Origin of the sequence: Kocuria aegyptia, assembly GCF_039530085.1 — a bacterium.
GTDB classification, from domain to species: domain Bacteria; phylum Actinomycetota; class Actinomycetes; order Actinomycetales; family Micrococcaceae; genus Kocuria; species Kocuria aegyptia.
On sequence record NZ_BAAAOA010000014.1, the window covers coordinates 56021 to 113370 of the forward strand.

At 72.1% G+C, this 57350-nt stretch carries 49 protein-coding genes and 2 tRNA genes (1 of these 51 cut by a window edge); 32 read left to right on the top strand and 19 right to left on the bottom strand.

Annotated features, from left to right (window positions below; genetic code table 11):
* The first annotated feature begins 230 nt into the window (after window positions 1-230).
* From dnaA to ABD220_RS05775, 11 genes are all read left to right on the top strand, one after another.
* On the top strand, window positions 231-1814 hold the full coding sequence (dnaA, locus tag ABD220_RS05725; protein WP_425552518.1) for a chromosomal replication initiator protein DnaA: 1584 nt from the start codon (window positions 231-233) through the stop codon (window positions 1812-1814).
* 630 nt (window positions 1815-2444) lie between these two features.
* The gene (gene dnaN / locus ABD220_RS05730) at window positions 2445-3569 is read left to right on the top strand and encodes a DNA polymerase III subunit beta (RefSeq protein WP_344120622.1); all 1125 of its coding nucleotides are present in this window, start codon (window positions 2445-2447) and stop codon (window positions 3567-3569) included.
* Between the two features lie 36 nt (window positions 3570-3605).
* The gene (recF, locus tag ABD220_RS05735) at window positions 3606-4823 is read left to right on the top strand and encodes a DNA replication/repair protein RecF (RefSeq protein ID WP_344120624.1); all 1218 of its coding nucleotides are present in this window, start codon (window positions 3606-3608) and stop codon (window positions 4821-4823) included.
* Window positions 4820-5485, top strand: a complete 666-nt coding sequence (locus ABD220_RS05740; RefSeq protein ID WP_344120626.1) for a DciA family protein — start codon at window positions 4820-4822, stop codon at window positions 5483-5485. The genes recF and ABD220_RS05740 overlap by 4 nt, the downstream gene beginning before the upstream one ends.
* 349 nt (window positions 5486-5834) lie before the next feature.
* On the top strand, window positions 5835-7922 hold the full coding sequence (gyrB, locus tag ABD220_RS05745; protein WP_344120628.1) for a DNA topoisomerase (ATP-hydrolyzing) subunit B: 2088 nt from the start codon (window positions 5835-5837) through the stop codon (window positions 7920-7922).
* Window positions 7923-8012: 90 nt separating this feature from the next.
* Window positions 8013-10706, top strand: a complete 2694-nt coding sequence (gene gyrA / locus ABD220_RS05750; RefSeq protein ID WP_344120630.1) for a DNA gyrase subunit A — start codon at window positions 8013-8015, stop codon at window positions 10704-10706.
* A complete protein-coding gene (locus ABD220_RS05755) occupies window positions 10703-11311 on the top strand; it encodes a DUF3566 domain-containing protein (RefSeq protein ID WP_344120632.1) in 609 nt (202 codons plus the stop codon). The genes gyrA and ABD220_RS05755 overlap by 4 nt, the downstream gene beginning before the upstream one ends.
* A 94-nt stretch (window positions 11312-11405) precedes the next feature.
* Window positions 11406-11479 (top strand) — tRNA-Ile (locus ABD220_RS05760).
* A 32-nt stretch (window positions 11480-11511) separates the two neighbouring features.
* Window positions 11512-11634 carry a hypothetical protein gene (locus ABD220_RS05765; protein ID WP_344120634.1) on the top strand — a complete coding sequence of 41 codons (123 nt, stop codon included), beginning with the start codon at window positions 11512-11514 and terminating at the stop codon, window positions 11632-11634.
* Between the two features lie 12 nt (window positions 11635-11646).
* Window positions 11647-11722, top strand: a tRNA-Ala gene (locus tag ABD220_RS05770).
* 179 nt (window positions 11723-11901) lie between these two features.
* Complete coding sequence (locus ABD220_RS05775) at window positions 11902-13221, top strand: Nramp family divalent metal transporter (protein WP_344120636.1); 1320 nt, start codon at window positions 11902-11904, stop codon at window positions 13219-13221.
* A 72-nt stretch (window positions 13222-13293) separates the two neighbouring features.
* Here ABD220_RS05775 and ABD220_RS05780 read toward each other — a convergent pair whose 3' ends face one another.
* Window positions 13294-14166: a hypothetical protein gene (locus ABD220_RS05780; RefSeq protein ID WP_344120638.1), complete on the bottom strand. Its 873-nt coding sequence runs from the start codon at window positions 14164-14166 to the stop codon at window positions 13294-13296.
* A gap of 159 nt (window positions 14167-14325) precedes the next feature.
* Here ABD220_RS05780 and ABD220_RS05785 point away from each other — a divergent pair, with 159 nt between their 5' ends.
* The 4 genes from ABD220_RS05785 (at window position 14326) to ABD220_RS05800 (ending at window position 18314) form a co-directional block, all read left to right on the top strand.
* On the top strand, window positions 14326-14871 hold the full coding sequence (locus ABD220_RS05785) for a peptidylprolyl isomerase (protein ID WP_344120640.1): 546 nt from the start codon (window positions 14326-14328) through the stop codon (window positions 14869-14871).
* 144 nt (window positions 14872-15015) lie between these two features.
* Window positions 15016-15816 (top strand): rhomboid family intramembrane serine protease, encoded by an 801-nt coding sequence (locus ABD220_RS05790; protein WP_344120642.1) that lies wholly within the window; start codon window positions 15016-15018, stop codon window positions 15814-15816.
* 360 nt (window positions 15817-16176) lie between these two features.
* The gene (locus ABD220_RS05795; RefSeq protein ID WP_344120643.1) at window positions 16177-16869 is read left to right on the top strand and encodes a response regulator transcription factor; all 693 of its coding nucleotides are present in this window, start codon (window positions 16177-16179) and stop codon (window positions 16867-16869) included.
* Entirely contained in the window at window positions 16866-18314 is a 1449-nt protein-coding gene (locus ABD220_RS05800; protein WP_344120645.1) for a sensor histidine kinase, read from the top strand. Before ABD220_RS05795 ends, ABD220_RS05800 begins: the two co-directional genes overlap by 4 nt.
* 7 nt (window positions 18315-18321) lie before the next feature.
* On the opposite strand, the gene ABD220_RS05805 is transcribed toward ABD220_RS05800, so the two are convergent.
* The 7 genes from ABD220_RS05805 to ABD220_RS05835 all read right to left on the bottom strand — a co-directional run bounded on the left by ABD220_RS05805 (window position 18322) and on the right by ABD220_RS05835 (window position 26365).
* A complete protein-coding gene (locus ABD220_RS05805; RefSeq protein WP_344120647.1) occupies window positions 18322-19122 on the bottom strand; it encodes a GntR family transcriptional regulator in 801 nt (266 codons plus the stop codon).
* Window positions 19119-20120 carry a zinc-binding dehydrogenase gene (locus ABD220_RS05810; protein WP_344120649.1) on the bottom strand — a complete coding sequence of 334 codons (1002 nt, stop codon included), beginning with the start codon at window positions 20118-20120 and terminating at the stop codon, window positions 19119-19121. The genes ABD220_RS05805 and ABD220_RS05810 overlap by 4 nt, the downstream gene beginning before the upstream one ends.
* 86 nt (window positions 20121-20206) lie before the next feature.
* Window positions 20207-21052, bottom strand: a complete 846-nt coding sequence (locus ABD220_RS05815; protein WP_344120650.1) for an MSMEG_6728 family protein — start codon at window positions 21050-21052, stop codon at window positions 20207-20209.
* 61 nt (window positions 21053-21113) lie between these two features.
* Complete coding sequence (locus ABD220_RS05820; RefSeq protein ID WP_344120651.1) at window positions 21114-22802, bottom strand: thiamine pyrophosphate-dependent enzyme; 1689 nt, start codon at window positions 22800-22802, stop codon at window positions 21114-21116.
* 274 nt (window positions 22803-23076) lie between these two features.
* Entirely contained in the window at window positions 23077-24492 is a 1416-nt protein-coding gene (locus ABD220_RS05825) for a sugar porter family MFS transporter (protein ID WP_344120653.1), read from the bottom strand.
* A 206-nt stretch (window positions 24493-24698) separates the two neighbouring features.
* Entirely contained in the window at window positions 24699-25892 is a 1194-nt protein-coding gene (locus ABD220_RS05830; protein ID WP_344120655.1) for an ROK family transcriptional regulator, read from the bottom strand.
* A gap of 140 nt (window positions 25893-26032) precedes the next feature.
* Window positions 26033-26365: a glutaredoxin domain-containing protein gene (locus ABD220_RS05835; protein WP_344120656.1), complete on the bottom strand. Its 333-nt coding sequence runs from the start codon at window positions 26363-26365 to the stop codon at window positions 26033-26035.
* 426 nt (window positions 26366-26791) lie between these two features.
* Between ABD220_RS05835 and ABD220_RS05840 the strand changes: the two genes are divergently transcribed.
* Entirely contained in the window at window positions 26792-27625 is an 834-nt protein-coding gene (locus ABD220_RS05840) for a phosphatase PAP2 family protein (protein ID WP_344120657.1), read from the top strand.
* A gap of 132 nt (window positions 27626-27757) precedes the next feature.
* On the opposite strand, the gene ABD220_RS05845 is transcribed toward ABD220_RS05840, so the two are convergent.
* From ABD220_RS05845 to ABD220_RS05855, 3 genes are all read right to left on the bottom strand, one after another.
* Window positions 27758-29989: an MMPL family transporter gene (locus ABD220_RS05845; protein ID WP_344120659.1), complete on the bottom strand. Its 2232-nt coding sequence runs from the start codon at window positions 29987-29989 to the stop codon at window positions 27758-27760.
* 127 nt (window positions 29990-30116) lie between these two features.
* Complete coding sequence (locus ABD220_RS05850) at window positions 30117-30506, bottom strand: universal stress protein (protein WP_344120661.1); 390 nt, start codon at window positions 30504-30506, stop codon at window positions 30117-30119.
* 37 nt (window positions 30507-30543) lie between these two features.
* On the bottom strand, window positions 30544-32007 hold the full coding sequence (locus ABD220_RS05855; RefSeq protein ID WP_344120663.1) for an APC family permease: 1464 nt from the start codon (window positions 32005-32007) through the stop codon (window positions 30544-30546).
* A 128-nt stretch (window positions 32008-32135) separates the two neighbouring features.
* Between ABD220_RS05855 and ABD220_RS05860 the strand changes: the two genes are divergently transcribed.
* Entirely contained in the window at window positions 32136-33215 is a 1080-nt protein-coding gene (locus tag ABD220_RS05860; RefSeq protein WP_344120664.1) for a nitronate monooxygenase, read from the top strand.
* 109 nt (window positions 33216-33324) lie between these two features.
* Here ABD220_RS05860 and ABD220_RS05865 read toward each other — a convergent pair whose 3' ends face one another.
* A complete protein-coding gene (locus ABD220_RS05865) occupies window positions 33325-34164 on the bottom strand; it encodes an aldo/keto reductase (protein ID WP_344120666.1) in 840 nt (279 codons plus the stop codon).
* Between the two features lie 186 nt (window positions 34165-34350).
* A complete protein-coding gene (locus ABD220_RS05870; protein WP_344120833.1) occupies window positions 34351-35190 on the bottom strand; it encodes an SIR2 family NAD-dependent protein deacylase in 840 nt (279 codons plus the stop codon).
* Between the two features lie 110 nt (window positions 35191-35300).
* Between ABD220_RS05870 and ABD220_RS05875 the strand changes: the two genes are divergently transcribed.
* The 8 genes from ABD220_RS05875 to ABD220_RS05910 all read left to right on the top strand — a co-directional run bounded on the left by ABD220_RS05875 (window position 35301) and on the right by ABD220_RS05910 (window position 42653).
* Window positions 35301-35690 (top strand): hypothetical protein, encoded by a 390-nt coding sequence (locus tag ABD220_RS05875; RefSeq protein ID WP_344120668.1) that lies wholly within the window; start codon window positions 35301-35303, stop codon window positions 35688-35690.
* Window positions 35691-36038: 348 nt separating this feature from the next.
* Window positions 36039-38978 carry a DUF4040 family protein gene (locus ABD220_RS05880; RefSeq protein WP_344120670.1) on the top strand — a complete coding sequence of 980 codons (2940 nt, stop codon included), beginning with the start codon at window positions 36039-36041 and terminating at the stop codon, window positions 38976-38978.
* Complete coding sequence (locus ABD220_RS05885) at window positions 38978-39424, top strand: sodium:proton antiporter (protein ID WP_344120673.1); 447 nt, start codon at window positions 38978-38980, stop codon at window positions 39422-39424. Before ABD220_RS05880 ends, ABD220_RS05885 begins: the two co-directional genes overlap by 1 nt.
* Window positions 39421-40926 (top strand): monovalent cation/H+ antiporter subunit D family protein, encoded by a 1506-nt coding sequence (locus ABD220_RS05890; RefSeq protein ID WP_344120675.1) that lies wholly within the window; start codon window positions 39421-39423, stop codon window positions 40924-40926. Before ABD220_RS05885 ends, ABD220_RS05890 begins: the two co-directional genes overlap by 4 nt.
* Window positions 40923-41327 (top strand): Na+/H+ antiporter subunit E, encoded by a 405-nt coding sequence (locus ABD220_RS05895; protein ID WP_344120677.1) that lies wholly within the window; start codon window positions 40923-40925, stop codon window positions 41325-41327. The genes ABD220_RS05890 and ABD220_RS05895 overlap by 4 nt, the downstream gene beginning before the upstream one ends.
* A complete protein-coding gene (locus tag ABD220_RS05900) occupies window positions 41324-41581 on the top strand; it encodes an MrpF/PhaF family protein (protein ID WP_344120679.1) in 258 nt (85 codons plus the stop codon). Before ABD220_RS05895 ends, ABD220_RS05900 begins: the two co-directional genes overlap by 4 nt.
* Entirely contained in the window at window positions 41578-41979 is a 402-nt protein-coding gene (locus ABD220_RS05905; RefSeq protein ID WP_344120682.1) for a cation:proton antiporter, read from the top strand. The genes ABD220_RS05900 and ABD220_RS05905 overlap by 4 nt, the downstream gene beginning before the upstream one ends.
* Window positions 41976-42653, top strand: coding sequence for an MOSC domain-containing protein (locus ABD220_RS05910; protein ID WP_344120683.1), 678 nt, complete (start codon window positions 41976-41978; stop codon window positions 42651-42653). The genes ABD220_RS05905 and ABD220_RS05910 overlap by 4 nt, the downstream gene beginning before the upstream one ends.
* A 61-nt stretch (window positions 42654-42714) precedes the next feature.
* Here ABD220_RS05910 and ABD220_RS05915 read toward each other — a convergent pair whose 3' ends face one another.
* Window positions 42715-43407 carry a hypothetical protein gene (locus tag ABD220_RS05915; protein WP_344120684.1) on the bottom strand — a complete coding sequence of 231 codons (693 nt, stop codon included), beginning with the start codon at window positions 43405-43407 and terminating at the stop codon, window positions 42715-42717.
* A 74-nt stretch (window positions 43408-43481) separates the two neighbouring features.
* Between ABD220_RS05915 and ABD220_RS05920 the strand changes: the two genes are divergently transcribed.
* The 4 genes from ABD220_RS05920 to ABD220_RS05935 all read left to right on the top strand — a co-directional run bounded on the left by ABD220_RS05920 (window position 43482) and on the right by ABD220_RS05935 (window position 47258).
* Window positions 43482-43970, top strand: coding sequence for a MarR family winged helix-turn-helix transcriptional regulator (locus tag ABD220_RS05920; protein ID WP_344120686.1), 489 nt, complete (start codon window positions 43482-43484; stop codon window positions 43968-43970).
* Between the two features lie 60 nt (window positions 43971-44030).
* Window positions 44031-44513: a DoxX family protein gene (locus tag ABD220_RS05925; RefSeq protein WP_344120687.1), complete on the top strand. Its 483-nt coding sequence runs from the start codon at window positions 44031-44033 to the stop codon at window positions 44511-44513.
* 324 nt (window positions 44514-44837) lie between these two features.
* Window positions 44838-46685: an ABC transporter ATP-binding protein gene (locus ABD220_RS05930; protein WP_425552519.1), complete on the top strand. Its 1848-nt coding sequence runs from the start codon at window positions 44838-44840 to the stop codon at window positions 46683-46685.
* Between the two features lie 3 nt (window positions 46686-46688).
* Window positions 46689-47258, top strand: a complete 570-nt coding sequence (locus ABD220_RS05935; RefSeq protein ID WP_344120690.1) for a DUF421 domain-containing protein — start codon at window positions 46689-46691, stop codon at window positions 47256-47258.
* Window positions 47259-47319: 61 nt separating this feature from the next.
* Here ABD220_RS05935 and ABD220_RS05940 read toward each other — a convergent pair whose 3' ends face one another.
* Window positions 47320-48318 carry an AsnC family transcriptional regulator gene (locus ABD220_RS05940; protein ID WP_344120692.1) on the bottom strand — a complete coding sequence of 333 codons (999 nt, stop codon included), beginning with the start codon at window positions 48316-48318 and terminating at the stop codon, window positions 47320-47322.
* A gap of 195 nt (window positions 48319-48513) precedes the next feature.
* Between ABD220_RS05940 and ABD220_RS05945 the strand changes: the two genes are divergently transcribed.
* The 3 genes from ABD220_RS05945 to ABD220_RS05955 are packed head-to-tail and all read left to right on the top strand — an operon-like array spanning window position 48514 to window position 51323.
* Window positions 48514-49269: a DUF5058 family protein gene (locus ABD220_RS05945; protein WP_344120694.1), complete on the top strand. Its 756-nt coding sequence runs from the start codon at window positions 48514-48516 to the stop codon at window positions 49267-49269.
* A gap of 34 nt (window positions 49270-49303) precedes the next feature.
* Window positions 49304-50053, top strand: coding sequence for a hypothetical protein (locus ABD220_RS05950; protein WP_344120695.1), 750 nt, complete (start codon window positions 49304-49306; stop codon window positions 50051-50053).
* A 43-nt stretch (window positions 50054-50096) separates the two neighbouring features.
* Window positions 50097-51323: an amidohydrolase gene (locus tag ABD220_RS05955; RefSeq protein ID WP_344120697.1), complete on the top strand. Its 1227-nt coding sequence runs from the start codon at window positions 50097-50099 to the stop codon at window positions 51321-51323.
* 150 nt (window positions 51324-51473) lie between these two features.
* Here ABD220_RS05955 and ABD220_RS05960 read toward each other — a convergent pair whose 3' ends face one another.
* From ABD220_RS05960 to gcvP, 4 genes are all read right to left on the bottom strand, one after another.
* A complete protein-coding gene (locus tag ABD220_RS05960; RefSeq protein WP_344120698.1) occupies window positions 51474-52904 on the bottom strand; it encodes an L-serine ammonia-lyase in 1431 nt (476 codons plus the stop codon).
* Between the two features lie 200 nt (window positions 52905-53104).
* A complete protein-coding gene (gene gcvH, locus ABD220_RS05965; protein ID WP_344120700.1) occupies window positions 53105-53482 on the bottom strand; it encodes a glycine cleavage system protein GcvH in 378 nt (125 codons plus the stop codon).
* A 72-nt stretch (window positions 53483-53554) separates the two neighbouring features.
* Window positions 53555-54676 (bottom strand): glycine cleavage system aminomethyltransferase GcvT, encoded by a 1122-nt coding sequence (gene gcvT, locus ABD220_RS05970; RefSeq protein ID WP_344120702.1) that lies wholly within the window; start codon window positions 54674-54676, stop codon window positions 53555-53557.
* A 49-nt stretch (window positions 54677-54725) separates the two neighbouring features.
* Window positions 54726-57350, bottom strand: the 3' portion of a protein-coding gene (gene gcvP / locus ABD220_RS05975) for an aminomethyl-transferring glycine dehydrogenase (RefSeq protein ID WP_344120705.1). It continues 255 nt past the right edge of the window; 2625 of the gene's 2880 nt are visible here — the last part of the coding sequence; its start codon lies off the right edge, out of view; the stop codon is at window positions 54726-54728.

Genomic DNA, 57350 nt, shown 5'->3' on the forward strand with positions numbered 1-57350 from the left:
AAACGGCTATGAAGTGGTCTGACGCATGTTCTAGGCTGGCACTCGCGGCTGGCCCCCGACAGCTTTTCCACCGTTGTGAACAACGCTGTGGACAAGATCCCGTCGACGGGGCCGGGACGACCCGTCCACCGCCTCGTCATCCCGACGACATCTCGACAACAGCAGGAGTACGCGTGGGCACGCAGGACAATCAGGCGCTCAGTGCGCAGTGGGCCGAATGCGTGCAGTACATGTACGAGGATCCCATGACCACGGGTCGCTACCGGGGGTTCATCTCCCTGGCCCAGCCCCAGGGCCTGATCGGCACCACGCTGCTCGTCGCGGTCCCCAACGAGCTCACCCGCGAGTTCTTCCAGAACCAGATGGCCTCCGTGCTCCGGTCCTCCGTGGGCCGTGCCTTCAGCCCCGAGACGCTCGTGGCGTTCGTGGTGGACGCCGACCTCGAGACCGCTCCCGCACCGGAGGCCGGGGCCTCGACGCCCACCGCGGTCCTGCCCCCGATCGGCGAGCTCGAGGCGGAGCGAAACCGCGCCGATCTGCCCGCGCGGGTCGGCCACGCCGACACCGCCGACGCGGTGGAGGTCGACCGCCGGGCCCACGGTCCGGCCCGGCAGCCCGTGGGACTCGGGGCCGCGCCCCCGGAGCAGGCACACCGCTCCGGCCTGGACAGCGCCGACCGCACCCTGCCGCCGCCGCGGGACCCGCAGGCCGCGCCGCCCCGGCGTCCCGTCCAGGACACCGGCACCGCACCTGCCGTGGTGGGGGAGTGGGACAGTTCCGCGCGGCTGAACCCCAAGTACGTCTTCGACTCCTTCGTGATCGGCCAGTCCAACCGGTTCGCCCACGCCGCGGCGTTCGCGGTGGCCGAGACCCCGGCCAAGGCCTACAACCCCCTGTTCATCTACGGGGAGTCCGGACTGGGCAAGACGCACCTGCTGCACGCGATCGGCCACTACGCCAAGCGCCTCTACCCCCAGGTGCGGGTGCGCTACGTGAACTCGGAGGAGTTCACCAACGACTTCATCAACTCGATCCGCGACGACGAGGGCTCCTCCTTCAAGGAGATCTACCGCAACGTGGACATGCTGCTGATCGACGACATCCAGTTCCTCGCGGGCAAGGAGCACACGCAGGAGGAGTTCTTCCACACCTTCAACGCGCTGCACAACCACGAGAAGCAGATCGTGATCACCTCCGACATGCCGCCCAAGCAGCTCACGGGCTTCGCCGAGCGCATGCGCTCCCGCTTCGAGTGGGGCCTGATCACCGACGTGCAGCCGCCGGAGCTCGAGACGCGCATCGCGATCCTGCGCAAGAAGGCCACCAGCGAGGGCATGGACGCCCCCGACGACGTGCTGGAGTACATCGCCTCCCACATCTCCACCAACATCCGCGAGCTCGAGGGCGCCCTGATCCGGGTCACCGCGTTCGCCTCGCTGAACAAGCAGGCCGTGGACCTGCCGCTGGCGGAGCTGGTGCTCAAGGACCTCATCACCGACGACGGCGCGCAGGAGATCACCGCGGCCTCGATCCTCGCCCAGACCGCGGTCTACTTCGACATCACCCTCGAGGAGCTCAAGAGCAAGTCCCGCACCCGCACCCTGGTCACGGCCCGGCAGATCGCCATGTACCTGCTGCGGGAGCTCACCGACATGTCGCTGCCGAAGATCGGCCAGGAGCTGGGCGGGCGCGACCACACCACGGTGATGCACGCCGACCGCAAGATCCGCACCCTGATGGCCGAGCGCCGGCAGATCTTCAACCAGGTCACGGAGCTCACCAACCGGATCAAGCAGCAGCAGCGCGAGGGCTGAGCGCGGATCCCACCCCTCCTCGAAGGGCCCGGCGGAGCACCGCCGGGCCCTTTTCGTGTAGTTCGTCCACAGGCTCCAACCGCGGGATCCCGCGCCCGCCGGCACCCTCCTGCACAGGATTTCCGCACTTGTGGAGGGCCTGTGCACAGGACAGAACCCACACCTGTGGATAAAATTGTGGAATTCCCCGCCCGATCGGTGGAGAACCTCGGTACAACCCGGCGGAGGGCTGTGGAACCCGCGGAACCACGCGGATCTCGTCCACCGGCAGCGGGCGTTCCGGTGGAGCGCGAACCACAGGAACTCAACAGCCCCCGGCCGCCCGGGCTCTGGCCGAGAGGCAGTTATCCACAGATTCCACAGCGGTTATTAACACTCCCATCCTTAAAGAGAGATCTGGCCAAACAACAAGAATCCTGGCGCCGCGACCCCGTCCGGGAGCTTCCGGACGGCCGAACCACCGGAAGGCCGCCACGGCCCGGCCGAATGGCCGTCCCGTGAAACGGACGGATACGATGCAGAGGGCGGAGACCACGTCCGCACCGCTGCACCTCGCGGCGCAGCCGGCGCCGACCTCGTCGGGACCGTGGCTTTGCCCTCCTTGCTCAGACTGAAAGGCAGCAACCTCTCGTGAAGTTCTCCGTCGAACGCGATGTTCTCGCCGAGGCCGTCACCTGGACCGCTCGGTCCCTCTCTCCTCGGCCCCCGGTCCCTGTGCTGTCCGGTCTGCTCATCCGTGCGGAGGGCGGGTCGCTGTCCATCGCGAGCTTCGACTACGAGATCTCGGCGCGGCTGTCGATCAGCGCCGACGTCCGGGAGGAGGGCACCACCCTCGTCTCCGGCCGACTGCTCGCCGACATCTGCCGCTCCCTGCCCTCCGCCCCGGTGGAGGTGCACGCCGACGAGGGGAAGGTGACCCTGACCTGCAGGTCCTCGCGCTTCAACCTCGCGGCCATGCCGGTCGGGGACTACCCCGAGCTCCCCGCGCTGCCGGACGTCTCCGGCGTGGTCGCCGGCGACGAGTTCGCCCAAGCCGTGGCGCAGGTCAACATCGCCGCGAGCAAGGACGACACCCTGCCGATCCTCACCGGCGTGCGCGTGGAGATCGAGGGCGAGAAGATGACGCTACTCGCCACCGACCGCTACCGGCTCGCGATGCGCGAGCTCACCTGGCGGCCCAGCACCCAGGACATCTCCACGGCCGCGCTGATCAAGGCGCGCACCCTCAACGACATCGCCAAGACCCTCGGACCTGCCGGTGACATCAACATCGCGCTGTCCGACTCCGCGGAGCTCGTCGGCTTCGAGTCCGGTGGCCGCCGCACCACGAGCCTGCTCATCGACGGCGAGTACCCCAAGATCCGGTCGCTGTTCCCGGAGCACACCCCGATCACCGCGGCCGTCCGCACCACCGAGCTCGTCGAGGCCGTCCGGCGCGTCTCGCTCGTCGCCGAGCGCAACACCCCCGTGCGCCTGGCCTTCACCCAGGGGCAGGTGGCCCTGGACGCCGGGACCGGCGAGGACGCCCAGGCCTCGGAGGTCCTCGACGCGCACCTCGCGGGCGACGACATCACCGTGGCCTTCAACCCGACGTACCTGTCCGAGGGGCTGCACGCCTTCGCCTCCGACTACGTCCGGTTCTCCTTCACCGCCCCGCCCAAGCCGGCCGTGCTCTCCGCCCAGGCCGAGCCCGAGGGCGAGGACAAGGACGACTACAAGTACCTGCTGATGCCGGTGCGGCTCCCCAGCCAGTGACCGGCCGGCCCGGAACCGGAAGCTGCTGATCCCGGCGTGTTCGTCGACCACCTCTCCCTGCTCGACTACCGGACGTATGCCCATCTCGACATACGTCTTGCCCCCGGGACCACCGTGTTCCTGGGGCCCAACGGCGTGGGCAAGACGAACATCGTCGAGGCCCTGGACTACACGGCGGGCCTCTCCTCGCACCGGGTGTCCTCCGACGGCCCGCTGATCCGCTTCGGCGCCGATCGTGCGATCGTGCGCGTCCGGGTCCGGCGGGGCGGGCAGCAGACCGTCCTGGAGCTCGAGCTCAACGACGGCCGCGCCAACCGGGCGCGCATCAACCGGGCCTCCCCGGTGCGCGCCCGCGACGCGCTCGGGATCGTGCGGACCGTCCTGTTCTCGCCGGAGGACCTGGCCCTGGTGAAGGGCGACCCCTCCCACCGCCGGCGCTTCCTCGACGACCTCGCGAAGTCCATGCGCCCGGTGCTCGCCGGCACCCTGGCCGACTACGAGAAGGTGCTCAGGCAGCGCAACGCGCTGCTGAAGTCGGCCCGCCGGAGCGGCCGGATCACGGACGCCCACCGCTCGACCCTGGCGGCGTGGAACGACCAGTTCGCCCGGACCGGTGCCGGCATCCTGCATGCGCGCCTGCAGCTCATCGACGCCCTGGCACCCCAGGTCGCGACCGCCTACGGGCAGCTCACGGACGGGGGCAAGGAGACGACCCTGCGCTACGTGTCCTCGGTGCTGCCCGAGGGCGCGGCCGGGGACGCCGAGCGGCTGCGCGGGTTCACGCCCTCGGACCTGCACCAGCTGATCCTGGACGCGTGCGAGGCCTCGGAGCAGCGGGAGCTCGAGCGGGGGCTGACCCTCGTGGGCCCGCACCGGGACGAGCTCGAGCTGCTGCTCGGCGCGGCGCCGGCCCGGGGCTACGCCTCGCACGGCGAGACCTGGTCCTACGCCCTGGCGCTCCGGCTGGGCTCCTGGTACGTGCACCTCGCGGACGACCCCACGGAGGGCGCGGCGCCGATCCTCGTCCTGGACGACGTGTTCGCGGAGCTCGACGCCCGCCGCCGCAGCCGGCTCGCCGCGATCGTGGCCTCCGCGGAGCAGGTGCTCGTGACCGCCGCCGTCGAGGAGGACCTGCCGGCCGAGCTCGTCGCCGCCCCGCACGACGTGGTGCGGGTGGGTCCCGGCACGGCCGTGCGGGACGACGACCCGGTCCCCGCCGGCACCGGGCCGGAGCCGGAGGAGGCGTCGTCGTGACCGGGCCGCAGCGCGAGGACGGGCCCGTCCCCGCGGAGGAGCCCCCGGAGCCTCCCGTCCCCGAGGCGAACGTCGTGCGGATCGAGGACGAGATCGACGCGCCGGTCGCGCTGCTCACCCGGATGCGCCGTGCCGCGGAGGCGCGCGGGGACGGGCGGCTGCACGGCGCGGCCGCTCGGCGCAACCTCAAGGGCTTCGGCGCCGCGATGGAGTCGGCCACCGCGTCGGCCGCCGAGCGCCTCGGCCGCAGGGGCAACGACGTGGACCCTCGGGCGCTCGGCGGGTACTCCGGGGCGGGACGCTCCGCCCGCGACCCCCGGGGCGTCGGCTCGGTGCTGGACGGGCTCGTGTCCGGCCGCGGTTGGAAGGCGCCGGTCGCCGTGGGCTCCGTGCTCGCCCGCTGGGACGACCTCGTGGGCCCGGGCATCGCCGGGCACTGCCGGCCGGAGAGCTTCGACGAGACCGTGGTGCGGGTCCGGTGCGACTCGACCGCCTACGCCGCGAACCTGAGGCTCATGGTCCCGCAGCTGCTGCGCATGTTCGACGAGCACCTGGGGGAGGGCATCGTCACCCGGATCGAGATCCTCGGCCCCGCGGCCCCGAGCTGGAAGCGCGGCCGCCGCTCCGTCCAGGGCCGCGGGCCCCGCGACACCTACGGGTGAGGCCGGCGGCCCGGACCGCTGAGCGGCCTCGTGGCGCGCTGCGCCCCCCGGGGCATGTCCCGGGGGTGGCGGAGCGGAGAAAAAGTGGTCCTGAGGCCCTTTCCAGGCCGCTCAGAGGGACCTGGGAGCACCCGGTGGCCGCGGTTATCCGATAGAATCGGTTCCAGACAGCAATCGACGGACCGGGCCCCCACGGCCGGTCGCGGGTCCCCGCCCGCGGCGGGGACACCCGGAGACGTCGACCCGTTCCGACCCTGCACGAGCCGATGAGCCGCCGCACGTCTCATCGGCGTTCTCCTGTGCCGTCCGGAGCGGGACCGGTGTGCCCAACAGGAGGAGCCAGGAACCCGTGGCAACAGAGGATCCGCAGAAGCGCGAGTACGGTGCCGGTGACATCACCGTCCTGGAAGGTCTCGAGGCCGTCCGGAAGCGGCCCGGCATGTACATCGGCTCGACCGGCCCGCGGGGGTTGCACCACCTCGTGTACGAGGTGGTCGACAACTCGGTGGACGAGGCCCTGGCGGGCTACTGCGACCACATCGAGATCACCCTCCAGGCCGACGGCGGCGTCAAGGTCGTGGACAACGGCCGCGGCATCCCCGTGGACATCCACCCCACCGAGGGCCGGCCCACCGTCGAGGTCGTCATGACGATCCTGCACGCGGGCGGCAAGTTCGGCGGCGGCGGCTACGCCGTCTCCGGCGGACTGCACGGCGTGGGCATCTCCGTGGTCAACGCGCTGTCCCGGCGCGTCGAGACGGAGGTGCGGCGCCAGGGCCGCGTCTGGCGGATGGTCTTCGCCGACGGCGGCATCCCGCAGGGCGAGCTGGTCCGGGGCGAGGAGACCTCGGAGACCGGGACCACCCAGGTCTTCTACCCGGACCCCGAGATCTTCGAGACCGTCGACTTCGACTTCGAGACGCTGCGGGCCCGCTTCCAGCAGATGGCGTTCCTCAACAAGGGCCTGCGGATCACCCTGACGGACGAGCGGGCGCCGGAGGAGTCCGGTGAGGAGATCGCCGGCTCCGCCTCCGACCGCACCGCCGTCCACGCGGACGCGGAGCCGGTGGAGGGCCGCGACGGCGGCACCGACGTCGCCCGGCTCAACCACGAGGACGAGGACGGCGCCGGTCACCGCCGGGTGGTCTACAAGTACGACCACGGCCTGCTCGACTACGTGACGTTCCTGAACACGTCCAAGAAGGCCGACCTCGTCCACGACGACGTCATCGCGCTCGAGTCCGAGGACCCGGAGCGGAAGATGTCCCTCGAGCTCGCCATGCAGTGGACCACGGCCTACACCGAGTCGGTGCACACGTACGCGAACACGATCAACACCCACGAGGGCGGCACCCACGAGGAGGGCTTCCGCTCCGCGATGACCTCCCTCGTGAACCGCTACGCCCGCGAGAACAAGCTGCTCCGGGACAAGGACGAGAACCTCACCGGCGACGACGTCCGCGAGGGCCTCACGGCCGTCATCTCGATCAAGCTCGCCGAGCCCCAGTTCGAGGGCCAGACGAAGACGAAGCTCGGCAACTCCGAGGCGAAGACCTTCGTCCAGCGCGAGGTGAACAACCGGTTCGGCGACTGGCTCGAGCGCAACCCGGCCGCCGCGCGGGAGATCATCCGCAAGGCCATCAACGCCTCGCAGGCGCGCCTCGCGGCCCGCAAGGCGCGCGAGACCACCCGGCGCAAGGGCCTGCTCGAGTCGGGCGGGATGCCGGGCAAGCTCAAGGACTGCTCGTCCAAGGACCCGTCCCTGTCCGAGATCTACATCGTGGAGGGCGACTCCGCCGGCGGCTCGGCGGTGCAGGGCCGGGACCCCGCGCACCAGGCGATCCTGCCTCTGCGCGGGAAGATCCTCAACGTGGAGCGCGCGCGGCTGGACCGGGCGCTGTCCAACACCGAGGTGCAGTCGATGATCACCGCCTTCGGCGCGGGCATCGGCGACGACTTCGACATCGACAAGGCCCGGTACCACAAGATCGTGCTGATGGCCGACGCCGACGTGGACGGCCAGCACATCACCACGCTCCTGCTGACGCTGCTGTTCCGGTTCATGCGCCCGCTCATCGAGCACGGCTTCGTCTACCTGGCCCAGCCGCCGCTGTACCGGATCAAGTGGTCCAACGCCCCGCACGACTACGTCTACACGGACGCCGAGCGGGACGAGGCGCTGGCGCGCGGGCTCGCCAACAACCAGCGCATCCCCAAGGAGAACGGCATCCAGCGCTACAAGGGCCTCGGCGAAATGGACTACACCGAGCTGTGGGACACCACGATGGACCCCGACCACCGCACCCTGCTGCAGGTGACCATGGAGGACGCGGCCGCCGCCGACCAGATCTTCTCCGTGCTCATGGGCGAGGACGTCGAGTCCCGCCGCGAGTTCATCCAGCAGAACGCCAAGGACATCCGGTTTCTCGACATCTGATCCGCGACATATGTCCCGCCCGGCATGTCATGACCGGGGGCGGGGGCCGCGCAGGACACCGAGGACCAGCAGACAGAACGGAAAGACCGCATGAGTGACGAGACCCAGGACGGACAGATCCCGGAGGACGCCGGCCTCGCCGGCGACCTCGAGCACACCCCCGTGCTGACCGACCGCGTGGAGCAGGTGGACCTGCAGACCGAGATGCAGCGGTCCTACCTCGACTACGCGATGGCCGTCATCGTGGGCCGCGCCCTGCCGGACGTCCGTGACGGGCTCAAGCCGGTGCATCGGCGCGTGCTCTACGCGATGTACGACGGCGGCTACCGCCCGGACCGTTCCTTCAACAAGTGCGCCCGCGTGGTCGGCGAGGTCATGGGCCAGTACCACCCGCACGGCGACTCCGCGATCTACGACGCCCTCGTGCGGCTGATCCAGGGCTGGGTGATGCGCTACCCGCTCGCCCTGGGCCAGGGCAACTTCGGCTCCCCGGGCAACGACGGCGCGGCGGCCCCGCGGTACACCGAGACCAAGATGGCGCCCATCGCCATGGAGATGGTCCGGGACATCCACGAGGAGACCGTCGACTTCCAGGACAACTACGACGGCAAGAACCAGGAGCCGTCGGTGCTGCCGTCCCGGTTCCCCAACCTGCTGGTCAACGGCTCCTCCGGCATCGCCGTGGGCATGGCCACCAACATCCCGCCGCACAACCTGCGCGAGGTCGCGGATGGGGTGCAGTGGTACCTCCAGCACCCGGACGTCTCCAACGAGACGCTGCTCGAGGAGCTCCTGCAGCGGATCAAGGGCCCGGACTTCCCGACCGGCGCGCAGATCCTCGGCCACAAGGGCATCGAGGACGCCTACCGCACCGGCCGCGGCTCGATCGCCATGCGCGCCGTGGTCAACGTCGAGGAGATCCACAACCGCACCTGCCTGGTGGTCACCGAGCTGCCCTACCAGGCGAACCCGGACAACCTCGCGATGAAGATCGCCGACCTCGTCAAGGACGGCCGGATCACCGGCATCGCCGACATCCGGGACGAGACCTCCGGGCGCACCGGCCAGCGCCTGGTGATCGTGCTCAAGCGCGACGCCGTGGCCAAGGTGGTGCTCAACAACCTCTACAAGCACACGCAGCTGCAGGACAACTTCTCCGCCAACATGCTCGCGCTCGTGGACGGGGTGCCCCGCACCCTGAGCCTCGACGCGTTCATCCGGCACTGGGTCACCCACCAGATGGACGTCATCGTCCGCCGCACCCGGTACCGCCTGCGGCAGGCCGAGGCCGAGGCCCACATCCTGCGGGGCCTGCTCAAGGCGCTCGACGCCCTCGACGAGGTCATCGCGCTCATCCGCCGCTCCCCGACGGCCGACGACGCCCGCACCGGGCTCATGGAGCTCCTGCAGATCGACGAGGATCAGGCGCAGGCCATCCTCAACATGCAGCTGCGCCGGCTCGCGGCCCTCGAGCGGCAGAAGATCCAGGACCGGCACGCGGAGCTCGAGCGGCTCATCGCCGAGTACACCGAGATCATCGCCTCCGAGGAGCGCCAGCGGGGCATCATCTCCTCGGAGCTCGACGAGATCGTGGGCCGCTACGGCGACGACCGCCGTTCCGAGATCATGTACGGCTACGACGGCGACATGTCGATGGAGGACCTGATCCCCGAGGAGGAGATGGTCGTGACCATCACCCGCGGCGGGTACGTCAAGCGCACGCGCTCCGACCAGTACCGCTCCCAGCGGCGCGGCGGCAAGGGCGTGAAGGGCGCGCAGCTGCGCGGGGACGACGTCGTCGAGCACTTCTTCGTCACCACCACCCACAACTGGATCCTGTTCTTCACGAACCTGGGCCGGGTCTACCGCACCAAGGCGTACGAGCTGCTCGAGGCGGGCCGGGACTCCAAGGGCCAGCACGTGGCCAACCTGATGGCCTTCCAGCCGGGGGAGCGGATCGCCCAGGTCATGGAGCTGCGCTCCTACAGCGACGCCCCGTACCTGGTGCTCGCCACCCGCAGGGGCCTGATCAAGAAGTCCCGGCTGCTGGACTACGACACCAACCGCACGGCCGGGGTGATCGCGATCAATCTGCGCGACGACGACGAGCTCGTCTCGGCCCAGCTGGCGTCCGCGCAGGACGACCTGCTCCTGGTCTCCCGCAACGGCATGTCCCTGCGCTTCACCGCGAGCGACGAGGTGCTGCGTCCCATGGGCCGGGCGACCTCCGGCGTCACCGGCATGAAGTTCCGCGACGGCGACGAGCTGCTCTCCGCCAACGTGGTCACCGACGATGCCTACGTCTTCGTGGTCACCGAGGGCGGCTACGCCAAGCGCACCAAGGTCGAGGAGTACCGGGTGCAGGGCCGCGGCGGCCTCGGCATCAAGGTGGCGAAGCTCGCGGAGCAGCGCGGCCGGCTGGTCGGCGGGATCATCGTGGGCGAGGAGGACGAGGTCCTCGTGGTCATGGAGTCCGGGAAGGTGGTGCGCACCGGCGCCTCCGAGGTCCCGGCCAAGGGCCGCGACACGATGGGCGTGATCTTCGCGAAGCCCGCGCAGGGTGACGCGATCACCGGGGTGGCCCGCAACGCCGACCGGGAGATCGCCGAGGAGGTCGACGCCGAGGCCGTGGCTGAGGTCGACGTCCAGCTCGACGAGACGATGGAGACGGCCGACGTGCTGGACGCCGGTGAGGGCGACGAGCTCGATCCGGTCCCCGGTTCCGGGGACACCACGGACGATGAAGTAGCGTTGGACCCGAACAACAACGGAGGTAACGCATGAGCTCGAGTTCCGGCTCCAACGCCGCCGGCAAGTCCGGACGCACCCCCCTGGCGTCCGCACCCCGCGCAGGGACCGGGGCGCCGTCCGGGGCGGCGAGGTCCTCGACGAGCGCCCGGACCGCGCCGAAGCCGGTGCAGACCGCTTCCGGGCTCGCGAAGTCGAGCACCGCCAAGCCCGGCCCGGCGAAGAGCACCCGGCCCGCCGCCTCGACCAAGGGCCTGGTCCGCCCGGCCCCGCGCCCGCGGGTGCGCCGGGCCCGCCTGGTGGTCTCCAAGGTGGACACCTGGTCGGTGCTCAAGCTCGCGTTCCTGCTGTCGGTCGCGCTGGGGATCATCACCGTGGTCGCCGCGGTCGTGCTGTGGATCGTGCTGGACCTCACGGGCCTGTTCGACGGGATCAACGAGCTGCTCGGGATGCTGGGCGGCGCGGGCGGGACCCTGAACATCAAGGACTTCCTGTCCCTGGGGCAGATCGCGATCTTCGCGACCATCGTCTCCGTGGTCAACGTCATCCTGCTGACCGCCCTGTCGGTGCTCGCCGCGCTGCTGTACAACATCGCGGCGGCCCTCGTGGGCGGGGTCGGGCTCACCCTCACGGACGACTGATCCGGCACCTTCGCCGGAGTCCGGCCCGGCCGGGGCGATTTGGCACGGGTCGGCAACTCCGGTATCGTTTCTTCTCGGTCCGCAAGGGCCGGGAGGGCGTATAGCTCAGACGGTTAGAGCGCTTCGCTGATAACGAAGAGGTCCCAGGTTCAATTCCTGGTACGCCCACGGTTCCCTTTTCCGCAGGTCAGGAGGCTGGCGTGAACAGGAAGACGGCTGCGGTCATCGCCCTCGTCGGGGCATCGGTCGCGGTGCTCACCAAGCTGCGGGAGGCCGACGCCGACAGGGACGCCTGGGCGGACGCCACCGACGAGGTGGAGTAGTCCGCACACCGCGGGGGCGTGGCGCAATTGGTAGCGCATCTGCTTTGCAAGCAGAGGGTTAGGGGTTCGAGTCCCCTCGCCTCCACCACATCAGGATCCCGATCGAGCGCCTGCTCGGTCGGGATCCTGCCGTTCGCCGCCCGCTCCGCACCGGTGTCACCGCATGCCGGGAGCGGTTCTCGTGGCAGACTGGGCGCGTCCTCGACCGTCCTCCCGGCGCGCTCACCGGCAGCGGCCGGGTGAGCTGCCCGGAACCCAGGAGACGCCATGCCCCGAGACGACTTCGCCGCCGAGGCGCTCACCCCCCTGCCGGGCATCGACCCCGGCGAACCGCTCGAGCGGGTCAGCGGCTGGAAGGTCGTGGGACCCGGCCTGGTGGTCGCCGCCACCGGTGTGGGCGCCGCGGACCTCGTGGCCACGCTCACCGCCGGCTCCCGGTTCGGCTACGGCCTGCTCTGGGCCGTCGTGCTCGGCACGATCCTGAAGATCATCCTCGTCGAGGGCGCCGGCCGGTACTCCCTGGCCACCGGGCGCACCATCTTCGAGGGGTGGCGCTCCCTCGGCCGGTGGACCACCGTCTACTTCGGCCCCTACATCCTCATCTGGGGGTTCGTCTACGGCGCCACCGCCATGTCGTCGGCCGCGCTGCCGCTGGCGGCACTGTTCCCGGTCCTGCCGCTGTGGGCGTGGGCGATCCTCATGGGCCTGCTCGGCTTCTCCATGGTCTGGTTCGGCCGCTACGCCCTCGTGGAGCGGCTCGCCGCGCTCATGGTGGGCATCATGTTCGTCGTGGTCGTGGGACTGGCCGTCATCGCGGCCCCCAACGTCCCCGCCATGCTCGCGGGCTTCGTGCCCATCATCCCGGAGGGCGGCCTGGTCTACACCCTGGCGCTCGCCGGAGGCATCGGCGGCACCATCACCCTGGCCGCCTACGGCTACTGGCTCCGGGAGAAGGGCTGGTACCGGCCGCGCTGGATGCGGGTGATGCAGCTGGACAACGCGGCCGCCTACACGGTCACCGGCATCTTCGTGGTCGCGATGCTCATCGTGGGCGTCGAGGTCCTCTACTCCGCGGGCTACGCGATCAGCGCGGGGGACGAGGGCCTGCTGGAGCTGGGCGAGATCCTCAACGACCGCTACGGTGAGGTCATCGGCACCGCGTTCCTCGTCGGGTTCTGGGCGGCGTCCTTCTCCTCCCTGGTCGGCGTGTGGTCCGGCGTCTCCCTGATGTTCGCCGACTTCTGGGGCAACATCCGCGGCAAGCACAGCGGGCACCCGGACACCGTGACGGGCGGCAAGTACTTCCGGTTCTACCTGCTCTGGCTGACGTTCCCGCCGATGCTGCTGTTCATGCTGGGCCGGCCGGTGTTCCTGATCCTGCTCTACGGCGTGCTGGGCGCCCTGTTCATGCCGTTCCTGGCGCTGACCCTGATCTGGCTGCTCAACACGCGGCGCACCCCCGAGCGCTGGCGCAACGGCGTTGGCACGAACGTGATGCTCGGGGTGTGCGTGGTGCTGTTCACCGTGCTCGGGCTCTACCAGGCGTGGGACACGCTCCAGGACGTGATCGTCTGGTTCCAGGGCTGAGCGTCCGGCCCCGGCAGCACAGAGGCCCCCGCTCCGGAAGGGAGCGGGGGCCTCTGCCGGAGCGGGCGGGGATCAGGCCTCGTTCTCGTCCTTCTTGCCCTGGATCTGCTCCTTGACCTCGTGGATCGTGGTCTTGGCGTCCTCGCCGACGGTCTTCGCGCTGTCCTTGACCTCGGAGGCGGCCTCCGAGACACCACCGGACTGACCGGCCGGGGTGGTCGCGTCCTTGACGTCGTCGACCTGCACGCCGGTGCCGGCGGCCACGGTGGACTCCTGGGCCACCGGGGACGCGGTCACGCGCGGGGACGTGGCCGTGGGGGTCTGCCAGGGGTCCTCGACGGGGCGCGACGCCTTCCAGGCGGCCACGCCGGCCGCGCCACCGGCAACGAGCAGGCCCAGCAGCAGCAGGCCCTTGTGCGACTTCTCGGCCTTCTTCTGCTGCCTGGCGTAGTCGTTGGCGACCTTCGCGGCGGCCTTCTTCGCGTTGGCCACGGCCTTCTTGTCACCGGTCAGCTTCGCGACGATGGCCTCGAGCTGCTCGGGGGTGTCCGCGTCGGCGAACTTGCCCGCGAGCAGGGCGGCGGCACCGGCGTACTTCGCCTGCACGGCGGCACGGCTCTCGGTGGCCCGGTCGGCGGCCTTCGCGGCCACGGGGCCGGCGGTCTTCGCGGCCTTCGCTGCGACCGGGGCGGCCACGGCGGCGGCCTTCAGCTTCGCGGAATCGGAGAGCTCGTGGGCACGGCCCAGGCCCTCCTGGACCTTGGGGCCGGCGGTCGCGACGCCACCGGCGAGGGCGGCGGCGCCCGCCTCGACGCTGTGCTGGAGCCGGGGCGCGAGGTCACCGATCTCCTTGGACGCCCACTTGCCGGCGTCCAGGACCTTGCTCTCCGCGGCCTTCTGCGCCGCGCCGGCCTTCTTCTCGCTCTTGGACTTCTTGAAGCTCATGAATCCATCCCTCCTCGGGTCGTGACAATCCAAGCTCAGCATACGGGCAGAGCCCTCACGGCAGGAGGGTGCGCCGCGCAATCCCGGGCCTTTTCACTGTGCGCTGAACCCCACCGCCCCACCGGGAAAGGCCTCCGGGCGCCGTGCAAGAATGAGCGCATGACTTCTGCCATCCCCACCGCCAAGGCGACCATCCACACGAACCACGGCGACATCGTCGTGAACCTGTTCGGCAACCACGCCCCGAAGACGGTCAAGAACTTCATCGGCCTCTCGGACGGCACCCAGGAGTGGAACGACCCGCGCACCGGTGAGAAGCAGACGGGTCCCCTCTACCAGGACGTGGTCTTCCACCGCATCATCCGGGACTTCATGATCCAGGGCGGTGACCCCCTGGGCCAGGGCATCGGCGGGCCGGGCTACGAGTTCGACGACGAGATCCACCCCGAGCTCGACTTCAGCAAGCCCTACGTCCTGGCGATGGCCAACGCCGGCAAGCGCAACGGCAAGGGCACCAACGGGTCCCAGTTCTTCATCACCACCGCCCCCACCACCTGGCTGCAGGGCAAGCACACGATCTTCGGCGAGGTCGCCGACGACGCGTCCCGGAAGGTCGTGGACGAGCTGAACAACGTCCGCACCGGCGGCATGGACCGTCCGGTCGAGGACTGCGTGATCACCTCGATCGACATCGAGCAGCTCTAGATCCGAGCACTCTCCCCGCCCGGCCCCGCCGGGAGGGGGACCAGCGGCGCAGGCCCGTCCGGAGCGATCCGGACGGGCCTGCGCCGTTCCCGTCCAGACCCGTCCAGCGATCCGGGCCCGCAGACCGGCCCAGGAGGAGTTCCAGTGAGCGGCGAGCGACCGCAGTACGGCGCGTCCACCGGGGGAGACGTCCCGGTGTGCCCGCGCCACCCCGACCGGCCGGCGTACGTGCGGTGCCAGCGGTGCGGCCGGCCGACGTGCCCGGAGTGCCAGCGCACCGCCGCGGTGGGCGTGCACTGCGTCGACTGCGTGCAGGAGGCGACGCGCTCGCGCCCCGCCGTCCGCACGAGCCTCGGCGGGCGGGCGGCCCAGGGCTCCCCGATGCTCGTCACGTGGTGGCTCATCGGCGCCAACGCCGTGGTCTACGCGCTGCAGTGGCTCGTGCAGGCGGCGGGCGTGAGCCTGCTGCAGCTGTTCGCCTACGCCCCCGTGACCACGACCTCCGAGCCGTGGCGGATGCTCACGAGCGGCTTCCTGCACTCCATGTCCAGTCCGCTGCACCTGCTCCTGAACATGTACATGCTCTACCTCTTCGGGCGGATGCTCGAGCCGGCGCTGGGCCGCGGCCGGTTCCTCGTGCTGTTCCTGCTCTCCGTCCTGGGCGGCTCCGTGGGCGTGCTGCTGCTCTCGCACCCGCTCAGCCTCGTGGTCGGCGCCTCCGGCGGCGTCTTCGGCCTCTTCGGCGCCCTGTTCGTGCTGCAGCGCCACCTGGGGCAGTCCATCACGCCCATCGCGGTGCTGATCGGGGTGAACGTCGTCTTCGGGTTCCTGTTCCCCGGCATCGCCTGGCAGGCGCACCTCGGCGGGCTCGTCATGGGAGCCCTCGTCGCCTTCGGCTACACGGCCACCACCCGCCGGCGCCGCGGAGCCGGGCGCCGCCGGTGAGGCGCCCCGCCGGTGACGCGCCCCGCCACGCCGCCCGGGAGCGCTCGCGGGCGGCGGGGAACGAGCGCCTTGTCCACAGGGGTTGTCCCCACCTGTCGAGAAGTTACACCGGTGGAATTCCATACCTGTGAGCAACGGTGTGGACAGTGCCAGGGCGGCTTCCACAGCTGTTAATAACGCTGTGGAGAGGGAACTGTGCACACGGTTCTCCACACCTGTGGACAACGTTGTGCACCGGTTGGGGAGGACACGGGCGACCGCGGCGTCCTGGCCGGCGTCCTCAACCGATCCTCAGGTGGCGTGCGGAAGACTGGACGGGGGCGGACCCTGCCGCGCCCACGGACGAGGACGGGAGGACGCGTGCGCGTGCTGCTGGTGGAGGACGAGGTGGACCTCGCGGAGTCGCTGCGCCGTGGTCTCACGAACGAGGGCTTCGTCGTGGACGTCGCCCACGACGGCGTCACCGGGGGGTGGCTGGCCCGTGAGAACCCCTACGACGTCGTGGTCCTGGACCTGATGCTGCCGGGCAGGAACGGCTACGCCGTGCTCGAGGACCTGCGCGCCGCCGAGAACTGGGTCCCCGTCCTGATGCTCACCGCCAAGGACGGGGAGTACGACCAGACCGATGCCTTCGACCTCGGCGCCGACGACTACCTCACCAAGCCCTTCAGCTTCCTCGTGCTCGTGGCCCGGCTGCGCGCCCTCATCCGCCGGGGAGCGCCCGAGCGGCCCGTGGTGCTCACCGTCGGGTCCCTGCAGCTCGATCCCGTCCGCCGGACGGTGGCCCGCCGCGGGCAGCTCCTCGAGCTCACCACCAAGGAGTACGTCATCCTCCAGTACCTGATGCAGAACGGGGACAAGGTCGTCTCGAAGTCCGAGATCATGGACAACGCCTGGGACGCCGGCTTCGAGGGCTCCGAGAACATCGTCGAGGTCTACGTGGGCTACCTCCGGAGGAAGATCGACGCCCCCTTCGGCCTCTCGACCCTGCAGACGGTCCGCGGCATGGGCTACCGGCTGGTCCCGGACGAGCCCGGGACCGCGGCGTCGTGACCTCCTCCGGGCGAGGCCTCCTCGACCGGTGGGGGGTGCGGGAGCGCAGCACGGCGGCGGCGGCGCTGCTCATCCTCCTGGTGATGGCCGTGGCCGGGGCCGTGCTGCTCGAGGTCCTGAGCCGCGCGGCCGTGGGGGCGGCGCACGACCAGGCCGTGGCGCGGCAGACCGAGATCCTGCAGGACCTGGGGCTGCCGTGGGGACCGCGCAGCGCCGGAGGCGCTGCGGGGGAGACGGCCGTGTTCGCACAGGCCGGGCTCGGCGAGCTGATGCTGCGGCTCGGCCGACCGGGGGTCATCGTGCAGATCCAGGACACGGAGGGACGGGTGGTGGCCGCGGCCCCCGCCAGCGCCCTGGACACGGACCTGTCCGTGCCGGTCCTGGAGCCGGGGCAGTCCTCCGACTCCGCGGCGACCGGCGGGGGGCCCGCGCTCGGGACCGACGACTTCGTGTATGTCGCTCATGGCATGTACATCAACGGCGTGCCCCTGACGCTCACCGTGGCCGTGCCCATGGCGCTGCAGCAGGGCACCCTCCGGACCGTGCTCCTCTTCCTGCTGGTCGGCGGTCCGGTGCTCGCGCTGCTCGGGGCCGCCCTCATGTGGTTCCTCGTCGGCCGCTCTCTGGCCCCGGTGCGCCGCATCACCGGACAGGTCCGGCGCATCGGCACGGCCCGCCTGGGGGAGCGGGTGGACGTGCCCCCCACCCGGGACGAGATCGCGGTGCTCGCCGAGACCATGAACGGGATGCTGGACCGGCTGCAGGCGTCGGACCGCGCGCAGCGCAGGTTCGTCGCGGACGCCTCCCACGAGCTCCGCAGCCCGCTGGCCACCCTCACCACCACGATCGAGGTGGCCGCCTCGGACCCGTCCGGGGCGGCGTGGGCCGAGGTCGCCCCCGTCCTCAGGTCCCAGTCCCGCCGGATGGGACGGCTGGTGGAGGACCTCCTGACCCTCGCCAAGGTCGACGACGCCGGGCTGCGGCTGCGCGCCGCGGACACCGACCTGGACGAGGTGGTCCGGGAGGAGATCGCCCGGATGCGGCCGGCCTCGCGGCACGAGCTGCGCGTGCACGTGGACCCCGTGCGGATCCGGGGGGACGCCAGCCGGCTGCAGCAGGTGGTGCGCAACCTGCTCTCCAACGCGGAGCGGCACGCGGACACCTGGATCGCCGTCTCGCTGCGGGCGGAGGGCAAGGAGGCGGTCGTGGCCGTGGTCAACGACGGCGGCACCATCGCGCCCAAGGACCGGGAGCGGGTCTTCGAGCGGTTCGTGCGGCTCGACGACTCCCGGAGCCGGGACACGGGCGGATCCGGGCTGGGTCTCGCCATCAGCCGGGAGATCGTCGCGGCCCACGGGGGAACGATCAGCGCGGGCGAGGACCTGCGGGGCCGATGCCGCTTCGAGGTGCGTCTCCCGCTGGAGGGCGGGACCCCCGCGGGCTGAGCGCCGCTCAGTACCCGGCGGCGGCGGCATCCCAGACCTGCGCGGTCAGCTCGTCGACGCGCTCCTCGGGCGCGCGCTGGGCGCGCAGGGCCTGGGCGACGAGCCGCTGCGCGGTCGCGGCCAGGTGCTCGCGCATGGCGCCTGCCGCCGCCGCCTCGTCCCGGGCGAGGACGGCCCGGACCAGCGCGTCGTGCTCGCGCGCGAGCTCTCCGACGGGTCGTCGGGACGGGGCGGCCACGACGCCCAGGAAGGACGTGGTGGTGCGCAGGCGCTCCACGAGCTGGACGGCCTGGGAGTTGCCGGCGAGGAGCAGCAGCAGGCGGTGCAGCCCCGCGTCGGCCTCGGCGGCCGCCTCGAGGTCCCCTGCCCGGGCCGCCCCGTGCAGCGCCTCCCACTGGGCCCGGACCCGGCCCAGCTCCTCGGGCTGCGCGAGCCGGGCGGCCCGGCGGGCGGCCGGCACCTCCAGGGCGGTGCGCACCGCGAGGATCTCCGCGACGTCGGTGGGGCTGACCTCGACGATCTCGAAGCCGCGGTTGCGGTGGAACCGGATCAGCCCGGCCTCGCCGAGCCGCAGCAGGCCCTCCCGGACGGGGCTGCGGGAGACGTCCATGGCGGAGGCCAGCTGCTGCACCGAGTACAGCCGCCCGGGCTCCATCTCGCCCGCGGTGATCGCCCGGCGCACCGCGGCCATCACCTGCACGGCGAGCGAGCTCCCGGTCGTGGCGGTCACGGACGGCAACGAGGGGGCCGCCGCCCCGGGGCGGCTGTCGGCCGGTGACCCGGCGACGGAGCGGGGTGGGGCGGTCACGGGGTGATCGTCAGCTTGATGTCCCCGGGGCGGTGCTCCTCGGCCCGATGCATGGCCTCCGCGATCCGCTCGAGGGGGAACTCGGGCCCGAGGCAGTGCTCCACGTCGATCTCGCCCTCGGAGATCCGGCGCAGGGCCTCCCGGAAGGACGTGAGCCCCGGCTCGGCCTGCGCCGCCACGGAGCACTGCAGCCGCAGGTTCTTGCGGAACGCCGTCCACAGCGGGACCTCGGTGGGCCCGTGCCGCTCCGGCAGGCCGAAGAAGCCGACGATGCCCCGGTCGGCCGCGAGCTCGACGGCCTGGTCGCGCAGCACGTCGTGCCCCACGGCCTCGACCACGAGGTCGGCACCGCGGCCGCCGGTCACCTCGGCGACGACGGCGGCGAGGTCCTGCTCCGGCACCCGCACGGGGACGGCGCCCAGCCCGCGGGCGACGTCGAGCCTGCTCGCGTCCAGGTCCGAGGCGACGACGTGGGCGAAGCCCAGTCTCCGGGCCTCCTCGACGAAGAACAGCCCGGCCGATCCCGCTCCGATCACCACGCACGTGTGCGCCCGGCGGGCGGGCGTCTCCACGGGCCAGAACTGGCGCATCGCGTAGAGGCAGGTGCCGTACTGCTGGGCCATCATGAGCCGCCGCAGCTGGAGGGAGTCCTCCGGGTCCGTGCCGGCGGGCAGCTCGACGACGTGCAGGTCGTCCAGCAGCTGGAGCTCCGCGAAGCACCCGCCCATCTCGCCCTGGGGGACGGTCAGCACCAGGGCGCCCTCCGGGACGCGCTCCGACCGGGACTCGACCACCACCCCGACCCCCTCGTGGCCGGGGTAGCCGGGGCGGCGGGGGCCCTCCGCGTGGAGCAGCCCGTGGAAGGCCGCGTGCAGGTCCGATCCGCAGATCGAGGCGTGCAGCATGCGCACCACCAGCTGACCGGGTTCCCGGGCCTGCGGATCGGGCCAGTCGGTGATCGTGACCGTGCCCGTGGTGGGGACGTGGGATCCTCGCATGCGCGCCTCCTGCTGTCGGGCGCCCCGGGCGCCGGTGGGTGACATGCTACCCACGGTTCGAGGCCCTCGGCGGGCGTGACGCCGGATTAAACGCCCGGGGCGCCCGGGTCCGCGCCGACGGCATCGGCGGGGACGGCGAAGACGGGGCGGGGAGACTGCAGCCGGGCGGGCGAGGGCAGCTCGCGGCGCAGGACCCGGTCCCCGCGCTCGAGCTCGAGGGAGAATCCGGCGACGGCGTGGTGCACGTTCTCGCTCAGCACTGTCCGCTCCACGACCTGCTCAGGGCCGGGCGCCCCGTGCAGCAGCAGCACGGGCTCGCCCTCCCGCAGCTCTCGCTCGACCCGGTCCAGCGCCTGCATCCAGTGGCTCTCCCGCACGCCATCGGGGGCGCGGAACGGCACGAGGACGGCGCCGCCCGCCTCCTCGTGCGCGCCCGGCACCAGGACCCACGCCCGCCGGCCGGCCGGGGGTTCGACGGGGGCCGTGCGGCCCTCCGAGGGCACGGGCCACACGTAGTCCAGTCCGGCGGGGTCGTCGGGGAAGACCACCCGGTAGAGCTCCTCGTCCTTGCGGAGCAGGTTCGATCGGTGCGAGCGGTGGAACGCCTCGTCGCCCAGCCAGGGGGGCTGCGGCGCCGCGTCGTCGTCGGGCCAGCGGTCCCAGGCCTCGGGGGCGAACTCGCGGATCTGCCATCCCGTGCTGTCGGCCCCGCCGCGGGCGGTCCACTCGTCGACCATCGCGCGGCCGTAGGCGACGAGGGCGGGCACGTGCCCGGACCACATCGCCGTGGCCGGGTGACGGTACCACCCGTAGCCGGGCACGGTGGCGGCGCGCAGCACCTGCAGGGTCTCCACCCGCTGCTTGCCGAGCCGCTTGCGGTCGAGGACGCGCGCGGAACGAGCGAAGTCCGGGTACGGGAGGAAGGTCTGCACCGACCCAGTCTCCTACGGATCCGCGGCCTCCACCACCGTACGGGTGGTGGAGGCCTGCGGATCAGTAGGCCTTGACGCGCTGCTCCACGATGAGGTGGATCAGGGCGAAGCGGCCCTCCTCGTCGATCGCCTTCAGCGCCGCCTCGAGGGCGCCGGGGATCTCGGCGTCGGTCTCCACGCGCACCCCGAACCCGCCGAAGGCCTGGGCCATCAGGGCGAAGTCCGGGTTCTTCAGCTGGGTGCCGGAGACCCGGTGCGGGTAGTCGCGCTCCTGGTGGGTGCGGATCGTGCCGTACTCCTGGTTGTCCATCACGATCACCAGTGGGGTGGCCCCGTACTGGGCCGCCGTGGCCAGCTCCTGGCCGTTCATCAGGAACTCCCCGTCCCCGGCGATCGTCACGACCCGCCGGCCCGGGTAGCGCAGGGAGGCCGCCACGGCGGAGGGCACCGAGTAGCCCATGGAGCCGTTGCGGGCCGAGATCATCGCCGCGTACCCCTTGGCGGGGAAGTAGCGGTGGGCGAAGTTGGTGTGCTCCCCGGCGCCGAAGGTGCACATCGCGTCGTCGGGCAGGCCCGCCACGAGGTGGGCCATCATCGTGTCCATCCGCGCCGGGGCGTGCGCCGGGGTCTGGGCGGTGACCATCGGGGCGGGGGTGGAGAACTCCACCTGCTTGGCCCGCAGCCGGGCGGTCCACTCCTTCCACGCCGGCTTGGCCGGCAGGTCGATGCGCACCAGGTCGCGGACGAACACGTCCGGTTTCGCCACGATCTGGTAGGACACCGGGCCCGAGCGCCCGCGCAGGGACGGGTCGATGGTGACCAGGAAGTTCTTCTTCTCCCAGTCCTGGCGGACCAGGAAGCCGTTGGTGATCACGTCCCCGGGGACGGTGCCCACGAAGACCAGCAGGTCGGTCTCCTCGAGCATCTCGAAGGTCGCGGCCGGGCGGCCGTAGCCGATCGGGCCCACGTAGGAGCCGGAGTCGAACGGGACGGTGCCCTCGGTGCGCCACTCGGCCGCGGCCGGCAGGTGGTGCTCCTCCAGCCAGTCGGTGAGCCCGGCCGCACCCTCGCAGGTCCAGTCGTTGCCGCCGGTGACGAACAGGGGCTTCTCCGCCCCCACCAGGGCGTCGCGCAGGGCCTTCCAGTCGTGGACGGTCATCCCGCCGGTGGCCACCGGGATCGGCGGGTGCAGGGTCGCGTCGATCTCGGCCTTGATGATGTCCTCGGGCAGCCCCACGACCACGGGGCCGGGGCGGCCGGAGTTGGCGGCGAACATGGCCTCGGCCACGATCTCGGAGGCCCGCTCGGCGTGGTCGAGGACCATCACGCGCTTGGCCCCGGAGTCGAACCAGGCGTGCGGGTCGAACTCCTGGAACGCCTCCCGGTCGCGGTGCTCGAAGGGGATCAGACCCACGAACAGCACCATCGGGGTGGAGTCCTGCCAGGAGGTGTGCAGTCCCACGTGGGCGTTGGCCGCCCCGGGGCCGCGGGTGACCATGGCCACCCCGGGGACGGTGTTCATCTTGCCGTCGGCCTCGGCCATGTAGGCGGCCCCGCCCTCGTGGCGGCACACCACCGTCTCGATCGGGGAGGAGTGCAGCCCGTCGAGCACGTCCAGGTAGGACTCGCCGGGCACCACGTAGGTGCGCTGCACGCCGTGCGCCACGAGCGTGTCCACGATGACGTGGCCCGCCGACTTGCGGCCAGTGGTCTGTGCGGGGGATGCGGGGTCCGCAGTGGTCTGGGTCAACGTGGGTCCTTTTCGCCGTTGAAAATGGAGCAGTGGGCCTGGGCAGGCCGGAACCGGCTCGGGGGTCCGGGCCTGGCGCAGTTCATCCGAAAATACCCGATGCAGGCGGCGAGCCGTGTCCTGGCGGTCACGCAGGAGTAACGAAGCGCGCACAGCACCCGCGGTGCGCTGTGCGGTCCCGGGCCTGCACGGGGCGTCGGGGCCCGGGCACGACGGCGGCGGTGGTTTCCCCAGGAAGGGAGACCACCGCCGCCGCCGTGGACCTGCGCGCCGTTCAGTCCTGCATGTCCTCGAGCTCGATGCCGGTGGTCTCCCGGACCATCTTGACCGTGAAGACCAGCGAGATCAGTGCGAAGAACGCGTAGAGCCCGTAGGCGAGACCCAGGGAGAAGTCGGCCAGGGCCGGGAAGGTCACCGTGACCACCCAGTTGGCGATCCACTGCACGAACCCGGCCACGGCGAGGGCGGCACCGCGGATCCGGTTCGGGAACATCTCGCCGAGGAGCACCCACATCATGGGGCCCCACGAGACACCGAAGAAGACCACGAACAGGTTGGCGGCGACCAGGGCCAGGGGACCGGCGGTGGGGCCGAGCGCCGGGGCGCCGTCGACTACGTCGGCGGTGGCGAACAGGACGGCGAGGGTCGCCAGGGACAACGTCATGCCGGCCGAGCCGACGAGCAGGAGCCGGCGTCGGCCGACCTTCTCGACGAGCGCGATCGCGACGATGGTGACGGCGACGTTGACGATGGCCGTGATGACGGTGACGGTGAACGAGTCGGCCTCGGTGAAGCCCACGGACTGCCAGAGCACGGTCGAGTAGTAGAAGATCACGTTGATGCCCACGAACTGCTGCAGCGCGGCCAGGCCGATGCCCACCCACACGATGGGCTTGAGACCGGCGGTCCGTCCCCTCAGGTCGGACAGCCGGGGCTTGTGCTCGATCCGCAGGGACTCCTTGATGAGGCGCACCCGCTCGGCCGCCGACGCGGAGCCCTGCAGATTGGCCAGCACCGCCTGGGCCTCGTCCGGGCGGCCGTCCTCCACCAGGTAGCGGGGGGACTCGGGGATCGTGAAGGTCCCGACCAGATAGGCGATGGCCGGGACGGCCTCGGCCATGAACATCCACCGCCAGGCCTCAAGGCCCAGCCAGAGCTCCTCGGCGGCCCCGCCGGCCAGGGCGGCGAGCCAGGCGTCCACGGCCAGGGCGATGAAGATGCCCAGCACGATGCCCATCTGCTGCAGCGAGCCCAGCCGGCCACGGATGGATGCCGGGGCGACCTCCGCGATGTAGGCGGGAGCGATGACGGAGGCCACGCCCACTCCGACGCCACCGACGATGCGCCAGAACAGCAGCCAGCCGTAGGTGTCGACCACGCCGCAACCGATGGCGCTGACGAGGAAGAGCACCGCGGCGATCTTCATCACCGGGACGCGGCCCAGGATATCGGCCACCCGCCCGCCGAAGAACGCGCCGGCGGCGGCGCCGAGCAGGGCCGAGGCCACCAGGACGCCCAGTGCGACCGAGCCGGCGTCGAACTCCGCGTCGATGGCGGCGACTGCGCCGTTGATGACCGCGGAGTCGTAGCCGAAGAGGAAGCCGCCGAAAGCGGCGATGATGCTGATCCGGAGGACCGCCGAGGTGTTCGGCTGCTCCGCGACCCTCGGGGTCGTGGCGTCTTGGCTCATCGGAGAGCTCCCTTGCTGGTGGAGAGATCGGCGGCTGGTGGAGGGATCGGCTGCTGGGGAGGAAGCGGCGTGGAACGGGGACGTGCCGTCCCCCGCGCCCCGGAACGGACGCATCCGCTGAGGCCGAGGGCTTCGTGTGACGCGATCCACACTAAAACTCAGTGCGCTGAATGTCCATTAGTCGAAGACAGGAGTCGAGCGGCGCGTCACCCTCCCGGCACCGCTCCGGCGGGCAGCTCGGCGTGCTGCAGGGCGAGGACCACTGCGCCCACCACGTGGGCCTCGATCCCCAGCTGCGCGGCCTCGATCCGCAGGTCCCGCACGCTGCCGCGGAGCCCGTGGCGCGAGACGACCTCGCGCAGCGGACCGAGCAGCAGCTCACCGGCCCGGGCGATCTCACCGCCGACCACCACGAGCTCCGGGTTGATCGTGTTGCAGAGGTTGGCCACTGCCGTGCCGAGCAGGCGGCCGGTGTCGCCGACGACCCGCCCGCAGCCGACGTCGCCGGCGAGCGCCGCCGCCACGAGGCCGGGCACGGTCAGGTCGGCGCCGTGGGTGGCGGCCAGCAGACGCGTGATGTCCCCGGAGGACACGTAGGTCTCCAGGCAGCCCCGGTTGCCGCACCGGCACACCCGCCCGTGCTCGTCGACGGTCGTGTGGCCGAGCTCCCCGGCCGAGCCGGTGGCGCCGCGGAACAGCGAGCCGTTGAGGATCAGGCCCGCACCGACGCCGTGGCCGATCTTGAGGTAGACCATGTGCCGCGCGCCGCGCCCCGCGCCCCAGGCGTGCTCGCCGAGGGCGCCCGCGTTGGCGTCGTTCTCGACCACGACGGGCAGCCCGAGCCGGCGGCCGGCCTCCTCGCGCACGTCGATCCCGCTCCACGCCGGCAGGATCGGGCTCGCACTGACCAGCCGGCCCTCCAGGTCCACGGGAGCCGGGAGGGTGAGACCCGCGGCGAGCAGGCCCGACCGTGCTGTGCCGTGGTCCCGCAGCAGGGTGTCGAGGGTCCGGCCGACCAGCTCGAGGTCCTCGGCGAAGCGGTGCTCGTCGGGCAGCTCGTGCCGCCGTTGGGCGAGGATCCGCTGGTTCAGGTCCGCGACGGCCACCGTGAGGTGGCGGTGCCCCACGTCGATGCCGAGCACGTGGCCGGCCGAGCCCCGGAAGCCGACGAGCTGACCCCGGCGGCCGGCGCCGTCCGCCTCCATGACGAGCAGTCCGGCGCCGATCAGCTGGTGCACGATGTTCGACACCGTCGAGGGCGCGAGCGCGGTGCGCCGGGAGATCTGGGCCTGGGTGAGCCGGCCGTCCCGGCGCACCGTGTCGAGCACCCGGCGCTGGTTGGCGTTGCGCAGGGACGTCTGCGAACCGGGGGGAACCGGGAACCCTGCGGACTCGGACATCGCCGTCCTCTTTCACCGGTGAACGTGAACAGGAACTCCATCCTAAACGGCGTTCACAGGTCGAATACAGAGGGGAAGTGTCCAGGTGCCCCCCAGCAGTTCCGGGCGGGTGGGTCGGCAGGGACCTCCGCCGCGAGGCGTCAGAGGACCTTGCCGGCCTCGGCGATCAGCCCCTTGGCGGCGGCGACCTGTGCCGGGGAGGCCGCGACGAAGTGCTCCGTGCGGGTCACGACCGTGGGTACCGTGGCGTTGCCGCCGTTGAGGGACTCGACGAAGGCCAGGGCGTCCCGGTCCTCCCAGATGTTGGTCCACGCGGCCCGCTCGGCGTCCGGGCCCAGGCCGCGCTCGAGCATGCCGCAGAACGGGCACCCGGGCCGCCAGTAGATGGCCACCCCGCCCTCCTCCACGTGCGTCACGGCCTCGGCGTGGGAGACCGCCGGGCGGCGGCTGCGGGACGGGTCCTTCTTGAACACAGGTGCTCCTCGCGGGTCGGGCGGCTGGTGGGAGTGGCGGCCCAGTCTAGCCGGGCCGCCGCCCGTCAAGGGCTGTCCCCCGATGAGGGGACAGCGGGCGGGTGCAGCGTGCGCGGCGCGTTCCCGCCGGACAGGTCCGACCGATGCCGTACACAGCCGTTCGACGTTGATCATCGTCCCATTGCGAAGGTGTTCCACGTGAAACCAGACCGCCTCGGTGCTTGATCACCCTGTTCCGGATGATGAGCCACAAGGGGTGCCGTGGCGTACGCAGAGCGTCACACAGGCGTGCCGAAGACGCGGTCACCGCCCCCGAGCTTCATGATTTGTCATTCTCTGTACCGATTCGGGGAATTTTCCCCGATCTCTCTTGCCACCCCCGGGTCCGGGAGTCCGCGGAACGTGGCGTGTGCCATGGTGGTGGGCATGGCAATTCCGGCGCAGCATTCTTCCCCCCGGCCGGCCCGCCCCACCTGGTCCCTCCCCCAGCTGCACCAGTGGGTGGTCGTCCCCTTCATCGTCCTGCTGGTCACGGCGACCGTGGGGCGGCTGCTGGTGTACTCCCCGGGTGTCGCGGCACAGGAGATCGAGGTCCTGGGCCGCCTCGGCGCGGCACGCCTCGGCGCGCTCGACGCGCTGGCCCTCGTCCTGCACCACGCGTTCTCCACCCCGGGGACGTTCGCGATCATCGCGGCTCTCACCGCGTGGCTCGCGCTCGCGCGCCGGCGCCCGTGGGACGCCGCCGGCTTCGCGGCCACGGCGCTCTCCGGCTGGGCCGCGGTCGGCATGGTCAAGGTCGCCGTCGGCCGCCCCCGCCCGGACAGCACCGCGCTCCCGGAGCCCCTCGTCCTCGTGGAGGGCCTCACGTCCTTTCCCTCCGGGCACGCGGGAGCCGCCCTCGCCGTCGCGGCGGCGTTCTGCCTGGCGATGCGCCGCTCACGGTTCGCCCCGGCCGTCCTCGTCGCGGGCCTGGGCACCGCCGTGCTCGTCGGGCTGTCCCGTCTCTACCTGGGCGTGCACTATCCCCTGGACGTCCTCGCCTCGTTCCCCGTCGCGTGGGCGGGCCTGGCCGTGGGGTGCGGTGCCGCCAACCACCTCGTGCCCGCGCTCGCCTACGGCTTCGGCTGGCAGCAGGACGACGCGGCGTGGCACGACGTCGAACAGGCCCCCGTGGTCGAGGAGGACCCGGCGCAGGACGCCCGGCCCGACACCGCCCGGATGCCGGTCGTGGCCCGGCGGGCGGACCACCACGCCGCCTGACGCGCTGCCCGCACCGCTCCGGGAGACCCCGGGCCGGAGCGGCCCTGCGCCGGAGCGGCCCCGGGTCCGGAGGACTCGAGGTCCCACCGGGCGGGGCGCCCGGAGCCGTCGCTGCGGGCACCCCGCCCGGCCTCAGGGCTCGATCCGCCGGTGGGCGGGCCACCAGATGGTCCGGCCGATGTCGTAGGTCAGCGCCGGCACCAGCAGCGACCGGACGATCAGCGCGTCCAGGAGCACGCCGAAGGCCACGATGAACGCCAGCTGCACCAGGAACATGATGGGGATGACGGCCAGCGCCGCGAACGTGGCCGCGAGCACGATGCCGGCCGAGGTGATCACCCCGCCGGTGAGGGTCAGCCCCCGGAGGATGCCCGCCCGGGTCCCGTGGACCAGAGACTCCTCCCGCACCCGGGACATCAGGAAGATGTTGTAGTCGATGCCCAGGGCCACGAGGAACACGAAGCCGAAGAGCGGGACCGAGGGGTCCGCGCCCGGCAGGTCCAGGACGTTGTTGAACACCAGGGCGGAGACGCCCAGGGCCGTGAAGAAGGAGACCACGGTCGTGAGGACCAGCAGCACGGGCGCCAGGAGGGAGCGCAGCAGCAGCATCAGGATCAGGGTGATGACCACGAGGATCACCGGGATGATCAGCGTGCGGTCGGCGATCGAGGTCTCGTTGGTGTCGATGTTCGTGGCCGTGGTGCCGCCCACGAGGATCTCCGCGTCGGCAGCGCGCAGGTTTCCGCGCAGCTCCCGCACGGTCCGCTCGGCCTCGGGGGAGTCGGCGGCGTCCGACAGCGTGGCACGGAGCTGGTAGAGGCCCTGCGCCTCGGTCGGCTCGGCGCCGGCGAAGGGCCCGGCCGGCGGGGCGGCGTCCTCCCCGAGCGGCAGGGTGCCGGACGGTGAGTCGGCGGCGACGACGGCGACGTCGGCGACCCCCGCAGTGGCCTCGACCGCCTCGACCGCGGCGTCCAGGGACCCGGTCGGGACCAGCAGGACCACGGGGCTGCCGGAGCCGCCGGGGAAGTGCTGTGCCAGGGCCTCCTGGCCGTCCCGGGCCTGGGACTCGCCGAGCACGAGCTCGCTCTGCTGCACGCCCGAGGCCTGGAACTGGGTGCTGAAGCCGGCGAGGGCGAGGAGTACCACCGTGGTGACCACCCAGATCGCCCGCGGGGCCCGGGCCACGAACCGGGCCACCGAGGCCCACGTGCCCCGTCCCTCGACGGTCGGGCGGGCGCCGGCACCGTGCTCGACCACGCGCACGCGCTCCGCACCCGAGGCGTCGTACCGGGGCCGGAACGGCCAGAAGGCGCCCCGCCCGGTGGCGAAGAGGACGGCGGGCAGGAAGGTCAGGGCCGCCAGGACGGACATGACGATGCCGACGGAGGCCACCGGGCCCAGCGCCTGGTTCGAGGCCAGGTCCGAGAGCAACAGGCACAGCAGACCCGCGATGACGGTGGCGCCGGAGGCGACGATCGGCTCGGCCGAGCCCTTGAGCGTCGCCCGGGTGGCGTCGGCCCGTCGCCGGTGGTGCAGCAGGGCGTCCCGGTACCGCGCCGTGTACAGCAGCGAGTAGTCGGTGGCGGCGCCGACCACGAGGATGAACAGGATGCCCTGCACCTGGCCGCTGATGGTCACGAGCTCGTTGGCCGCCAGCCAGTACACGACCAGGATGGCGGCGCTGAGGGCGAGGACCGAGGTCAGCAGCACCAGCACGGGCAGCACGGGGGAGCGGTAGACCACCAGAAGGATGACGAAGACCACGGCCAGCGCCACGCCCAGCAGCAGTCCGTCGATGCCCTCGAAACCGGCCACGAGATCGGCCGTGAGCCCGGCCGGGCCCGTGACGTAGCTCTGCAGGCCCTCGGGCCGGTCCGCCTCGAACCGGTTCGCGAGCGCCTCGACGTCGTCGACGACCTCGCCGTCGGGGAGGGGGACGACGAGCTGGAGGGCCTCTCCGTCCTCGGACGGGATCAGCGGCGAGGCCTGGCCCTCGGCCAGGCCGCTCTCCTGCACCGCCGTGGCGGCCTCCTCGGCCCACGCCCGGTCGGCGGCGCTCAGCCCGCCCTCGCGGACGAACAGGACGACGGCGGGAATCGCCTCCGAGTCCCGGAACTCGCCCTGCAACCGCGTGACCTGCGTGGATTCGGTGGACTCGGGCAGGAAGCTGGACTGGTCGTTGGTGGAGACCTCGGCGATCTTCCCGAAGTACGGCCCGCCCACGCCGGCGACCGTGAGCCACCCGACGACCAGCAGCGCCGGCAGCAGGATCCGCAGCAGCGTGGCCCAGCGGGAGCGCTGTGGCGGCTCAGGCGTCCCGGCCCAGGGGGCGGGACGGGACGCGGTGGGTGCCGGGGTGGTCATGGCGGGCCTTTCGGGAGCGGCGAGGAGCAGGTCGGAGCCGCGGAGACCGACGGACCCCGCGCGGGACCGGAGGTGCAGGGGTCTGGGACCAGACTAATATTTCGAAAACAGAAATAAAATCCCGGGCTCAGTCGTAGACGGCCTTGACGCACAGCACCGGGCAGGGGCTCTCGAGCAGGACGCGCTGCGCAGTGCTCGCCATGATGATCTTGCCCACGGGCGAGCGGCGCCGGATGCCCAGCACGATGAGCTCGGCCCGGTGGTCGCGGGCGGTGTCGAGGATGACGTCGGCGGGGTCGCTGTCGTGGTCGGGTTCCCGCAGCTCGTAGCGCACCCCGGCGCGGGCGAGCTTCTCCCGCTCCACGTCGATGTCGGCGTCGATCTCCGAGGGCTGGTGGCGCCTCGGCCGGGGCTGCACCACCACCAGGTCGGTGCCGCGGCGCTCGGTCTCCAGGATGGCGGCGTCCAGGGCCGCGTGTCCGGGGGCGGTGGGCATGTATCCGACGACGACGGTCACGGGTTCTCCTGGGGTAGCGGCACGGTGGGGGAAGGGGTCAGGGACCGCGGTGCGGGTCCTGGTCCGCGGGCTCGTCCTCCATGCGGGCGAGGGCCTCCGGGTCCTCGAACCGCACCTTGCGGCCGAGGAACAGGCGGTCGTAGAGGAAGTTGAGGATCCACAGGCCGAGGCCGATCAGCAGCAGGACCACGGCGATCTGGTATTCGATGAGGTCCTGGGCCCACGGTCCCACGAGGTAGGCGCAGGTGATGGCGCCCAGATAGGGCAGCGCCCGGGGGGCGTGGAAGTAGTCGTGGGTGGGGCTGTGGTCCTTGCGCAGGATGATCGCCGCGATGTTGACGACGGTGAACACGCCCAGGAGGAGGAGGGCCGTGGTGCCGCCGAGGGCGCTGGCCGTGCCGCTGCCGAGGATGTTGTTGATCACGATGATCAGGCCCATCGCCAGGAGGGTCGTGAACACGATGGCCGTCCAGGGGGTGCGCCGGCCGTGCAGGACGTGGCCGAGGAAGTTCGGCAGCACGCCCTGGCGGGCCATGCCGTAGAGCAGCCGGGAGGCCATGAGCATGTTGATCAGGGCGGTGTTGGCCACGGCGAAGATCGTCAGGAACGGGTAGATCGTGTCGATGGGGATGTTGGGAGCACCGATCCGGACCATGTCCAGCAGCGGTGTGGTCGACTCGCCGAGCACGCCGATGGGGACGACCGCCACGGTGAAGATCGAGACCAGGATGTAGACCATGCCCGTCAGGCCGAGGCCGAAGAGCATCACGCGCGGGAAGTCGCGGCTGGGGTTCTTGGTCTCCTCGACCATGTTGACGGAGTCCTCGAAACCCACGAAGGAGAAGAACGCGAGCGAGGTCACCGCGGTGAGGGCCAGGAAGATGCCCTTGTCCTCGGAGGTCTCGAAGATCATCGTCTGGCTGAAGTCGGCCCGGCCCTGGAAGGACGCCCAGAACCCCACGAGGATGACGATGAGCAGACCGGTGAGCTCGATGGAGGTCAGCACCACGTTGAACACGAGGCCCTCGGTCACGCCGCGGACGTTGATGACGCCGAGGATCGCGATGAAGCTCACCGCGATCACGGTGATGGTCGTGGTGTTCACCTCGAGGCCGAAGCCGCGGGCGAAGTTCGAGGCCACGGCCGAGGCCGCCGTCGAGGCGGAGGTCAGGCCCGAGCTGAGCACCGCGAACGTCACCAGGAAGGTGACGAAGTGGATGCCGAAGGCCTTGTGCGTGTACAGCGCGGCGCCCGAGGCGCCGGGGTACTTGGTCACCAGCTCGAGGTAGGAGAACGCCGTGATGGTGGCCACCACGAACGCCACGAGGATCGGGGCCCACGCGGCGCCGCCGATCTCGCCGGCGATGTTGCCCGTCAGGGCGTACACGCCGGTGCCGAGGATGTCCCCCACGATGAACAGCAGGAGCAGACCGGGGCCCATGACGCGCTTGAGCTCCGGCTGCGGACGGGACCGGGTCGTGGAGTCGGCTGACTGGGCCATCGGATGCCTCGAATCGGTGGTGACGGGCTGCGGAGCCCGGTGGGCGGTGACCGTGGCCACAGCCTATGCCACGCCCTGCGCCCGGCCCAGGTGGTGACGGGGGGCCGCCGAGTTCCTAGCCTGGGACCATGACGAGCACCGAGGACCGCTTCCGGCTGACCGATCTCCGCCTGCCCGTCCTGGGCGCCCCGATGGCCGGCGGGCCGTCGACCCCGGCGCTGGCCGCGGCGGTCACGGCCGCCGGCGGACTGGGCTTCCTGGCCGCCGGCAACCGCCCCGTGCCGGGTGTCCGCGCGGACGTCGAGGAGGTCCGGGCGCTGACCGACGGTCCTTTCGGGGTGAACCTGTTCGTCCCGCAGGCCGCGAACACCGCGGCCCCCGGGACAGCGGCCGACCCCGCGGTGCACCGCTCGGTCGCGGCCTACCGGGAGGCGCTGCGGGACCCAGCCCGCCGGTACGGGGTGGAGCTGCCGGACACGGACCCCGCCGACGACGACGGCTGGGCGGCCAAGCTCGAGCTCGTCGAGGAGCTGCGGGTGCCGGTCGTCTCGTTCACCTTCGGGCTCCCCGCGGCCCCCGTGCTGGAGCGGCTCGCGGCGGTGGGCACCACGACCTCCGTCACGGTGACCTCTCTCCCGGAGGCCGAGGCCGCCGTGCGGGCCGGCGCCCACCTGCTGACGGTCCAGGGCCCGGCCGCCGGCGGGCACCGGGGCACCCATCGCGTGGAGGACCGCCCGGGCGAGGAGCCCCTGGTGGAGCTCGTCGCCGCGGTCCGCGCCGCCGTGGACGTCCCGATCGTGGCCGCGGGTGGCATCGCCTCAGCCGCGGCGGCGGACACGGTCCGGGCCGCCGGTGCGGACGCCGTCCAGATCGGCACGCTCCTGCTGCGCACGCACGAGGCGGGGACGTCCGCCGCGTACCGGGAGGCCCTGGGCTCGGGCCGCTACACGGAGACGGCGGTGACCCGGGCGTTCTCGGGCCGGCTGGCGCGCGGTGTGCGCAACGGTTTCATCGACCGGTTCACACATATTGCTCCAGCCGCATATCCCCAGGTCAACCAGCTGACCAAACCCATCCGGGCGGCCGCGGCGCAGGCCGGGGACCCCGAGGCCATCGCCCTGTGGGCCGGTCCGTCCTTCGCGGCCGCCCGGGAGGCCCCCGCCGCCGAGGTGGTGCGCGAGGTCTCCGGTGCCCCGGCCGGTCCCTGACCGCGGGAGCCCGGCACAGCCCGTCAGCAGCGGACCGAGGAGCCCGCCGATGTTCACCCCGGCCGGTGTGCCGGCGGCAGCACGGGCGTCGCCCGGTGGAGGCCAGGGCTCAGTTGAAGTCCTTCGGGTCCGAGCCGATCCGCCCGCCGTTGTCGAGGCCGCTGATCGCCTCGACGTCCTCGTCGTCCAGCCGGACGTCGAGGGCCGCGTAGTTCTCACGGATCCGCTCCGGCGTGACGGTCTTGGGGAAGACCACGTTGCCGATCGCCAGGTGCCACGCGATGATGACCTGCCCCGGGGTGGCGCCGTGCTTGCGGGCGATCGAGCCGATCGCCGGGTCCTGCAGCAGGTCGCCGCCCTGGCCCAGGGGGGACCACGCCTCGGTCAGGACGCCGTGGGAGGCGTTGAAGTCCCGCAGCGCGGCCTGGTTGAAGTAGGGGTGCAGCTCCACCTGGTTCACCACGGGGACCACACCCGTGGCGTCGATGATCTCCTGCAGCTCCTCTCGCGGGAAGTTGGAGACGCCGATGGACCGCGCCTTGCCGTTGTCGCGGATCTGCTGGAACGCCTTCCAGGTCTCCACGTACTTCCCGCGCTTCGGGGTGGGCCAGTGGATGAGGTACAGGTCGACGTACTCCAGGCCGAGACGCTCCAGGGAGGCGTCGACGGCCTTCAGCGCGGAGTCGTAGCCGTGGTCGCCGTTCCACAGCTTGGTGGTCACGAAGATCTCGTCGCGCGGGATGCCGCTGTTGGCGATCGCGCGGCCCACGCCCTCCTCGTTGCCGTAGATCATGGCGGTGTCGATGTGGCGGTAGCCGGCTTCGAGCGCCTGGCCCACCACGTCCTCGGCGATGTCGGCGTCGACCTGCCACACGCCGTAGCCGAGCTGCGGGATGGTCCTGCCGTCGTGCAGGGTGAGGGCCGGGGACTGGGTCGTGGACTGGGTCATGGACCGTGCCTTTCGTGGGGAGACAGCCCGGAGGGCTGGCGGGGAGGGCCGGGAAGAGCTCACCCGGGCCCGGTGTCCGTCGATCAGTCTCCGCCCGTCGCCGCGCGCTGACAAGAAGGACAGTGTGCTTTCTGCTCTCAGCAATCGGCGTGCGGTGCTCCGGCTGCGGCAGGAGGCCTCCGGCGGTCAGCGGCCGCCGTCCGCCGGCCGGGCCTGCCGGCGCCGATCGTCCTGCGGGGGCAGGAGACGGGGCAGCGCCTCGGCGGAGCCGGCCCGGACGGTCCGGTCCGCGTGCGGGGTGAGCGCGGTGTCCTCCGGATTGATCTCGACCACGGGCGTTCCCCGGCCGGCGGCGATCAGCGGCAGGGAGGCGGCGGGCTGGACGAGCCCGGACGTGCCCACGACGAGCACGAGGTCCGCCTCGGCCACTGCCGCGGCGGCCCGTTCCATGGCGCCCTCGGGCAGCAGCTCCCCGAACCACACGACCCCCGGCCGCACCGCCCCGCCGCAGGCCGGGCACATCGGAGGGCGCTCGCGGTCAGGCTCCGCGAGGGCGGCCGTCCCGGGACCGGCCGGCGCCTCCGGGCCGGACTCCGTGGCCAGCCCCGCAACGAGGCGTTCCGGGAACGGGGCGTTGCAGCCGGAGCAGCGGAACGCGAACAGGCTGCCGTGCAGGTGGGCGAGGACCGTGGAGCCCGCCCGCTCGTGGAGGTCGTCGACGTTCTGGGTGACCACGTGGACGCGGGCGCGGTCGGCCCACCGGGCGATCGCCCGGTGCCCGGCGTTGGGGCGAAGCCGGCGCACCTGGCGGGCCCGCCACAGGTACCAGGACCAGACGAGCCCGGGGTCGGCCTCCCACGCCTCCGGGGTGGCCAGCTCCTCGGGGGACCAGCGCCCCCACAGTCCGGTGCCGGCGTCCCGGAAGGTGGGCACCCCGCTCTCCGCCGACATCCCGGCGCCGGAGAGCACGGTCACGGTGCGGGCGGAGCGCGCCAGCTCGAGCAGCCCGGGATCGAGGTCGTCCATGCCGCCGACGGTATACGCACGCACGCTCCCGGACCAGGGGCCCGTGCCGGTGCGGGGAAACGCCCGGGCCCGTTGGTCGATCCGCACGCGCGCGTGGTGGAATGGAAACCATGAAGTTCAACGTCCAGCGCGTGCTGACCCCCGCCTACCTGACCTCCGTCGCCCTCGTCGTGGTCGGAGTGGTCCTCGGTCTGGCGTGGTACCCCGTCGCGGCGTGGCTGTTCGTGCTCGCCGGTCTGGCGCTCAACGCGATGGCCGTGTCGGTCACCGCGATCAACGACGCCCCGCGCCGTCGCCCCTCCTCGCACCATGGCGACCGCGGCGGTGACCGGAGCGGTGACCGGGGCGGCGAGCTCGTGGAGGACCGCGCCGACGACCTCGGCGACGTGCGCCCGCGGGGAGGAGCGGCACGCGGCACGCTCGTCGAGCCGGACGCCGAGACGGCCGCCACCCCGACCGTCCCGCACTCCGGCTCCAGCTCCCTCCGGGAGCGGCGCTGACGCCGTCACCGGGGGGTTCGGCGTCCGGACCGCGCGCGGAGCCGCCGCCGGCGCCGGCGCAGCTCCCGCCGGGCCGTGCTGGGCGTCATGGTAAATTCGGGGCGATGACCAGCCCCAGGAACCACGCCCACGACCTCGGCCGCGCCGTGCCGCCGGGCCGTGTACTGCCCACGGCGGTCCGGAGCGTGTCCAACGGGACGAACGGTTACCTCAGCTGCTGGGGGCCGCTGCTCTCCGGATGCCCCCGGGACGCCTGAGCACACCGGCCGGGACACCGGCCGTCGCGGCCGGACAGTCGACGGCCGCGTCCACCTCGTTCCCATCCCACCGACCGGACGGTTGCCAGGCGTGTCCCTCCTGATCATTCTCGCTCTCACCACACTGCTGTGCCCCGTGGCCGCCGTCCTGGGCCGCCGGGCGGGTCGCGACGCCGGCTGGCCGCTCGCCGCGGGCCTGCTCGTGCTCGCCGGCGCACTGGTCGCGGTGTGGACCGGCCGGGGGGACAGCGACGAGGTCTCCCAGCAGGTCCCGTGGATGCCGACCCTGGACGTGCCCTTCCACCTGCGGCTCGACGGACTGGGCCTGTTCTTCGGGCTCATCGTGCTGGTCATCGGCGCGGTGGTCATCGGCTACTCGGCCCGCTATCTCGGCAAGGGCTCGCACAGCGCCTTCTACACCCTCATGACGTTCTTCGCGGCGGCGATGCTCGGGCTGGTCCTGGCCGACGACGTGGTCCTCCTGTTCGTGATGTGGGAGTTCACCACACTGTGCTCCTTCCTGCTCATCGCCCGTTCGGGCCCGCACGCCAAGGACCCGGCGATTCGCACGTTCCTGGTGACCGTGGCCGGCGGGCTGTGCCTGCTCACGGCCGTGATCGCGATGTGGGTGGCCACGGGGACCACGCGCCTCAGTGCCATCCTCGTCGACGACGTGTGGTCCACGTCCCCGGGGTTCGCCGCGTTCGTCGCGGTGCTCATCGCCCTCGCGGCCTTCACCAAGTCCGCGCAGTTCCCCTTCCACGCCTGGCTGCCCGACGCCATGGTGGCGATCACGCCCGTGAGCGCCTACCTGCACGCGGCCGCCATGGTGAAGGCCGGCATCTACCTGATGCTGCGCTTCTCCACCGCCCTCAGCGAGGTGCCGGTGTGGAACGTCCTGCTCATCTCGGTGGGCCTGTTCACCGCCCTGATGGGCGCGGTGTTCGCGCTGCAGCGCCACGACCTCAAGGAGCTGCTCGCATACTCCACGGTCAGCCAGCTGGGCTTCCTGACGGCGACCATCGGCATCGGCACCTCCTACGCCGTGGTGGGGGCCGTGGTGCACGTGGCGGCGCACGCGCTGTTCAAGTCGGCGCTGTTCATGTCCGTGGGGGTCATCGACCACCAGACCGGCAGCCGGGACATCCGCAAGCTCTCCGGGCTGGCGCGGACCATGCCCGTCACGGCCGTCGTGATGACGCTCGCGGCCGTCTCGATGGCGGGGGTTCCCCCGCTGTTCGGCTTCGTCTCCAAGGAGGCCATGTTCAAGGCCATGGCGGAGAGCCCCGCGCCTCCGGCGGCCGTGTGGCTCGTGGGCGCCGTGGCGGTCCTGGCCGCGTCCTTCACGTTCGCCTACTCGGCCCGGATGATCATCACGATCTTCCCCGGCCGTCCGGCGCAGGACCCGCCGAAGGAGGCCTCCGCCGCCTTCCTGGCACCCGTGGTGCTGGTCTCCGTGGCCGGCCTGGGCCTGGGGCTGGCGGGCGTACTGGCCGAGCCGCTGCTCGGCAGCGCCACCGCGGCCGTGGCCGGGCCCGACGCCGAGCCCCACCTCGGCCTGTGGCACGGCTTCGCCCCGGAGCTGTACATGTCCCTGGCGGTGTTCGCCCTCGGCGGCGCGCTGGTGCTGGCCCGGGGGAGGACGGACCGGCTCCTGGACCGGGAGCTGTCGCCCATCACCGGGGTGGGTGCCGTCGAGGCGTTCCGCAACGGCTCCATCGCCCTGGGCGAGTGGGTCGGGGGCCTCACGCGGGCCGACGCCCCCTACCGGCACCTGGTCCCGCCCGTGGCCGTGCTGGTGGTGCTGACGGCCGTGGGCCTGTTCACGGTGGACGTCCCCTCGCTGCACGGGGACGTGACGAACCCGCTGGACTGGGTCCTGCTCGGCGTGGTCCTGGTCGGGGTGCTCCTGGCCCTGGGCGTGCGCAGCCGGATCGCCCTCGTGACCATCATCGGCGTGGTGGGCTTCGCCGTCGCCCTGTGGTTCTACGAGCTCGGCGCGGCGGACGTGGCCCTGACCCAGCTGCTCGTCGAGATCCTCACCGTGGTGGTCGTCGTCCTGCTGCTCAACCGGCTGCCGTCCACCTTCCACCGCACGGGGAGCCGGCGGACGACCACGGCGGCCGTCGTGGCGGTCTTCTCGGCCGTCTCCGCCGCCGTGGCCACGTGGGCGCTCACCGGCCGCCGCGGGCTCTCCGACGCGGGACAGTACTTCCTGACGGAGGGCGAGTCGGAGACCGGCGGCACGAACGTGGTGAACACGATCCTCGTCGACTTCCGCGCCCTGGACACGCTCGGCGAGCTCACCGTGCTGGGCGTGGCGGGCATCGCGATCGTCGTGGCCCTGGAGTCGCGGGGGCTGCTGCCCAAGCTGCACAGCCCCATCACGGAGCCGCGGGAGTCGCCGATCAGCGACGCCCGGGACAACACCATGATCCTGCGCGTCACCGACCGCCTGCTCGGGCCGGTCATCGTCGTGCTGTCCCTCTTCTTCCTGCTCCGCGGGCACAACCACCCCGGGGGCGGGTTCATCTCCGCCCTCATCGGGGCCGCCGGCATCTCCCTCGTCTACTTCGCGGCCCAGGACGACCGGGTCAGCCGCCTCGGCCTGCCCTACGTGAAGCTCATCGGCGCGGGGGTCGTCATCGCGGTGGGCGTGGGCCTCCTCGGCCTGGCCGAGGGCTCGTTCCTGCGCCCGCTGCACTTCTACGTCTTCGACATCCACGTCACCACGGCGCTGATCTTCGACGTCGGCGTGTACCTCGCGGTGGTCGGAGTGATCCTGGCGGCGATTAGCCGCCTGGGCGTGGAGGAGAAGGAGCCGCCGCCCCTCCGGCGGGTGGGCTCCACCGCGGTGCCGGCCCGGGGCCCCCACTCGACCACCACCACGGACGAGCCGCACCACCCCAGCACGGCGCCCCTGGACCTCAGCAGGATCCGGGTCCTCGAGCGGCAGTCCGGGCGTCCTGCCGGGACGCCCACCGGGACCTCCGCCGAGCCCACCGACCGACCCCGAGGAGACGATTCCTGATGGCACTCGCACTGACCGTGGGCGTGCTCATCGGGGGCGGCGTGTTCATGATGCTGCGGCGCGGCATGATCCGCCTGATCATCGGCTTCATCCTGCTCAGCCACGGCGTGAACCTGCTGATCATGGCGGCCGGCGGCATCGACCGCCGGGGAGAGCCCCTCGGCGCCTCGCCGGACCCCGCGACCACGGCGGACCCCCTGCCGCAGGCCTTCGTGCTGACGGCGATCGTCATCGCGTTCGCCATCACCATGTACATGCTCGTGCTCGCCGTGAGCGGCGACGACGACGACGACACCGATCTCGAGCTCACCGGCCGGGAGATGGAGACCCCTGACCTGATGGACGACCCCGCAGACAGCACCGGGACGCACGGCGACGCCCCCGAGGACCCGGACCGGGTGGGCACCCGCCCGGAGCCGGGCCCCCGGCGGGGTGGTCGCGCATGAGCGCGGACCTGATCCCGTTCTTCGTCATCGTCCCGCTGCTGGCGGCCGGTCTGCTGGTGCTCGCCGGGGACTCCCGGCGGATCGGCAAGGCGGGGCTCCTGGCCGTCCTCGGGGCGGACGTGGTGTGGGCGGCGTGGCTCGTGGCCACGCTGCTGGACGGCGGCACCGTGCTGGCCCACCGCATCAGCCTCTGGCCCTCCGGCGTCGCCATCCCGTTCGCCGCGGACCTCTTCACCGCGCTGATGCTCACCGTGACCGGCTTCCTGACCCTGGTCAGCGCCTGGTTCGGGGTGGTCTCGGGGCAGGCGGAGAAGCGCTACTTCGGCCCGCTGGTGCTCGTGCTCACCGCGGGCTTCAACGGGGCCCTGCTCACGGCGGACCTGTTCAACCTCTTCGTGTTCATCGAGGTCATGCTCCTGCCGTCCTACGCGCTGATCATCCTGGCCCACCGCGGCCGGGGACGGCTGATGCAGGTCACGTCCTCGCGGATCTACGTGAGCGTCAACCTGCTGGCCTCCACGATCTTCCTGGCGGGCGTGGGGCTGGTCTACGGCACGGCGGGCACCGTGAACCTGGGCGAGCTGTCGGGCATGGCGGCGGAGTCCACCGCCGTGGCCGTGGCGGTCGCCGTGGTCCTCTCCGCCCTGGCGGTGAAGGCGGCCGTGGTGCCCGTGCACGGCTGGCTGGCGCGCACGTACCCCTTCATGTCGCCCACGGTCACCGCGCTGTTCTCGGGACTGCACACGAAGGTCGCGATCTATGCAATCTACCGGATCTACGCCGTGATCTTCGACGGCATGGAGCAGTACCTCTGGATCGGGGTCGTGGTGTTCTCCGCGACCATGGTGATCGGCGTCTTCGGCGCGGTCGGCGAGCAGGACGCCCGGGCGATCCTCGCCTTCCACATGGTGAGCCAGATCGGCTACATCCTGCTGGGCGTGGCCCTGTTCGGGGCCGTGGGCCTCACCGCGGGCATCTTCTACCTGCTGCACCACACCGTGGTGAAGGCCTCCCTGTTCCTGTCCACCGGCGCGGTGGAGATCGCCTACGGGCGGCACCCGCTGGGCGAGGTCACCGGGCTGCTCCGCCGGGAGCCGCTCACCGCCGTGGTGTTCTTCGCCGCGGCCATGTCCCTGGCGGGCATCCCGCCCTTCTCGGGGTTCGTGGCCAAACTGGCGCTGATCCTGGCCGCGTTCGAGGAGGACCAGGTCGCGGCCGCCCTCGTGGCGGTCGGCGTCAGCCTCTTCACGCTGCTGTCCATGCTCAAGATCTGGGGGAAGATGTTCCTGGGGAAACCGGAGGAGTCCTCGAGCGATGTCCTCGCCGCCGTGGGCACGAAGCAGCGCCGCATCTCGGTGGGGCTCATCGCGCCCGCCCTCGTCCTGGCGCTCATCACCCTCACCTTCGGGGTGGGCGGTGAACTGCTGCTGGGCGTCTCCGCCACGGCCGCGGACGGCCTCGTGGACACCAGCGCGTTCGTGGAGGCGGTGATGAACTCGTGAAGTGGTTGACCTGGCCGTTCCGGCTGCTCGGCTTCCTGCTCTGGTACGCGTGGGAGCTGATCCTGTCCAACGTCGCGGTGACGCGGGACGTGTTCACGCTCCGCCACCGCTCCTCGCCCATCGTGGTGCGCTACCGGACCCGGTGCCGCAGCGAGTTCGAGACCGTCTTCCTCAGCGTGCTCATCTCGCTGACGCCGGGCACGCTGACCCTGGCCACCGTGGCCCGTCCCCGTGACGGCGCGGACGGCGCGGCGTCCGCCGACGGGGACGCCGGCACGGAGGGCTACGACCTCTTCGTGCACGCCATGTACTCGGACGGACCGCAGGACGCCCGGACGAGCCTGCAGGAGATGGAGACCCACATGCTGAACGGCATCCGAGCGGACGGGGCGCCCCGATGATCGGCATCCTCTTCGGCGTGCTGGTGCTCGCCGTGTCCGTCCTCGTCGCCGGGGTGCGGATGTTCCGCGGCCCCAACGACGCCAACCGGGCCATCGCCTCCGACCTGCTGTTCTTCGCCGTGGTGGGGCTCATCGCCCTGTTCGGCGTCCTCGCGATGAGCCCCACGGTCTTCGACCTCGTCCTCATCGCGACCCTCGTGGGCTTCCTGGCGACCCTGTCCCTGGCCCGCGCACTGACCAAGGGGAGGAGATGACCGTGGAGTTCGACCCGATCATGCACGACACCCTGTGGATGAGCGTCGTGGGGCAGGCGTTCATCGTGCTGGGCTCGCTGGTCTTCCTCACCGCCACGGTGGGGCTGGTCCGGCTCCCCGACCTCTACACCCGGTCCTCGGCGATCGCCACCGCCGCGGGCATCGGCGTCTCGTTCGTGCTCACCGGGGCGTTCTTCTTCCTGCCCGGCGTGGAGAACGCGGTGAAGCTGCTCGCCGCGGTGGTCCTGCAGCTCGTGACGTCGGCCGTGGGAAGCATGGCGCTGGCGCGCTCCGGCTACCTCATCGGCTCCGCGGTGTACTCCCCGACCCACCACAACGAGCTGGACGAGAGCTTCTGGGACGAGACCGGCCGCTCCGGGGAGGACGTCCGGCCGTGACCGCCCGCGTGCGCAGCGTGAACGTGGGACGGCCCGAGAGCGGCTCCGCCGGGCGGAGCCGGCCCACGGGCATCCGCAAGCGTCCCGTGGACGGTCCCGTGGAGGTCCGCGAACCGGGTCCGCGCCGGGGCGGGCTCGGCTCGGGCCTGGCCGGGGACTTCATCGGGGACGGCAAGCACCACGGCGGCACGGACCAGGCGGTGTACGCGTTCGCGCGCGAGGAGCTGGACTTCTGGGAGCAGGAGCTGGGGCGGGAGATCCCCGACGGCTTCTTCGGGGAGAACCTCACGCTCTCGGGCTTCGACGTCGACGACGCGCGGCTGGGCGACGTCTGGCGGATCGGAGAGGTGCTGCTCCAGGTCACGGACGCCCGCATCCCCTGCGGCACGTTCCGCGCGAGCATGGAGGTGCGCGGCTGGCTGCGCCGCTTCACGGAGCGGGGCCGCTCCGGGGCCTACCTCAAGGTCCTGACGCCGGGCACGGTGCGGGCCGGCCTGCCGGTGGAGCTCACCCACCGCGCCGGGCACGGAGTGGGTGTGGTCGACGCCTTCCGGGCGCAGACCACCGAGCGGCACCGGATGCCGGAGCTGCTGCGGGCGGGGGAGGACCTGTGCGAGCAGCTGCGCCGGAGGGTCGAGAAGGAGCAGCGGGCGGCCGGCCGGCGGGGCGGATGAGCCGCCGCATCCGCCCCGAGGGCGCTGCCGCGGCAGGCCCGCACGGCGCGGGCCCGCCGCCTCAGTTGAGGGCGGCCCCCCGGTAGATCTGCGCGACCTGCTCCTCGGAGAGCCGGGTGTCGATCACGGTGGTCCCCTCCGGATCGTCGCGCAGGAAGCGGACGGGCCCGTGCGAGCCGGCCTCCAGGAGGAGCGCGGCCTCGGCGTCGTAGAGGGCCTCCACGGAGGTGCTGAAGCGGTCGCCCCGCACCGGGGTCACGGACAGCTCGAGCCGGGCGCGGACGCGGCCGCCGCTCCTCGCGGCGTCCCCTGCCGCGGTGCCGGGGGCGTCCCCGGACGTGTTCCCGGCGGCTCCCGCGTCCTCGGCGACCGGCTCGAGCGTGACCGCCCGGACGACGCCCACGCCGTGGTCCACGACGTTCGCCAGGCGTGCGCCCAGCCGGCCCTGCGCGGTCGTGAAGGCGCGCCGGAGCCGGGCCGTCCACCACAGGGCCGTGACCACGAGCACCGCGGCCGCGAGGGCGAGGAACAGCACCGAGCCGGACCGGGACCACTGCTGCCACAGCAGGACCACGACGAGCGCGGTCAGCACCGGCACCACGAGCAGCAACGACATGCTCAGGCGCTCGCCCAGCGAGGGACGGTCGGGCGCCCCGTCGTCGCCGGAGGCGGTGCGCAACCGCCGCATGACCTGGACGTCGAAGTCGCGATCGTCCGTGGGTACGGGCCGGGGCCAGGTGCCGAGGGAGTCCATGGGCTCCATTATGGGGCGCGCTCACCGGCCGCGTTCCCATGATGCGTCAAGGACCGGCTCGTAGACTCGGGCCCATGACCGAGACCCGATGGCTGTCCCCGGAGGAGCGCGAGGCCTGGCTGGCGCTCGTCTCCATCATGTTCACGCTGCCCGGCAGCATCGAGTCCCAGTTGCAGGCGGAGGCGGACCTCAGCCTCGCCGAGTACCTGGTGCTCGCGATGCTCTCCGAGGCCCCCGACCGGCGGCGGCGCATGTCGGACCTCGCGGCGGCCACCAACACCTCGCAGTCCCGGCTGTCCCGGATCGTCGCGCGCCTCGAGCGCGACGGCATGGTGGTGCGCGCCGGCGGCGAGCAGGACAAGCGGGTGGTGCTCGCCGAGATCACCGACCGCGGCCTGGAACGGGTCGAGCAGGTGGCCCCGGGCCACGTGGAGCACGTCCGGCGGACGGTGATCGACCGGCTGACGCCCGTCCAGGTCCAGCAGCTCGCGCTGATCGGGCGCATGGTCGACGAGGCCGCGGCCGACCTCACGGCTCGGGGGCTGGCCTCCGACCAGCCGTGACCTCGAGGACCTCCGACCATAAGCTTGCCAGGGAAAGTAAAAGTGGGCTACAGTCGTGACATGTCCACAACCCAGACGCCCCAGCGCAGCGCCACCGCCCGTTCCTCCGCCCCCGCCGCGGACTCCTCCGCCGCGAGCCTCGGCCTGACCGTCCTGCGCGTCGTCCTCGGCGCCACGTTCCTCCTGCACGGCTGGCAGAAGTTCACCGAGTGGACCATCGCCGGCACCCAGGCCTCCTTCGCCCAGATGGGCGTCCCGGCGGCCGAGCTCGCGGCACCGGCCGTCGCCGTCCTCGAGCTCGTGGGAGGGCTCCTGCTTGTCCTGGGCCTCGGCACCCGCGTGGTCGCCGCTCTGCTGGCCCTGACCATGCTGGGCGCCCTCGTGCTCGTGCACCTGCCCGCGGGCTTCTTCGCCGCCGACGGCGGGGTCGAGCTCGTCCTGCTGCTCGCCGCCGCGGCCGCCCTCTACGCCCTGGCCGGTGCCGGCCGCTGGTCGGTGGACCACGTGATCACCGCCAGGCGCCGCTCCGCCGTCCGCGCCTGACCCTGCGGGAGCCCTCCTCGTCCACCGTCCCGGACCCCCCACCCCCCGGAGCGGCCGAGCCCCCGTCCACCGCAGCCGGCGGCGGACGGGGGCTCGGCGCCGTCCCCGGTAGTCGTTCCCGGTAGGCGTTCCCGCGGGAATCCCATCGAGGTCCCGGTGGGGTCCGCCGGCGGCTCGCGGCGGGCGGGCGCGGACGTGTCGGCGCGGACGCGTAAAATCGTCCCCGGCGCGGCGCGCACGACCACCACGGTGCCGCGCCGGGTCCAGGGCGGGTGATCCCCGCAGATCGGGGTTGACCGCATGAGCATGCAGAACTCGCCGTACATGGTCCTGTGGCGCACGGTCCAGGGCCAGGAGGTCAAGGACCGGAAGATCGACCGGAGCACGCTCCGGCGCATCGTCGCCTTCGCGCGCCCGCACCGGGCGCGGCTCACGGTGTTCCTCGTGATCTCGGTGCTCACGGCCCTGCTCGGCGTGGTCACCCCGATCCTGGCCGGGGACGTCGTCCGCGCCATCAACGCCGGGGACGAGGTCTCCGTGGTGGTCTGGCTCGCGGTGGCCATCGCGGCCGTGGCGGTCGTGGACGCGGGCCTGAACGTCCTCAACCGGTGGCTCTCCTCCCTCATCGGCGAGGGACTCATCCTGGACCTGCGCACCGCCGTCTACGAGCACGTGCAGCGGATGCCGATCGCCTTCTTCACCCGCACGCGCACCGGGGCCCTGGTCTCCCGGCTCAACAATGACGTGATCGGCGCCCAGCGGGCGTTCTCCAACACGCTCTCCGGTGTGGTGAGCAACGTCGTCTCCCTGATCCTGACCGTGATCGTGATGGTCTCGATCTCGTGGCAGGTCACGGCGCTGTCCGTGCTCCTGTTGCCGATCTTCCTGGTCCCCGCCCGGGCCATGGGCGGGCGCCTGGCGGCCCTCCAGCGCGAGGCGGCCCAGCACAACGCCTCCATGTCCACCCAGATGACCGAACGCTTCTCCGCCGGCGGCGCCACCCTGGTCAAGCTCTTCGGCCGGCCCGACGCCGAGGCCGCGGAGTTCGCCCGCCGCGCCGGCCGCGTCCGGGACATCGGCGTGCGGGTGGCGATGCTGCAGACCGTGTTCGTCACGGCCCTGACGCTCGTCTCGGCGCTCGCCCTGGCCCTCGTCTACGGGCTCGGCGGCGCGCAGGCGATCCTCGGCAACCTGGACGCCGGCGCGGTCGTGACCCTCGCCCTGCTGCTCACCCGGCTGTACACCCCGCTGACCATGCTCGCGAACGCCCGGATGGACGTCATGAGCGCCGTGGTGAGCTTCGAGCGGGTCTTCGAGATCCTCGACCTCGTCCCGCTGATCCAGGAGCGGCCCGGGGCCCGATCGCTGCCCTCCGGTCCCGCGTCGGTGGAGTTCGACGACGTCCGCTTCGCCTACCCCTCCGCCGAGGAGGTCTCGCTGGCCTCGCTCGAGGACGTCGCGGTGCTCGACTCCCGGGGCGGCGAGGAGGTGCTGCACGGCGTGACCTTCACCGTCCTGCCGGGACGGACCGTGGCCCTCGTGGGCTCCTCCGGCGCGGGAAAGTCGACCATCGCCCAGCTCGTGGCCCGGCTCTACGACGTCACCTCGGGGGCCGTCCGGATCGGGGGCACGGACGTGCGGGACGCCACCTTCGCCTCGCTGCGGGAGGCCATCGGGATGGTGACCCAGGACGGGCACCTGTTCCACGAGTCGATCCGTGACAACCTCGCCCTGGTGCGGCCGGAGGCCACGGACGAGCAGCTGTGGGACGCCCTGGCCCGGGCCCGCATGGAGCACGTGATCCGCTCCCTCCCGGACGGGCTGGACACCGTGGTGGGCGAGCGCGGCTACCGGCTCTCCGGTGGCGAGCGGCAGCGGCTGACCATCGCCCGTCTGCTGCTCGCGGCCCCGCGCGTGGTCATCCTCGACGAGGCCACGTCGGCCCTGGACTCCACCAACGAAGCCTACGTCCAGGCGGCCCTGGGCGAGGCGATGGAGGGGCGCACCGCCCTGGTCATCGCCCACCGGCTCTCGACCATCCGTTCCGCCGACCAGATCCTGGTGGTCGAGGACGGCCGGATCGTGGAGCGCGGCCGGCACGCCGAGCTCCTCGCCGTGAGCGGGCGCTACGCCGAGCTCTACGAGACGCAGTTCGCGGACCAGGAGGTCTGACCCGTGCTCGACGACGTCGTGGCCCGTCTGGGCGTGGACGCCGCCGGGGCGGTGGCGGTGGTGGCCTCGGCCGTGGGGATCTACCTGGCGTTCCTGCTCATGGTGCGGCTCCTCGGGCAGCGCGTGCTGTCCCGGCTGTCCACCTTCGACGCGGTCGTGGTGGTCATGCTCGGCGCCGTGGCCGGGCGCGCGGTCCTGGGGGACACCCCCACGCTCGCCGCGGGCGTGCTGGGGCTCGGCACCCTGTTCGCGCTCGAGGCCGGTTTCGGCCGGCTCCGCGCGGGGATCCGCGTGTCCGCGCTGATGAACAACCGGGCGGTGCTGCTGATGGCCGGCGACCGGGTGCTCGAGGACAACCTCCGCCGGGTCCACGTGGTGGAGTCCGAGCTCTTCGGCGCCCTGCGGCGCGCGGGAGTGCGCGGCCCCGACGAGGTCGCGTGCGTGGTCTTCGAGGCGGCCGGCACGATCAGCGTCCTGCGGCGCGGCAGGCCGGTCGACCCCCGGCTGCTCGAGGGCGTCCGGGACGCGCACCTGGTCCCGGCGGACCTCCTGCGGGAGCCGGGAGGGGACTGAGAGCCACCGTGGGCCACGTCCGCTGCGCCGCGCCTGCCCCGGAAGGCGAGGGCGGACGGCGTTACGGGGCGGCCGGCCCGGGCCCGGTCACCACCTCGCCGGTCGCCGTCGTGTCGTCGCGCAGCAGCCAGCCCATGCGCTTGTGGGTCCGCACCCCCACGTCGGACTCCACCACCTGGACCCCGGGCGCGGTGGCCTGCAGTCCCGCCTCGACGTCGAGGATGTCCTCCGGGGTGCGCAGCCACATGAAGAAGGTGAAATTGGTGTCCCCGGTGGTGGAAGCGCACAGGCGCAGAGTGCGGAAGGAGCGCAGGTAGCGCACGGCCGCCTCGAGCTGGGCCGGCGGTACCCGGACGTACCACTGGCACGGCACGGGGTAGCCGCAGTGGGCCTGCGCCAGTTCGCAGCGCAAGGCGATCAGGCCGGTTTCGATCGCCTCCCGCAGCTGCCGGGCCGCTGTGGTGGGGTGGGTCCCGGTGGCCGCTGCGATCTGGGCCGCGGTGGCGCGCCCGTCGCGTTGGAGCACAGCCGTCATTTCCGTGAGGCCGGTTGGGGTGGCTCCGGGCGGCCGGAGCGCCTCGGGGTGCAGGGCGGCCACGCGGCGCTGCTGGTCGGGGGTCAGCACGTCCAGGCGCCAGTTGTTGCCGATCGCGTACAGCCTGGTGGTCACGGTGACCTGGGTGCGCAGGATGGCCGGGTCGGCGCGCAGCAGCGGCAGCACGTCCCGGGCCAGTTGCTGCCAGCTGCGGGTGAGGACGGTGAGTCGCACGTCGGCGGCGCGCGCGGATTCCTCCACGGTGGCGATCTGCGAGGAGGCGCACAGCCGTTCCAGCACCTCGGCCCGGTGGCCCGGACGGCACTCCAGGCCGATGAACGTGGCGCAGCCCTGGGAACCGGGGTGGCCGGTGACCCAGGCGCGGCCGTCAGCTCGGAGCCGTTCCCAACGGGCGGCGAGGGTGGTGGGGTGACGGCCGAGGGCCGCCCCCAGCTGGGTCCACGTGGCCCGCGGGGCGATCTGCAGGGCGTGGATCAGCTCGAGGTCTTCCGCGGGCAGTTCCATGCAGGTTCCTTCGGAATAGGAGTATGTGAGTGCACGTTTCTACGAATATTGCCGCATAGTGACCGCTGTCACGTCAATCTCAGGGAAGAGGCATCACACCGACGGGGACACCGTGGTCCCGCCCCGGACCGGTGGGGTCTTGTCACTGCTCCGCGAGCCTTTCCTGTGTTCGTCCGATCCTCCCTGGGAGTTCCCATGAACCTGCGCACCGTTGTCGACGGCGCCTCCACCGACATCCTGTCCGTGGCCAACCTGCCCGTGCTGTGGATCTGCGCCCTCGGTGTCTTCGCCGTCATCGTCGTCCAGACCGTCATCTACGTGAAGGCCGCCCGCGTGGCCGCCCCGGCCGCCGGGATGAGCCCGACAGAACTGAAGACGTCCTTCCGCGCCGGGGCCGTCTCCGCGGTCGGGCCGTCCCTGGCCGTGGCCCTGGTGGCCGTGGCGCTGCTGACCGTCTTCGGCACCCCGGCCGTGCTGGTCCGGATCGGGCTGATCGGATCGGTGTCCTTCGAGACCGGTGCGGCCAGCATCGCCGCGGGCACCATGGGGGCCGACCTGGGCGGTCCGACCTACACACAGAGCGTGTTCGCCGTGGCGTTCATGGCCATGAGCCTGGGCGGGGCGATGTGGATGCTCGCCACGCTGATCCTCACCCCGCTGCTCAAGCGCGGCGACGTCAATCTGCGCAAGGTCAACCCCGCCGTGATGACGGTCGTTCCCGGAGCGGCCCTGCTCGGGGCGTTCTTCGCCCTCGGCCTGGCGGAGTTGCCGAAGTCGGGCAATCACGTGGTGGCCTTCGTCGCCTCGGCGGCCGTGATGGCGGTGTGCCTGGGCATCGCCAAGGCGCTGAAGCGCCAATGGATCCGGGAGTGGGCGCTGGGCTTCGCCATTCTCACCGCTCTGGTCGTCACCTACCTCACCGTCGGCACCGGCGTGTTCCCCGCCGCCTGATCCGCGCTCTCGAAAACGACGAAGGAATTCCGCCATGACCTCTGTGACCTCCTCTGCCGCCGCCCTGCAGACGTTCGACGCCACCACGGCCCGCTGGGGCCGGCTGACCATGCTCGTCGGCCTGTTCTTCTCCCTGGCCGGACCGGCCTACCTCGTGTTCTTCTCCGGCCTGGAGGTGGACCAGGTCAAGATCTTCACCGCGCTGCTGGCCATCGCCGGCACCTTCGGGGTGCTGTGGGTCGTGGAACCGCTGACTTACTATCCGATCCTGGGCCAGGCCTCGATGTACCAGGCGTTCATGATCGGCAACATCTCCAACAAGCTGCTGCCCTCGGCGCTGATCGCCCAGTCGGCCATCGGCGCCAAGCCCGGCACCCGCAAGGGCGAGCTCGCGGCGGTGATGGCCATCGGCGGAGCCGCCATGGTGCACCTGATCTCGCTCCTGATCCTCGTCGGCTTCCTCGGCACCTGGCTGGTCAGCGTGGTCCCGCCCGAGGTCATCGCCGTGGTGCGGACCTACATCCTGCCCTCCGTGCTGGGCGCGGTGCTGGTGCAGGCCATCGTCTCGACCCGCAACCTCCGGGTCACGATCATCGCCGGCGTCATCGCCGCGGCCGTGGTGTTCCTGCTGGTGCCGACGATGCCCGCCCTGGCCTTCTTCGGCACCGCCATCGCGGTGATCCTCACCGCCGTGCTGGCCTGGTTCCTGCGCGACAGGTCGGCTCAAGTTGATCCCGTCGAGTCCACGCTGAAGGACCCGGAGGACGAGTTCAGCATCGACTAGGAATGTCTCGACCAGGCCTGTTCTCCCGAAAGGATCCCACCCCATGAGCACGACCACGGATTTGCAGCTGACCGAGGACCTGCGGCAGCGGATGCACGAGCTTTACCGGCACTTGCACGCCCACCCGGAGCTGTCCATGCAGGAGCACGCCACGGCGGCCCTGCTCGAGCAGCGGCTCACCGCGCTGGGCATCGAGAACTTCCGGTGCGGGGGCACCGGGGTCGTCGGGGTGCTGCGCAACGGCGACGGGCCCACGGTGGCCTTCCGCGCCGACACCGACGGGCTGCCATTGGCCGAGGACACCGGGGTGGACTACGCCAGCACGGCCACCGGGCGGCTGGAGGACGGGACCGAGGTCCCCGTGATGCACGGGTGCGGCCACGACACGCACATGGCCGTGCTGCTGACGGCCGCCGAGCTGCTGGCCGGCGCCCGGGAGGCCTGGGCCGGGACCGTGGTGCTCGTGTTCCAGCCCGGGGAGGAGACGGCCGCCGGCGCCCGGGCCATGCTCGAGGACGGGCTGTGGGAGAAGGCACCGCTGCCGGAGGTCGTCCTCGGCCAGCACGTGATGCCCTCCCGGGCCGGCACGGTCAGCTGGTCGGCGGGCGACGCCATGGCGATGGCCGACTCGTGGCGGGTCACCGTCCACGGCAAGGGGGCGCACGCGTCCCAGCCGCAGGACGCCACCGACCCGATCGTGCTCGGGGCGCACATGATCACCCGTATCCAGACCGTGGTCTCCCGCGAGATCGACGCGCGCCGGGCCGCGGTGGTCACCGTCGCGACCTTCCATGGCGGGCTGAAGGAGAACATCATCCCGGCGTCGGCCGAGTTCACGCTCAACGTGCGCACCTTCGACCCTGCCGTCCGTGACCACGTCCTGGGGGCGCTGCGACGGATCATCGCCGCGGAGGCGGCGGCCTCCGGGGCCCCGGAGCCGGGCATCGAGGAGATTTCGACGTTCCCCCGCAACTACAACGACCCCCAGGCCACCGCCGCTCTCGTCGAGCGGTTCCGGGGGGTGCTGGGGGAGGACAACGTGGTGGAGATCGAACCGGTGATGGGCTCGGAGGACTTCGGGGCCCTCGGCGCGGCGATCGGGGTGCCCTCGGTGTTCTGGATGTTCGGCGGTCACGACGCGGCCACCCTCGAGGGGGAGGGGCCCGTGCCGGTGAACCACTCCCCGTTCTTCGCCCCGGCGATCGAGCCGACGCTCTGCACCGGGGTGCGGGCCGCCCTCACCGCGATCCTCTCCCGCGTGGGCCGCTGACCGCTCGGCCCGGCGTGACCGCTGCCCGGACCGCGTGCGCCCTGTCCGCGCCGGCCGTGCGCGCCACGTCCCCCCGGACCGGTGGAAGCTCGGCGCCCGCCGGTCCGCGCCGACATGGCCGTCCGGACCGGCGGGCTCAGCGTCTCGCGGTCAGCACTCCACCACGTTGACGGCGAGCCCGCCCAGAGCGGTCTCCTTGTACTTGTGGCTCATGTCCTTGCCGGTCTCGCGCATGGTCACGATGACCTCGTCGAGGCTGACCCGGTGGGTGCCGTCACCCCACATCGCCATCTTGGCGGCGTTGATCGCCTTGGCCGCGGCGATCGCGTTGCGCTCGATGCAGGGGATCTGCACCAGTCCGCCGATGGGGTCGCAGGTCAGTCCGAGGTTGTGCTCCATGGCGATCTCCGCGGCGTTCTCCACCTGGGCCGGGGTCCCGCCCAGGACCTCGGCGAGACCGGCGGCGGCCATCGAGGAGGCCGAGCCGACCTCGCCCTGGCAGCCGACCTCCGCCCCGGAGATCGAGGCCTGCTCCTTGTAGAGCACCCCGACCGCCCCGGCCGCCAGCAGGAAGCGGACCACGATGTCCCGCCGGGCCGCCTCGAGGGCCTCGGGGCCCTCCGCGGCGGCGGCGCGCGCGGCGGGGGAGTAGTGGGTGGCGTAGAACAGCACCGCCGGGATGATGCCGGCCGCCCCGTTGGTGGGGGCGGTGACCACTCGTCCGCCGGAGGCGTTCTCCTCGTTGACCGCCAGGGCCACGAGGTTCACCCACTCCTGCCAGAACCCCGGGTCCCGGTCCGGGTCCTCGGTGCGCAGGCGCCGGTGCCACTCCGGGGCGCGGCGGGCGACGTTCAGCCCACCCGGCAGCGGCCCGGTGCGCCGCAGGCTGGAGTCCTTGCACTCCTCCATGACCTGCCAGATGTGCAGCAGCTGCTGCCGGATCTCGTCCTCGCCGCGCCACGTCCGCTCGTTGGCCAGCATCACCCCGCTGATCGGCATGCCGGTGCGCCCGCAGTGGGCCAGCAGCTGCTCGGCGGTGCGGAAGGGGTGGGGCACCTGGGCGCTGGCGGCGTCCAGCTCCGCAGCGGCGGCGTCCTCCGCGCCCTCGCGGACGATGAATCCGCCGCCCACGGAGAACCAGGTCTCGTCGGCCAGCACGGCGCCGGAGGCGTCCAGGGCCTGGAAGCGCATGCCGTTGGTGTGCCGTTCCAGGACGGTCAGCGGGTGCTGCACCATGTCCTCGACCCGGTAGGGGAGGTCCCGGCGGTGCCCGAGGGCCGCGCACAGCCGCAGCGTCCCGGTGGCGGCGAGGTCGGTGAGCCGCTCGTCCACCTGGCCGGGAAGGACCGTCTCGGGGTCGTAGCCCTCCAGGCCGAGCAGGATCGCGGTGAAGGTGCCGTGACCGCGGCCGGTCGCGGCCAGCGACCCGTAGACGTCCACGCGCAGGCCCGCGGTGCGCTCCAGCAGCTCACCCCCGGCCAGGGTCTGTGCGAAGCGCCGTGCGGCGCGCATGGGCCCGACGGTGTGGGAGCTCGAGGGCCCGATGCCCACGGTGAACAGTTCGAAGACGCTGATGGCCATGACGGTGATGCTCCAATGGAGGTGGTGCCCCGGTGCGGGGCGGCGGTGGGTGGAACGGTCGTGGAGCGGGCCGGGGCCCGGCCCGCACCACGGTCCTCGACGGTGTCCTGGTGCGGCGCGTGCTCAGCCCTCGCCCAGCGGTGCCGGACCCCCGTGGAACGGGAGGCCCGGGTCCTGGGTCCCGGCGTCGTGCTGCGTGCTCATGCCTGCTCCTCCTGGGCCCGCTCGTACTGCTCGGCGCTGAGCAGCTCGCCCTCGCCGGTGACCTCCACGGTGAACAGCCAGCCGTCCCCGTACGGGTCGGAGTTCACCAGGCCGGGCTCGTCCACGACGGCCGTGTTCACCTCCACCACCGTGCCGGAGACCGGGGCGAAGAGCTCGGAGACGGACTTGGTGGACTCCACCTCGCCGCAGACCTCGCCGGCGGTGACGGTGGAGCCGGCCTCGGGCAGGTCGAGGTAGACGACGTCGCCGAGGGCGTCGACCGCGACCGCGGACAGCCCGACCTTCACGGGGGAGGACTCGTCCACCCATTCGTGCTCGGCGGAGTAGCGCAGGTGGGAGGGGATGGTGCTCATGGTCGGAAGCCTTTCAGCAGCAGGGGAGGACGACGGGTGGTGGAACGGTGTGCCGGGGCGGATCGGGCGGGGTCACTGTCCACGCCGGTAGAAGGGCAGGGCCACGACCTCGAAGGGCACCGGCTTGCCGCGCAGGTCGACCTGCACCTGCGTGCCGGGCTCGGCGTGCGCGTTGTCGACGTAGGCCATGGCGATGGGGTAGCCCAGGGTCGGGCTCAGCGCCCCCGAGGTGACCTCCCCGACGACCTGGCCGGCCACGCTGATGGGGTAGTGGCCGCGGGCCGCGCGCCGGCCCTCGCCGCGCAGGCCGACCAGCGTGCGGTCCGTCCCGGCGGCCTTGCGGGCCTCCAGGGCGGTGCGGCCCACGAAGTCCTCGTCCTTCGTGAAGGAGACGACCCGGCCGAGGCCGGCCTCGTACGGGGTGAGGTCCCGGGTGAGCTCCTGGCCGTAGAGCGGCATCCCGGCCTCCAGGCGCAGGGAGTCGCGGCAGGCGAGGCCGCAGGGGACGAGCCCGTGGCCCTGGCCGGCCTCCAGGAGCGCCTTCCACAGCGGCACGGCCTGGGCCTCGGGCACGTAGAGCTCGAAGCCGTCCTCCCCGGTGTAGCCGGTGCGGGCGAGCAGCACGTCGATCCCGGCCACGGTGGCCGGCGCGGCGGCGTAGTACTTCAGCTCGGCGACCAGCTGCTGCTGCCCGGCGGGGACCAGTTCCTGGACGATCGCCTGGGCGGCCGGCCCCTGGACGGCGATCAGCGAGGTCTCGGCGGACTCGTCGGCCACGGTGACGTCGAAGCCGGCGGCCCGCTCCTGCAGGGCGGCGAGCACGGCCGGGGCGTTGCCGGCGTTGGGCACCACCAGGTACTCCTGCTCGGCCAGCCGGTAGTTGATCAGGTCGTCGATGATCCCGCCCTCGGGGGTGCAGACGAGGGAGTACTTGGCCCGGCCCACGGCGACCGCGGCGAGGTTGCCCACCAGCGCCGAGTTCAGGAAGGTCGTGGTGTCCGGTCCGCTCACCCGGATCTCGCCCATGTGGGAGAGGTCGAACAGGCCGGCGGCCGTGCGCACGGCGCGGTGCTCGGCCAGCTCTGAGCCGTACTTCAGGGGCATGTCCCAGCCGCCGAAGTCGGTGAAGGACGCCCCCAGCGCGGCGTGCTCGCCGTGCAGGGCGGTGTGCCGGGAGGTGGTGCTGACGCTCATGTCGTTGCCTTTCGTGGCGATGTGGTCCGTGGCAGGGGGGGGTGCCGGATCAGTTCTCGAAGGCCTCGGGGGCCGGGCAGGAGCAGACCAGGTTGCGGTCCCCGGCGGCGCCGTCGATGCGCCCGACCGGCGGGAAGTACTTGTCCTGGCGCAGTTCCGGGACGGGGAAGGCGCCCTGCTCGCGGGGATAGCGGCGGTCCCAGTCGCTCGCGGCCACGACCTCGGCGGTGTGCGGGGCGTGGCGCAGCGGGCTGTCCTCGGCGCTGAGCTCGCCGCGGGCGACCTGCTCGATCTCCGCGCGGATGACGGTCATCGCGGTGATGAACCGGTCGATCTCGGCGAGGTCCTCGGACTCGGTCGGCTCCACCATCAGCGTCCCGGCCACCGGGAAGGAGAGGGTCGGGGCGTGGAACCCGAAGTCGATCAGCCGCTTGGCCACGTCCTCGGCGGTCACCTTGGTGCGGGCCGTGAGCGCCCGCAGGTCCAGGATGCACTCGTGGGCGACCAGCCCGTTGTTGCCGGTGTAGAGCACCGGGTAGTGCTCGTTCAGCGCGGTGGCGACGTAGTTCGCCGTCAGGAGCGCGGTCTGCGTGGCCCGGGTGAGGCCGTCGCCGCCCATCATCGCGATGTAGGCCCAGGAGATCGGCAGCACTCCGGCGGAGCCGAACATCGTGGCCGAGATCGGCGCGCCGGCCGCCCCGTCGGCCCCGTCGGCCTCGGCGCCGGTGGCGTCACCGGGCAGGAAGGGGGCCAGGTGCGCGGCCACGGCCACGGGTCCGACGCCGGGCCCGCCGCCGCCGTGCGGGATGCAGAAGGTCTTGTGCAGGTTCAGGTGGGACACGTCCCCGCCGAACCTGCCCGGCTGCGCCAGCCCGACCAGGGCGTTGAGGTTGGCCCCGTCGATGTACACCTGCCCGCCGGCGCCGTGGACGGCGTCGCAGACCAGGCGCACGTCGGCGTCGTAGACCCCGTGGGTGGAGGGGTACGTGATCATGATGGCGGCCAGCTGCTCGCGGTGGGCCTCGATCTTCGCGTCCAGGTCGGCGTGGTCGATCGTGCCGTCGGCGGCCGTCTTCACCACCACGACCTTCATGCCGGCCAGGACCGCGGAGGCGGCGTTGGTGCCGTGGGCCGAGGCCGGGATGAGGCAGACGGTGCGCTGCTCCTCGCCGCGGGAGCGGTGGTAGCCGCGGATGGCCAGCAGGCCGGCCAGCTCGCCCTGGGAGCCGGCGTTGGGCTGGAGGGACACCGCCGCGTAGCCGGTGATCTCCTGCAGGCGGCCCGACAGGTCGGCGATCAGCTCGCGCCAGCCGGTGGTCTGGTGGGCCGGGGCCAGCGGGTGGATCGAGGCGAACTCGGGCCAGCTCATGGCGGCCATCTCGGCGGTGGCGTTGAGCTTCATGGTGCAGGAGCCCAGCGGGATCATCGTCCGGTCCAGGGCCAGGTCGCGGTTCTCCAGGCGCCGCAGGTAGCGCAGCATCTGCGTCTCGGAGCGGTGGGCGGAGAACACCGGGTGGGTGAGGAACTCCGTGGTGCGCCGCAGCCCCGCGTCCAGCTGGAGACCGCGCGGTCCGGCGGCGACCGCCGCGGCCGCGTCCGTCACGCCGAAGGCCTCGGCGACGAGCACGAGGTGCTGCTCCGTGGTCGTCTCGTCGCAGGAGATCCCGACGTGGTCGGCGTCGACGTGCCGCAGGTTCACACCGCGGGCCTCGGCCGCGCGGACCACCTGGCCCGCCCGCCCGGGAACTCCCACGGTGAGGGTGTCGAAGAACTGCTCCGTGCCGAGCTCGTGGCCGGCGCCCCGCAGCACGGTGGCCAGGGTCCGGGCGCGGTCGTGCACGCGGCCGGCGATGGCCTTGAGCCCCTCGGGGCCGTGGTGCACGGCGTACATGCCGGCCACGACGGCCAGCAGTGCCTGGGCGGTGCAGATGTTGGAGGTGGCCTTCTCCCTGCGGATGTGCTGCTCGCGCGTCTGCAGCGCCAGCCGGTAGGCGGCCCGGCCCGTGGCGTCCCTGGAGACGCCGACCAGGCGGCCGGGCAGGTTCCGCTCCAGGCCGGAGCGCACCGCCATGTAGGCCGCGTGCGGACCGCCGAAGAACAGGGGGACCCCGAAACGCTGGGAGGAGCCCACCGCGATGTCCGCGCCCTGCTCGCCGGGCGGGGTGATCAGCGTCAGGGCCAGCAGGTCGGCCGCGACCGTGACCATCGCCCCGCGCTCCTTGGCCTCGGCGATCACCGCGGCGTGGTCGGCGACCCGCCCGGAGGTCCCGGGCTGCTGCAGGACCACGCCGGTGATCTCGCCCTCGGGCAGGCCTTCGGTGAGATCGGCGACCCGCACGGCGAAGCCCAGGGCCTCGGCGCGGGCCAGCACCACGGCCAGGGTCTGCGGCAGCGTGTCGGCGTCGACGACGATCGCCCCGTTGCCGCGGGCCTTGTTGGCCCGGCGCATCAGCAGCACGGCCTCGACCACCGCCGTGGCCTCGTCCAGCAGCGAGGCGTTGGCCACCGGCAGCCCCGTGAGGTCGGCGACCATGGTCTGGAAGTTCAGCAGCGCCTCCAGGCGTCCCTGGGAGATCTCGGGCTGATAGGGGGTGTAGGCGGTGTACCAGCCCGGGGACTCCAGCACGTTGCGCTGGATCACCGGGGGCGTGTGGGTGTCGTAGTAGCCCTGCCC

What these genes read in the sequence shown, in the direction of transcription:
- dnaA (WP_425552518.1), top strand. Translation starts at nt 231, where the DNA reads ATGTACGAGGATCCCATGACCACGGGTCGCTACCGGGGGTTCATCTCC.
- gyrA (WP_344120630.1), top strand. Translation starts at nt 8,013, where the DNA reads ATGAGTGACGAGACCCAGGACGGACAGATCCCGGAGGACGCCGGCCTC.
- ABD220_RS05755 (WP_344120632.1), top strand. Translation starts at nt 10,703, where the DNA reads ATGAGCTCGAGTTCCGGCTCCAACGCCGCCGGCAAGTCCGGACGCACC.
- ABD220_RS05775 (WP_344120636.1), top strand. Translation starts at nt 11,902, where the DNA reads ATGCCCCGAGACGACTTCGCCGCCGAGGCGCTCACCCCCCTGCCGGGC.
- ABD220_RS05780 (WP_344120638.1), bottom strand. Translation starts at nt 14,166, where the DNA reads ATGAGCTTCAAGAAGTCCAAGAGCGAGAAGAAGGCCGGCGCGGCGCAG.
- ABD220_RS05785 (WP_344120640.1), top strand. Translation starts at nt 14,326, where the DNA reads ATGACTTCTGCCATCCCCACCGCCAAGGCGACCATCCACACGAACCAC.
- ABD220_RS05810 (WP_344120649.1), bottom strand. Translation starts at nt 20,120, where the DNA reads ATGCGAGGATCCCACGTCCCCACCACGGGCACGGTCACGATCACCGAC.
- ABD220_RS05825 (WP_344120653.1), bottom strand. Translation starts at nt 24,492, where the DNA reads ATGAGCCAAGACGCCACGACCCCGAGGGTCGCGGAGCAGCCGAACACC.
- ABD220_RS05830 (WP_344120655.1), bottom strand. Translation starts at nt 25,892, where the DNA reads ATGTCCGAGTCCGCAGGGTTCCCGGTTCCCCCCGGTTCGCAGACGTCC.
- ABD220_RS05840 (WP_344120657.1), top strand. Translation starts at nt 26,792, where the DNA reads ATGGCAATTCCGGCGCAGCATTCTTCCCCCCGGCCGGCCCGCCCCACC.
- ABD220_RS05845 (WP_344120659.1), bottom strand. Translation starts at nt 29,989, where the DNA reads ATGACCACCCCGGCACCCACCGCGTCCCGTCCCGCCCCCTGGGCCGGG.
- ABD220_RS05855 (WP_344120663.1), bottom strand. Translation starts at nt 32,007, where the DNA reads ATGGCCCAGTCAGCCGACTCCACGACCCGGTCCCGTCCGCAGCCGGAG.
- ABD220_RS05860 (WP_344120664.1), top strand. Translation starts at nt 32,136, where the DNA reads ATGACGAGCACCGAGGACCGCTTCCGGCTGACCGATCTCCGCCTGCCC.
- ABD220_RS05865 (WP_344120666.1), bottom strand. Translation starts at nt 34,164, where the DNA reads ATGACCCAGTCCACGACCCAGTCCCCGGCCCTCACCCTGCACGACGGC.
- ABD220_RS05870 (WP_344120833.1), bottom strand. Translation starts at nt 35,190, where the DNA reads ATGGACGACCTCGATCCCGGGCTGCTCGAGCTGGCGCGCTCCGCCCGC.
- ABD220_RS05875 (WP_344120668.1), top strand. Translation starts at nt 35,301, where the DNA reads ATGAAGTTCAACGTCCAGCGCGTGCTGACCCCCGCCTACCTGACCTCC.
- ABD220_RS05885 (WP_344120673.1), top strand. Translation starts at nt 38,978, where the DNA reads ATGGCACTCGCACTGACCGTGGGCGTGCTCATCGGGGGCGGCGTGTTC.
- ABD220_RS05890 (WP_344120675.1), top strand. Translation starts at nt 39,421, where the DNA reads ATGAGCGCGGACCTGATCCCGTTCTTCGTCATCGTCCCGCTGCTGGCG.
- ABD220_RS05900 (WP_344120679.1), top strand. Translation starts at nt 41,324, where the DNA reads ATGATCGGCATCCTCTTCGGCGTGCTGGTGCTCGCCGTGTCCGTCCTC.
- ABD220_RS05905 (WP_344120682.1), top strand. Translation starts at nt 41,578, where the DNA reads ATGACCGTGGAGTTCGACCCGATCATGCACGACACCCTGTGGATGAGC.
- ABD220_RS05915 (WP_344120684.1), bottom strand. Translation starts at nt 43,407, where the DNA reads ATGGACTCCCTCGGCACCTGGCCCCGGCCCGTACCCACGGACGATCGC.
- ABD220_RS05920 (WP_344120686.1), top strand. Translation starts at nt 43,482, where the DNA reads ATGACCGAGACCCGATGGCTGTCCCCGGAGGAGCGCGAGGCCTGGCTG.
- ABD220_RS05925 (WP_344120687.1), top strand. Translation starts at nt 44,031, where the DNA reads ATGTCCACAACCCAGACGCCCCAGCGCAGCGCCACCGCCCGTTCCTCC.
- ABD220_RS05930 (WP_425552519.1), top strand. Translation starts at nt 44,838, where the DNA reads ATGGTCCTGTGGCGCACGGTCCAGGGCCAGGAGGTCAAGGACCGGAAG.
- ABD220_RS05940 (WP_344120692.1), bottom strand. Translation starts at nt 48,318, where the DNA reads ATGGAACTGCCCGCGGAAGACCTCGAGCTGATCCACGCCCTGCAGATC.
- ABD220_RS05945 (WP_344120694.1), top strand. Translation starts at nt 48,514, where the DNA reads ATGAACCTGCGCACCGTTGTCGACGGCGCCTCCACCGACATCCTGTCC.
- ABD220_RS05950 (WP_344120695.1), top strand. Translation starts at nt 49,304, where the DNA reads ATGACCTCTGTGACCTCCTCTGCCGCCGCCCTGCAGACGTTCGACGCC.
- ABD220_RS05955 (WP_344120697.1), top strand. Translation starts at nt 50,097, where the DNA reads ATGAGCACGACCACGGATTTGCAGCTGACCGAGGACCTGCGGCAGCGG.
- ABD220_RS05960 (WP_344120698.1), bottom strand. Translation starts at nt 52,904, where the DNA reads ATGGCCATCAGCGTCTTCGAACTGTTCACCGTGGGCATCGGGCCCTCG.
- gcvH (WP_344120700.1), bottom strand. Translation starts at nt 53,482, where the DNA reads ATGAGCACCATCCCCTCCCACCTGCGCTACTCCGCCGAGCACGAATGG.
- gcvT (WP_344120702.1), bottom strand. Translation starts at nt 54,676, where the DNA reads ATGAGCGTCAGCACCACCTCCCGGCACACCGCCCTGCACGGCGAGCAC.